At 39.0% G+C, this 52325-nt stretch carries 48 protein-coding genes, 1 pseudogene and 1 CRISPR repeat array; of the genes and pseudogenes, 27 read left to right on the forward strand and 22 right to left on the reverse strand.

Features of this window, described 5'->3' with window-relative positions; translation table 11 throughout:
* Both AC2JBO_RS10375 and AC2JBO_RS10380 read right to left on the reverse strand, forming a co-directional pair.
* On the reverse strand, positions 1 to 284 hold a 284-nt coding region (locus AC2JBO_RS10375; protein WP_496953569.1), incomplete at its 3' end, for a TSUP family transporter.
* Positions 285 to 815: 531 nt separating this feature from the next.
* Complete coding sequence (locus tag AC2JBO_RS10380; RefSeq protein ID WP_496953570.1) at positions 816 to 1514, reverse strand: cadmium resistance transporter; 699 nt, start codon at positions 1512 to 1514, stop codon at positions 816 to 818.
* A 219-nt stretch (positions 1515 to 1733) separates the two neighbouring features.
* Between AC2JBO_RS10380 and AC2JBO_RS10385 the strand changes: the two genes are divergently transcribed.
* The 3 genes from AC2JBO_RS10385 (at position 1734) to AC2JBO_RS10395 (ending at position 4213) form a co-directional block, all read left to right on the forward strand.
* On the forward strand, positions 1734 to 2657 hold the full coding sequence (locus AC2JBO_RS10385) for a LysR family transcriptional regulator (protein ID WP_496953571.1): 924 nt from the start codon (positions 1734 to 1736) through the stop codon (positions 2655 to 2657).
* 290 nt (positions 2658 to 2947) lie between these two features.
* Complete coding sequence (locus tag AC2JBO_RS10390) at positions 2948 to 3385, forward strand: DUF7980 family protein (RefSeq protein WP_496953572.1); 438 nt, start codon at positions 2948 to 2950, stop codon at positions 3383 to 3385.
* 39 nt (positions 3386 to 3424) lie between these two features.
* Positions 3425 to 4213, forward strand: a complete 789-nt coding sequence (locus AC2JBO_RS10395) for a sulfite exporter TauE/SafE family protein (protein WP_496953573.1) — start codon at positions 3425 to 3427, stop codon at positions 4211 to 4213.
* A 356-nt stretch (positions 4214 to 4569) separates the two neighbouring features.
* On the opposite strand, the gene AC2JBO_RS10400 is transcribed toward AC2JBO_RS10395, so the two are convergent.
* Entirely contained in the window at positions 4570 to 4935 is a 366-nt protein-coding gene (locus AC2JBO_RS10400) for a four-helix bundle copper-binding protein (protein WP_496953574.1), read from the reverse strand.
* A gap of 556 nt (positions 4936 to 5491) precedes the next feature.
* Positions 5492 to 5932, reverse strand: a complete 441-nt coding sequence (locus tag AC2JBO_RS10405; RefSeq protein WP_496953575.1) for a YidH family protein — start codon at positions 5930 to 5932, stop codon at positions 5492 to 5494.
* A 407-nt stretch (positions 5933 to 6339) separates the two neighbouring features.
* Between AC2JBO_RS10405 and AC2JBO_RS10410 the strand changes: the two genes are divergently transcribed.
* From AC2JBO_RS10410 to AC2JBO_RS10430, 5 genes are all read left to right on the forward strand, one after another.
* Complete coding sequence (locus tag AC2JBO_RS10410) at positions 6340 to 7482, forward strand: sulfate ABC transporter substrate-binding protein (RefSeq protein WP_496953576.1); 1143 nt, start codon at positions 6340 to 6342, stop codon at positions 7480 to 7482.
* 132 nt (positions 7483 to 7614) lie between these two features.
* Positions 7615 to 8493: a sulfate ABC transporter permease subunit CysT gene (gene cysT / locus AC2JBO_RS10415; protein WP_496953577.1), complete on the forward strand. Its 879-nt coding sequence runs from the start codon at positions 7615 to 7617 to the stop codon at positions 8491 to 8493.
* On the forward strand, positions 8480 to 9319 hold the full coding sequence (gene cysW, locus AC2JBO_RS10420) for a sulfate ABC transporter permease subunit CysW (RefSeq protein ID WP_496953578.1): 840 nt from the start codon (positions 8480 to 8482) through the stop codon (positions 9317 to 9319). Before cysT ends, cysW begins: the two co-directional genes overlap by 14 nt.
* Positions 9320 to 9330: 11 nt before the next feature.
* Complete coding sequence (locus AC2JBO_RS10425) at positions 9331 to 9612, forward strand: NIL domain-containing protein (RefSeq protein ID WP_496953579.1); 282 nt, start codon at positions 9331 to 9333, stop codon at positions 9610 to 9612.
* A 78-nt stretch (positions 9613 to 9690) separates the two neighbouring features.
* Positions 9691 to 10362: an NIL domain-containing protein gene (locus AC2JBO_RS10430; RefSeq protein ID WP_496953580.1), complete on the forward strand. Its 672-nt coding sequence runs from the start codon at positions 9691 to 9693 to the stop codon at positions 10360 to 10362.
* Between the two features lies 1 nt (position 10363).
* Here AC2JBO_RS10430 and AC2JBO_RS10435 read toward each other — a convergent pair whose 3' ends face one another.
* Positions 10364 to 10945, reverse strand: coding sequence for a Crp/Fnr family transcriptional regulator (locus AC2JBO_RS10435; protein ID WP_496953581.1), 582 nt, complete (start codon positions 10943 to 10945; stop codon positions 10364 to 10366).
* A gap of 183 nt (positions 10946 to 11128) precedes the next feature.
* Between AC2JBO_RS10435 and AC2JBO_RS10440 the strand changes: the two genes are divergently transcribed.
* Entirely contained in the window at positions 11129 to 11563 is a 435-nt protein-coding gene (locus AC2JBO_RS10440; protein ID WP_496953582.1) for an RrF2 family transcriptional regulator, read from the forward strand.
* Positions 11564 to 11633: 70 nt separating this feature from the next.
* Here the strand turns inward: AC2JBO_RS10440 and AC2JBO_RS10445 are convergent, their stop codons facing one another.
* The gene (locus AC2JBO_RS10445; protein ID WP_496953583.1) at positions 11634 to 13613 is read right to left on the reverse strand and encodes an amylo-alpha-1,6-glucosidase; all 1980 of its coding nucleotides are present in this window, start codon (positions 13611 to 13613) and stop codon (positions 11634 to 11636) included.
* A gap of 634 nt (positions 13614 to 14247) precedes the next feature.
* Complete coding sequence (gene msrB / locus AC2JBO_RS10450) at positions 14248 to 14664, reverse strand: peptide-methionine (R)-S-oxide reductase MsrB (RefSeq protein WP_496953584.1); 417 nt, start codon at positions 14662 to 14664, stop codon at positions 14248 to 14250.
* Between the two features lie 203 nt (positions 14665 to 14867).
* Here msrB and AC2JBO_RS10455 point away from each other — a divergent pair, with 203 nt between their 5' ends.
* Positions 14868 to 15110: a hypothetical protein gene (locus tag AC2JBO_RS10455; protein ID WP_496953585.1), complete on the forward strand. Its 243-nt coding sequence runs from the start codon at positions 14868 to 14870 to the stop codon at positions 15108 to 15110.
* Positions 15100 to 15510 (forward strand): putative toxin-antitoxin system toxin component, PIN family, encoded by a 411-nt coding sequence (locus tag AC2JBO_RS10460; RefSeq protein WP_496953586.1) that lies wholly within the window; start codon positions 15100 to 15102, stop codon positions 15508 to 15510. The genes AC2JBO_RS10455 and AC2JBO_RS10460 overlap by 11 nt, the downstream gene beginning before the upstream one ends.
* Positions 15511 to 16296: 786 nt before the next feature.
* Here the strand turns inward: AC2JBO_RS10460 and AC2JBO_RS10465 are convergent.
* The 5 genes from AC2JBO_RS10465 to AC2JBO_RS10485 form a co-directional block, all read right to left on the reverse strand.
* Positions 16297 to 18465 (reverse strand): PAS domain S-box protein, encoded by a 2169-nt coding sequence (locus AC2JBO_RS10465; protein ID WP_496953587.1) that lies wholly within the window; start codon positions 18463 to 18465, stop codon positions 16297 to 16299.
* Positions 18466 to 18487: 22 nt separating this feature from the next.
* A complete protein-coding gene (locus tag AC2JBO_RS10470) occupies positions 18488 to 20635 on the reverse strand; it encodes a sensor histidine kinase (protein ID WP_496953588.1) in 2148 nt (715 codons plus the stop codon).
* A 368-nt stretch (positions 20636 to 21003) separates the two neighbouring features.
* Positions 21004 to 22935, reverse strand: a complete 1932-nt coding sequence (locus tag AC2JBO_RS10475) for an ABC-F family ATP-binding cassette domain-containing protein (RefSeq protein WP_496953589.1) — start codon at positions 22933 to 22935, stop codon at positions 21004 to 21006.
* A gap of 77 nt (positions 22936 to 23012) precedes the next feature.
* Complete coding sequence (locus AC2JBO_RS10480; protein ID WP_496953590.1) at positions 23013 to 23429, reverse strand: DUF1824 family protein; 417 nt, start codon at positions 23427 to 23429, stop codon at positions 23013 to 23015.
* A 76-nt stretch (positions 23430 to 23505) separates the two neighbouring features.
* Positions 23506 to 24351, reverse strand: coding sequence for a prohibitin family protein (locus AC2JBO_RS10485; protein ID WP_496953591.1), 846 nt, complete (start codon positions 24349 to 24351; stop codon positions 23506 to 23508).
* A gap of 116 nt (positions 24352 to 24467) precedes the next feature.
* On the opposite strand from AC2JBO_RS10485, the pseudogene AC2JBO_RS10490 reads away from it, so the two are divergent.
* Together AC2JBO_RS10490 and ccmS are read left to right on the forward strand one after the other, a co-directional pair.
* Positions 24468 to 24929 (forward strand): annotated as a pseudogene (locus AC2JBO_RS10490) (ABC transporter transmembrane domain-containing protein); the annotation flags it as partial.
* 62 nt (positions 24930 to 24991) lie between these two features.
* The gene (gene ccmS / locus AC2JBO_RS10495; RefSeq protein ID WP_496953592.1) at positions 24992 to 25417 is read left to right on the forward strand and encodes a beta-carboxysome assembly chaperone CcmS; all 426 of its coding nucleotides are present in this window, start codon (positions 24992 to 24994) and stop codon (positions 25415 to 25417) included.
* 63 nt (positions 25418 to 25480) lie between these two features.
* On the opposite strand, the gene AC2JBO_RS10500 is transcribed toward ccmS, so the two are convergent.
* Both AC2JBO_RS10500 and AC2JBO_RS10505 read right to left on the reverse strand, forming a co-directional pair.
* Positions 25481 to 25711, reverse strand: coding sequence for an addiction module protein (locus tag AC2JBO_RS10500; protein WP_496953593.1), 231 nt, complete (start codon positions 25709 to 25711; stop codon positions 25481 to 25483).
* A 96-nt stretch (positions 25712 to 25807) separates the two neighbouring features.
* A complete protein-coding gene (locus AC2JBO_RS10505) occupies positions 25808 to 27193 on the reverse strand; it encodes a cytochrome P450 (protein ID WP_496953594.1) in 1386 nt (461 codons plus the stop codon).
* Between the two features lie 128 nt (positions 27194 to 27321).
* Here AC2JBO_RS10505 and AC2JBO_RS10510 point away from each other — a divergent pair, with 128 nt between their 5' ends.
* The 3 genes from AC2JBO_RS10510 to AC2JBO_RS10520 all read left to right on the forward strand — a co-directional run bounded on the left by AC2JBO_RS10510 (position 27322) and on the right by AC2JBO_RS10520 (position 29786).
* A complete protein-coding gene (locus AC2JBO_RS10510; RefSeq protein WP_496953616.1) occupies positions 27322 to 27954 on the forward strand; it encodes a ParA family protein in 633 nt (210 codons plus the stop codon).
* On the forward strand, positions 27954 to 28685 hold the full coding sequence (locus tag AC2JBO_RS10515) for a hypothetical protein (protein WP_496953595.1): 732 nt from the start codon (positions 27954 to 27956) through the stop codon (positions 28683 to 28685). The genes AC2JBO_RS10510 and AC2JBO_RS10515 overlap by 1 nt, the downstream gene beginning before the upstream one ends.
* 189 nt (positions 28686 to 28874) lie before the next feature.
* On the forward strand, positions 28875 to 29786 hold the full coding sequence (locus tag AC2JBO_RS10520; RefSeq protein WP_496953596.1) for a branched-chain amino acid transaminase: 912 nt from the start codon (positions 28875 to 28877) through the stop codon (positions 29784 to 29786).
* A gap of 78 nt (positions 29787 to 29864) precedes the next feature.
* On the opposite strand, the gene AC2JBO_RS10525 is transcribed toward AC2JBO_RS10520, so the two are convergent.
* Positions 29865 to 30782: an alpha/beta fold hydrolase gene (locus AC2JBO_RS10525; RefSeq protein WP_496953597.1), complete on the reverse strand. Its 918-nt coding sequence runs from the start codon at positions 30780 to 30782 to the stop codon at positions 29865 to 29867.
* 130 nt (positions 30783 to 30912) lie between these two features.
* Between AC2JBO_RS10525 and AC2JBO_RS10530 the strand changes: the two genes are divergently transcribed.
* The 6 genes from AC2JBO_RS10530 (at position 30913) to AC2JBO_RS10555 (ending at position 37751) form a co-directional block, all read left to right on the forward strand.
* Positions 30913 to 31224, forward strand: a complete 312-nt coding sequence (locus AC2JBO_RS10530) for a carbon dioxide-concentrating mechanism protein CcmK (protein ID WP_496953598.1) — start codon at positions 30913 to 30915, stop codon at positions 31222 to 31224.
* A 129-nt stretch (positions 31225 to 31353) separates the two neighbouring features.
* Positions 31354 to 31695 carry a carbon dioxide-concentrating mechanism protein CcmK gene (locus AC2JBO_RS10535; protein ID WP_496953599.1) on the forward strand — a complete coding sequence of 114 codons (342 nt, stop codon included), beginning with the start codon at positions 31354 to 31356 and terminating at the stop codon, positions 31693 to 31695.
* A 620-nt stretch (positions 31696 to 32315) separates the two neighbouring features.
* The gene (locus AC2JBO_RS10540) at positions 32316 to 33491 is read left to right on the forward strand and encodes a HetZ-related protein 2 (RefSeq protein ID WP_496953600.1); all 1176 of its coding nucleotides are present in this window, start codon (positions 32316 to 32318) and stop codon (positions 33489 to 33491) included.
* Positions 33492 to 33730: 239 nt separating this feature from the next.
* Positions 33731 to 34948, forward strand: coding sequence for a pilus assembly protein PilB (locus AC2JBO_RS10545; RefSeq protein ID WP_496953601.1), 1218 nt, complete (start codon positions 33731 to 33733; stop codon positions 34946 to 34948).
* A 169-nt stretch (positions 34949 to 35117) separates the two neighbouring features.
* A complete protein-coding gene (locus AC2JBO_RS10550) occupies positions 35118 to 35801 on the forward strand; it encodes a Crp/Fnr family transcriptional regulator (protein WP_496953602.1) in 684 nt (227 codons plus the stop codon).
* A 153-nt stretch (positions 35802 to 35954) separates the two neighbouring features.
* Positions 35955 to 37751 carry a M61 family metallopeptidase gene (locus tag AC2JBO_RS10555; RefSeq protein WP_496953603.1) on the forward strand — a complete coding sequence of 599 codons (1797 nt, stop codon included), beginning with the start codon at positions 35955 to 35957 and terminating at the stop codon, positions 37749 to 37751.
* Between the two features lie 75 nt (positions 37752 to 37826).
* Here AC2JBO_RS10555 and AC2JBO_RS10560 read toward each other — a convergent pair whose 3' ends face one another.
* Positions 37827 to 38576 carry a Uma2 family endonuclease gene (locus AC2JBO_RS10560; protein ID WP_496953604.1) on the reverse strand — a complete coding sequence of 250 codons (750 nt, stop codon included), beginning with the start codon at positions 38574 to 38576 and terminating at the stop codon, positions 37827 to 37829.
* A 254-nt stretch (positions 38577 to 38830) separates the two neighbouring features.
* Between AC2JBO_RS10560 and AC2JBO_RS10565 the strand changes: the two genes are divergently transcribed.
* On the forward strand, positions 38831 to 40057 hold the full coding sequence (locus AC2JBO_RS10565; protein WP_496953605.1) for a BaiN/RdsA family NAD(P)/FAD-dependent oxidoreductase: 1227 nt from the start codon (positions 38831 to 38833) through the stop codon (positions 40055 to 40057).
* An 11-nt stretch (positions 40058 to 40068) separates the two neighbouring features.
* Here the strand turns inward: AC2JBO_RS10565 and AC2JBO_RS10570 are convergent, their stop codons facing one another.
* Positions 40069 to 40401 (reverse strand): hypothetical protein, encoded by a 333-nt coding sequence (locus AC2JBO_RS10570; protein ID WP_496953606.1) that lies wholly within the window; start codon positions 40399 to 40401, stop codon positions 40069 to 40071.
* A gap of 123 nt (positions 40402 to 40524) precedes the next feature.
* The gene (locus AC2JBO_RS10575; protein ID WP_496953607.1) at positions 40525 to 40737 is read right to left on the reverse strand and encodes a glycosyltransferase; all 213 of its coding nucleotides are present in this window, start codon (positions 40735 to 40737) and stop codon (positions 40525 to 40527) included.
* Positions 40738 to 41537: 800 nt separating this feature from the next.
* Between AC2JBO_RS10575 and AC2JBO_RS10580 the strand changes: the two genes are divergently transcribed.
* From AC2JBO_RS10580 to AC2JBO_RS10590, 3 genes are all read left to right on the forward strand, one after another.
* Complete coding sequence (locus AC2JBO_RS10580) at positions 41538 to 43802, forward strand: GumC family protein (RefSeq protein ID WP_496953608.1); 2265 nt, start codon at positions 41538 to 41540, stop codon at positions 43800 to 43802.
* A gap of 373 nt (positions 43803 to 44175) precedes the next feature.
* Positions 44176 to 44936: a CRISPR direct-repeat array (repeat unit 37 nt; unit sequence GTTTAAACTTCTATTAATCCCTATCAGGGATTGAAAC).
* Between the two features lie 332 nt (positions 44937 to 45268).
* The gene (locus AC2JBO_RS10585; protein WP_496953609.1) at positions 45269 to 45595 is read left to right on the forward strand and encodes a hypothetical protein; all 327 of its coding nucleotides are present in this window, start codon (positions 45269 to 45271) and stop codon (positions 45593 to 45595) included.
* A gap of 74 nt (positions 45596 to 45669) precedes the next feature.
* Positions 45670 to 46950, forward strand: a complete 1281-nt coding sequence (locus AC2JBO_RS10590) for a hypothetical protein (protein WP_496953610.1) — start codon at positions 45670 to 45672, stop codon at positions 46948 to 46950.
* 422 nt (positions 46951 to 47372) lie between these two features.
* Here the strand turns inward: AC2JBO_RS10590 and AC2JBO_RS10595 are convergent, their stop codons facing one another.
* From AC2JBO_RS10595 to AC2JBO_RS10610, 4 genes are all read right to left on the reverse strand, one after another.
* The gene (locus tag AC2JBO_RS10595; RefSeq protein WP_496953611.1) at positions 47373 to 47678 is read right to left on the reverse strand and encodes a hypothetical protein; all 306 of its coding nucleotides are present in this window, start codon (positions 47676 to 47678) and stop codon (positions 47373 to 47375) included.
* Positions 47679 to 47835: 157 nt separating this feature from the next.
* Positions 47836 to 48984 carry a SpoIID/LytB domain-containing protein gene (locus tag AC2JBO_RS10600; RefSeq protein ID WP_496953612.1) on the reverse strand — a complete coding sequence of 383 codons (1149 nt, stop codon included), beginning with the start codon at positions 48982 to 48984 and terminating at the stop codon, positions 47836 to 47838.
* Positions 48985 to 49132: 148 nt separating this feature from the next.
* A complete protein-coding gene (locus AC2JBO_RS10605) occupies positions 49133 to 50404 on the reverse strand; it encodes a DHH family phosphoesterase (protein ID WP_496953613.1) in 1272 nt (423 codons plus the stop codon).
* 452 nt (positions 50405 to 50856) lie between these two features.
* On the reverse strand, positions 50857 to 51354 hold the full coding sequence (locus AC2JBO_RS10610) for an HNH endonuclease (RefSeq protein ID WP_496953614.1): 498 nt from the start codon (positions 51352 to 51354) through the stop codon (positions 50857 to 50859).
* Between the two features lie 465 nt (positions 51355 to 51819).
* Between AC2JBO_RS10610 and AC2JBO_RS10615 the strand changes: the two genes are divergently transcribed.
* On the forward strand, positions 51820 to 52325 hold a 506-nt coding region (locus AC2JBO_RS10615), incomplete at its 3' end, for an alanine racemase (protein WP_496953615.1).

The raw sequence follows: 52325 nt of genomic DNA on the forward strand, positions 1-52325 counted from the left end.
GCTATTAAGGCTCCTAATATAGCTCCGAATGTTGTTGCTACTTCTAGAAACATCCCTAATCTTAGATTAGTGTACCCTTTTTTGATGTATGTGGATGCGGCGCCTAATGAGGTTGCGATGACTGATACTAGTGAGGCGCCTACTGCGTAGCGTATATCAACACCGAATACTGATGTTAACAGTGGAACTATTACTACTCCTCCACCTAACCCTGTTAAGGCGCCTATCAAACCAGCACTAAATGAACCAACCCAAACCAGTAAAGAAAATTCCAGAATATTCAATCTGCCCCCCTATCCCGCTAAAATTATATATTTTATTCCTTGTTAGTACTTTTTTTAAAGTGAAGTATTATCTTAAAGATTACTGATCAATTTTCATTGCTCAATTTTACTGTCTGTTAATTTAACACATTAATTCGATGTTGAATGTTCAATCTAAACTATTTTACCTCATCTACTGAGAAAATAAATGTAATTGTGCAGTTGTTTTATAAAAAATTTATAAAAAAATGACAGAAACCAAATTAACAGGTTAATCGAGCTTCTGCCACTACCATGATGACAATCCTTCGTAAAGAATCAAAAATATGTTTTTTCAACTCTTACGAAAGATAGTTGTAAAACAGGTGTTAATTATCAATTGGTACATTTTTAACTTTTGTGCTAACATCTGAAAGGGATAAATTATGAATTTACCAATTACTCTGATGCATCACCTGTTTTAAATGTTTTCACTTCTGCTCACATTTAATCAGATTTAACTCTAATAGCCGTGTGATTTCTGCGTCAATGCATATTATATAAATATTGCTGTTAGCTTTCCTCTATCTCTGGCACCGTAGTGGGTTTTCTGACTATACCCATTAAGCAAAGACTGCTTGCCAGTAGAGCTAACGGTGATAGAGCATTACTTTCTAAGATAATGAATATACCAAGTCCGACCAAGACAAATGGAACGAGGTGATTACCGTAGGTCGTTAAAATATTAGCAATGAATGCTTGTTTGCTCATTATAAAACTTCCATAGCACCAAACAGCTACTAGTGAAAAGAAGGCAATCAAAATTATAATTAGTTGAGTTAATTCGCTGTTGGCAAATATCGGAACGTAAATGCTAACGTTATCACTCCCGTTTGCGACAGTAATCGCTGCAACACTATAAGCTTGTGGAGAAAGAAAACTACTTAAAAAAGATGGTTGTGATTCTTCTGACTCATTCTTTTCTTCAGAAGAATCATCTTGTGGATTTAACCATTGATTTAAGCCAATGGCAATAGGCGCCAGTCCTAATAGTCCAATCCAACGGTCAGGTAAAATTAATCCACCAAAAAACCCAGGAAGACTGACGAGAACTAAAAGGGCAAACCCAAGATACTGACCGATAACTATATGTCGGTTACGAAACGTTGAGTTGACTTGCGAAAAAAACAGCGTCAGAATTACTAAATCATCGAGATTCGTTGCAGTAAATGCTGTTATTCCTGTGAGAGATGATGTGATTAATTCTTCCATGTTGATTCATGCTCACTAGCAAACACGCTAGGTAAAAATGGTAACAGCCCCAGTTTGAGTGGAGAAATGCAACTCAACCAACAAAGGAACTAGGGTACAATCTCCTTTGAAGCATTGAGTGTAGCTATGGCTTAAATTTATCCTTCTAAAGTTTTTAGAGCAAATATTCTTTTTTTTTAAATCAATAAGCAAAAGTTATTAAATACAGGGAATGCGTAAATGGCAGGAATGACACTCGACCAGCTACGAATCTTCTTAGCGGTAGCTGAACATTTGCATTTTACTCGTGCAGCAGAAGCTCTTTATGTCACACAACCTGCTGTGAGTGCTGCTATTCAAAGTTTGGAAGAGGGGTATGCAGTCAAACTCTTCCATCGAATTGGGCGCCATATTGAGATTACCGAAGCAGGGATACTATTACAGGAGGAAGCACGCAAAATTTTAGACCAGGTAAATTTGACTGAGCGCGGTTTACGCGAATTAAATGGGTTACAACGAGGAGAACTTAAGTTAGGAGCAAGTCTGACGATAGGTAATTACTGGTTGCCTGAAAAAATTAGTTTGTTTCAAAGTATATATCCCGGAATTTCAATTCGATGCATCCTGAATAATGCAGACACAATCATTACTGGGACTGCTGGAGGGGAGTTTGACTTAGGTTTAGTCGAAGGAGAAGTACAACCACAATATCAAAATGCTTTAGAACAAGAAACCATTGGAACAGATAAGCTACTTATTGTTGTTGGCAGACTACACCCCTGGTTTGAACATCCAGAAGTCAGTCTGACAGAAATAACTCATACTGGTTGGATAATGCGCGAACCTGGTTCGGGAACCCAGCAATGGTTTGAATACTCACTCTTGAACTGGGGTATAGACTTCTCACAGCTAAATATAATATCTGTTCTTAACAGTGGGGAAATGGTCAAAGCTGTTGTTGAAAGCGGTGTTGGTGCCGGAGCTATTTCTGAATTGATGGTGAAAAAAGAACTCAAGTTAGATACACTCCGCGCTGTCACCGTTATTGACAACCGTAATGGACACCCAACTGGCGCCGAAATTGTTCGACCCTTCTTAATGCTCAAGCACCGTCAGCGCTTTCAAAGCAAAATTTCCAAAGCTTTTGAAAAAATACTCGTTTGACAACACCTGCTATTTACATACTACTGGCACACTAAATTTTCATATTTCCCTTTATTAAAAAAAATAAAGGTATCAAATATAACATTGACTTTGTGACTTGGTTGACTGTAATTGTATTCTATGATGCTTGCCGTGTCTACTATCTGCTCATAAAATGTGTTCAAATACACTTGCAAATTACTAGGTTGTAACTAATACAACATTTTGCATATCGGATTTGTGTATTTACGAATAGATTTTTATGCTAAATTGTATTAAACTACGGTAAACCAATCGGAAATACGTATCACATGAACAACACTCAAGGCGCCGACGACATTGCACAAACATCAGTACTAGAGGTTGCAAATAACAGTGCTAGTATCACCGCCGTTTTAAAAAAGATTAGAGGCGGTTTTTTTCTGGTTATAGGGTACTTGCTTTCGCCGTTGTCTTGGTGGAATGACTTATTTTTCAATATGCCGGTTGCTTACGCTTTTGGATACCTGTGTAGTTTGTTCAATGCTTCTTTACTAGTACCATGTTCGATAGTCGGGTACTGGATATCGAATATTTTAGGGATTGTCCTGATGCAAGCAGGGGTTATTGACGTATTTCAGAACCAACCTACAACACGTAATTTGAAAAAAGAGTTACTGACGGGTTTAGCTTCATCAACCGTCTACACCTTGATAATTTGTGCGCTATTCTATTTCAACATTCTTGAAGTACCGAATTTATTTCCATAACCCCAACAACCTCCCCTTTTCCCCTTCTCCTTTAAACTCATGGATTTAGTACTATTACCTTTTCTTAGCTTTATCATCGGCATTACTGTAGGACTAACGGGAATTGGTGGAGCTTCACTTATCACCCCGATGTTGATTTTCGTTTTTCAAGTTCCACCTGCTGTTGCCGTCAGTTCTGATGTTGTTGCTGCGACTTTGATGAAAGTTGTTGGAGGTTTCAAGCATTGGCAGCAACAAACTCTTGATTGCAATATTGTCAAGTGGTTAGCATTAGGAAGCGTTCCCGGTTCACTTTTTGGAATAAGTATTCTATATTATCTGGAACAAACTGGATTGAATCTGGACTCAATACTGCTGCGATTGATTGGGTTCATGATTCTGGTTGTGACGGTATTAGGATTTGGGCAGTTGTTACTGAAACTGTTTATACCTGACTGGCAGGTGCCTGAGTTGCCGTATTTTGACTTGAATACCTTTGTTGGAAAAATCCAGGCTTTAGCCTTGGGAGCAGTCTTAGGGTGTATGGTGGGAATGACCAGCGTGTCATCTGGTTCACTATTTGTTATGGCACTAATTGGCTTTTTCCGTCTTAACACTCAAAAGTTAGTCGGTACTGACTTAGCACAGGCAGCAATTTTACTATCATTTACTTCTTTTGGACATATTCTTTTAGGAACAGTCGATTGGAACATTGTTTTACCAATTTGGTTAGGTACTGTTCCCGGAGTTATTATAGGTGCCCAACTTTGTCAGGTCATACCTCAAAAAGTTCTAAAATCTGTAATTTATGTCATCTTAGGCATGGTAAGTTGGAAACTAGTTTATTAAAACTACTTTCTGTCATGCCGACTCTTGTCATGCACAAGGTAGAAGCATCTTAATAAATTTTGATATACACATAGAGTGCATTTACCTTCCCTGAAAGAGGGCTTAGACTTAAATTTTGCGCGCGTTGATAATTCACTCATAGCCACTAACACACAGCTCATCTCTTTGCTGTAAACAAAAAGATGCTAAAAACCGAATGGCTTTAATTTAGCTGCTTTGATTGATGAAATCAAATACTTTTGATGATTATGCTTATAAGTTTTGCTGATTGATTTTTGGATGATATGGTTGGATAATGCAATAGAAGACGTGATATCGAGACGTGATATATCACGTCTCTACATTGTGGAGAAGGTTTAGTTTGTTGATATTGATGCGATTACTTTACAGTACTGGGCACATTTACGGCACGCGACAATACATTCCATTATCTTTTTGTCGTCACTCCAGTTTTCACACGCTGCTGCACACTTTTCACATATTTGGTAGCAGAGCATACAAGTGCGTCCAACGAATTCTGAACTACCGCGCATCATGTTCGCGCACATCATGCACATCTCAGCGCAATCACGCATTATGCTCATCACGCTCACATCTATATATTTACCACCTTGTAACATGCAATAAGCCATGCTTTCCATGCAAGCTTTTTGACACTCTGTAATGGCGCCTAGACAAGTTTGGATTTCGGTGGTCATTGATTCGGTTTTTAGCATCATCATGGTAAATGCTTCCTGTATTAAAGAGTTTACGAGGAAGTAACTATTCTCTTTTTATGATTTATTCGTCGTCAAGGTCAATGGGTTACTTTTTGCCTTTACATAAACCCCACTTGATTCATGCGGCGACTGGAGATTCTATTTTTACATCATAATTGTGAAGGCTTTTACATTCATAATGCAGATGTTGCTAGGAACTGGACTTGTAGCGGTTAAACCAATTTTTTGGCTTGAGTAACAAAAATATCATCTGACTCAATTGATGTTCAGTGACTCATCAACATGATAACTTTTCTTTATGTCTTGAAATCTTGACTTTTTCACCTAAACTTAAAATAAAAATTTACACCGAGATTCACGTATAATATTTTATTACTCTTATTATCAATGATTCTAATGCGGCGCCTATTTTAAGTGTTTATGACCATCTTGGGCGTGCGTACTCTGTATTAAAGTGGTAATCGTTTTTACTATTGTTGACACAAAGTCGGTAGAGACGCGAGGAACATCGCGTCTGTACACAAAGAGAATATTAAGAGAGATTAAGTAAGAATGTTTCCTATTCGGCAATGACACTATTCATGAATTCTAGAGGAACTGTAAAGAAGTAGTAAATAACTCCTATACCTAAGATTAAGATTGTCATGCTGGAAAGAATCACCCATCTGTCACCAGGCTCATAAGTTTCTGCGTCTATGTCTTTACGAACAGCTAGATAATGTTGAGTGGATAGCAACACTGTTAGCAAACCGACTATTGAGAATGCTAAACCCAATTTCCAACCGTTACCCGGAAGTTGTGGTGACATTGGAGGACGTAAGGCGCGCAAACGTACTATTACTACACCAAAGCCAATAAGTGATATGGCACTTCGCATCCATGCTAAGTATGTACGTTCGTTTGCTAAATGTTCACGCACCTTGTCGGAACTAGGTGTTTTCTGTTTGTCTGGATTTTTTTGATCTGGACTAGTTTGATCTGTAACAGTATCGAGCTTCATATCTTTGAATCGCAAGCACCTTGCTTTGAAGTCTTATAAATATTCTCTCAGGCATTGATATTAAAAGTTGACTAACTTTTGAGAGATAACGGTGTTTATTTAAGCTATTTCTAGTTCCGGCGCCTCCAAAACCCTTGCTCTCGTTAATTTTGTCATCAAATCAACATGTAATTGATACAGAATATGTAGATTCCCTATTGCATTTTTCTGCTCTTATGTGTAATCTATAACAATCAAAATAAGTTAAAACCCTTATAAAATCGGCTTTGTTAAAAAATCAACATGTAATTGATACAGAATATGTAGATTCCCTATTGCCTTTTTTTGCTATTATGTGTAATCTATGACCATCAACGGATATTACAAATACCCTATCAGAAAACAGTAGATTCAGAGGAGTAAATTGAATGAATTCATGGCACCGCTTTTCTAAACAATGGCAAAACGTATTAAGGCAGGGAGTTTCGGGGTTTAGATACAGTGGATTGAAAGGATTTTTATCTTTATTCTTGGTAGGAGCATTTCTAAGCTTGGCTGTTGCCGCTTGTTCTGGTGGTGGTGGCAATGATGCGTCGGCGCCTACTGGTGGCGCAAGTCCGGTTTCTGCTAACAACAAAGATGTGGAGTTAACTTTGGTTTCCTTTGCTGTGACTAAAGCTGCTCACGAAGCGATTATTCCTAAGTTTATTGAGAAGTGGAAGCAGGAAAAGAATCAGAACATCACTTTTAAAACAAGTTACGGTGGTTCCGGCTCACAAACGCGCGCCGTCATTGATGGACTAGAAGCTGATATAGTTCATTTAGCATTAGCAGGTGATACACAAAAAATCGAAAAAGCTGGGTTGATACAACCGGGATGGGAGAAAGAAGTTCCTAATAATGGTATTGTCTCTAAATCTGTAGGAGCAATTGCAACCCGTGCTGGTAATCCAAAGGGAATCAAAACATGGGCTGATTTGGGTAAAGATGGAGTCAAGGTAATTACAGCAGACCCCAAAACATCAGGAGTCGCGCGTTGGAATTTCCTCGCATTGTGGAATTCGGTACTTAAAGCAGGTGGAGACGAGCAAAAAGCCACTGACTTTGTTACAGGAGTTTACACGAAAAATGTACAGTTATTAGCTAAAGATGCTCGTGAAGCGACCGATGCGTTCTTCAAACAAGGGCAAGGAGATGCTTTAATTAACTATGAAAACGAATTGATTCTCGCCAAGCAAAAAGGGGAAAAAGTAGAAGCAATCATTCCTGATGTCAACATCTCTATCGACAACCCTATTGCAATAGTAGATAAAAACGTCGATAAACATGGTACTCGTGAAGTCGCAGAAGCATTCACCAAATATTTGTTTACACCAGAAGCGCAGCAAGAATTTGCCAAAATTGGTTTCCGTCCAACCGATGAAACAGTAGCACAAACCAAAGAAGTCAAAGACAAATATCCAACCGTCAAAACCTTGGGTACAGTTCAAGACTTTGGTGGATGGAGTGAAGTTCAGAAGAAATTCTTTGAAGACGGCGCCATTTTCGATAAAATCCAAAGCAAAAAATAAGTAGGGTGCGTGACGCCACCAACAATTTTGAAACGGAGCGTAAAGCCAGTAGCGTCATGCACCTAAATATACCCCAGCACGTTGGGTTCCGCAAAGCCTCCACCCAACCTACAACTTATAACTCAAAATTCTATGGCTGTATCCTCCCCTCCTTCATATCAGAGATTAAATCCGAAAAAAACACCTAAAAAAGGGTTCTTATCGCAGTTACCAAAAATACATATAACGTGGATAATTACAGCAGTATACTTAACGGTGATGCTGTTAATTCCAATAGTTGCCATGTTTCTCAAGGCAATAACAGTACCTCCTGACCAGTTTTGGAAAATCGCCACAAGTCCAATTGCACTGTCAGCATACGATGTAACCTTTACAACATCTGTGATTACTGCATTATTCAATGGAGTATTTGGTACTTTAATTGCCTGGGTTTTAGTTCGCTATGACTTCCCATTCAAAAGAATTGTGGATGCTTCAGTAGATATACCGTTTGCTTTACCAACTGCTGTAGCAGGTTTAACGTTAGCGACAGTATATAGCGAAAATGGTTGGATTGGTTCGTTATTTGCACCATTAGGAATAAAAATATCTTTTACTCGTTTGGGTGTAGGGATAGCGATGACGTTAATATCCTTACCGTTTGTCGTCCGAACAGTACAACCTGTGCTGCAAGAAATGGAAACCGATGTTGAACAAGCAGCTTGGTCATTAGGCGCCAGTGAGTTTGAGACTTTTTGGCGAGTTATTTTACCACCTTTGTTTCCAGCAATATTAACTGGAGTTGCTTTAGGTTTCGCGCGTGCGGTGGGTGAGTTCGGTTCAACCGTAATTATCGCTTCTAACACACCTTTTAAAGATTTGATTGCACCAGTACTGATTTTCCAACGACTGGAACAGTATGACTACGCGGGTGCAACGGTTATTGGTATAGTGCTGCTAGTTATTTCATTAGTGTTACTTGTAGGAATTAATCTTTTACAAGCTTGGGGAAGACGTTATGACAGGAAGTAATTTGCCTCAAAAGAAAAGTGGGTTGGCGCCTAAAATTTTAATTGGGATAGCTATACTATATTTATCATTAGTTCTATACATTCCAGCGGCTAACGTTTTTGTCCATGCTTTTAATAAAGGTTTTGGACCTTTTCTGTCTAATCTTACAAAACCAGACTTTCTTCATGCTGCTTGGTTAACTTTATTATTAGCACTAGTTTGTGTACCAGTAAATACTGTATTTGGACTATGTGCAGCTTGGGCACTAACTCGTAATAATAACTTTCCCGGACGTGCTTTTATTCTGAGTATTATTGACTTACCATTTTCCATATCGCCAGTTGTTGCAGGATTAATGATTGTACTGCTTTATGGACGTAATGGGTGGCTTGGTGGATGGTTGAACGAGCATGATATCAAAATCGTCTTTGCTTTTCCAGCAATGGTGTTAGCTAGTGCATTTGTAAGTATGCCATTTGTCGCGCGGGAAGTCATACCAGTATTGGAAGAATTAGGACATGATCAAGAAGAAGCTGCTCGAACATTAGGCGCCAAAGATTGGCAAATATTTTGGCGTGTAACATTACCAAATGTACGCTGGGGTTTGTTATATGGGTTAATATTAACAAATGCAAGGGCAATGGGAGAATTTGGTGCTGTCTCGGTGGTGTCAGGAAACATCGCAGGTAAAACGCAAAGTTTACCGTTATTTGTTGAAGACGCTTACAAACAGTATCAAACAGAAGCAGCTTATTCAGCAGCGGTAATTTTAGGGCTATTAGCGTTAGTGACTTTAGTGTTGAAAGATATCCTCGAAAAGAAAACGAGCATTAAAGAATTTGAGTAGGAGTAATCAAAATGGCAGTTGATTCTAACAATACTCTAAATGTACAGGCACCGAAACGGATTCGCATTAGAATACCCAAAGACTATCATCAAGAACCCGTAATTTCTAAATTAGTTTCCGACAACGGTTTAGTTGTGAATATTCGAGCTGCTATTCTGGGAGGGAACGCAGTTGGTGATGGTTGGTTCGACTTAGAATTACAAGGAACCAACACACAAATACAGAATGGACTTTCCTACCTTCGCAGCTTAGAATTAGAAATTTGGGATGAAAATCAATTAGGTAATTGGTAAAATATTGTAGGGACGCAATTAATTGCATCTCTACATTTCTTTCTTTCTTTGCATACTTTGCGTACTTTGCGGTTCGTTATGGTAACACCAATTCAAACCCAAATTAAATTACCAGGTAGATATCAAAAACAACCTGTAATATCTAGACTTACATCTCGCTATGGTCTTACAGTCAACATTATAGCTGCATCATTACCATCAGGCGCCAGTAATGAAGGTTGGTTTAATATTGAACTATCTGGAAATCCTGAAAAATTAACTAGCAGTCTTTCTTACTTAAAAATCTTAGGAGTAGATATACTGCAATTAGAAATAGCAAATCAGTTAAAACTGAGTCAAGCATCAAAAACTATTTCATCACACAACATCATCACTAATGATGTTGTAATTAATAATCAAAGCCAGTACCAAAAGTTACATGAATACTTATCTGATAACGAACTAACTAAATTACCAACAAAAGTAGATAGTATAAAAAATAATAACACAGCAAGACTAAAATTACAATTAGGAATATTAAAAAGATATCAACGCAAGCCAATTATATCAGAGTTGGTATCTAACTTTGGTTTAACCGTAAACATTACAGGCGCCTTGCTTGATGATACATATCATGATGGTTTATTTGAGTTAGAAATATGGGGTCAATTACAGCAAATTCATTCGAGTTTAATGTACTTAGAGAAACTGGGGTTATCTGTATTAATTAATGCTAGTCCAGTATCTGATACAGAAAGTTTAATTTATTGACTTAAATTTCATAGTGCCACATATCCTGTACTTGCACTACTGTCAACTGTAAAGGTAAACGCTGAATTAAACCTTGTTCTTCTAACTGCGTCAGAACGCGCGTGACTGTAACACGAGTTGTTCCTAAAATTTCTGCAATATCTTGATGGGTCAGACGTAAATCAATTAATCTACCTGTCTCAACATCACGACCAAATTTTTGGGATAGCCATATAAGCAACTTCATGACCATCATCTCTACTGTCTTGTAGCTGCGAATGACCATTAACTCTTTAGCTTGTTGAACATGTTCTAACAGTATATCTGAAAGTGACTGCCATGTTTCAAGAGGAAAGGATACTGCTTCCACTTTCGTTAAACATTCAATTTCATATGGCTCACTTTTAGAAAATGCGTGACCGACTGTATCACCTTTGCCCCAAACTCCAATAGTCACGATTGTACCATCTTCTAACCATGTCACTGTTCGCACAACGCCACTTTCCACTTTCCACAAAAAATCTACGTGTTGCGGTAAGAAAGTTCGTTTCTCAAACTGTCGCGCGCGCAGTTTAGCTGGCTTTTGCTTTGTCAAAGATTTCATGAACAACTCATATTTAAACGATATGAAGTTAATTTTACCTTAAAATACTGCAACTCGCTCAACATACCGTTGATTAATTTTGACAATATAATGTGGTATTTTTGGCAACGAGAGGATAAGACACTTAATCTTTATCGGATAACCGTATTATATTAATATATAAAATATAGCATGTGAGTTTTTGTGGAATTATCTTCTAGAGTTGAATACGCACTACTGGCATTAATAGAGCTAGCAGACTGCTACAGTCTTGAAAAATCGCTTAAAATTGGTGAGATTGCAGCTCGTCACTCTTTACCAGAGCGATATTTGGAGCAAATTCTTTCAACTTTGCGTCGTGAAGGAATTGTCAAAAGTGTGCGTGGGGCAAAGGGAGGTTATATATTAGTCCGTGAACCTAGACAGATTTCTCTACAAGAAGTTATTGCTGTTATTGAAGGTGAGAGAAAACCCACCAAGGGAGAATCTGAAGGTGTAACCCCTGAAAAAATGGTTATTAATGAAGTTTGGGAGCAAGGAAACGAAAATATCAAAACTTTTTTTCAAGGACGCACAATTCAGGATTTGTGTCAACAGCGTGATACTCTTAGGCAGGAAAATACTATGTATTATATTTAGGTAGGGTGCGTAACGCCATAACAATCGTAAAATAAAACCAATGAACTAGTAGCGTAACGCACCTTACGAGTTAGGAGGTGGTTGACCATAGTCGCAAGATTTCTGCTACTGTCCAAGCTTGGGTAATGCATCCGCGCGGTGTAAAAGGCGCCTCACCGTCAAAGATTTCGCTTAAAGTTCCAATTCCATGATTATATAGATGATTTGCAATTGGTTCTAAAAATTCACGAGCAGTGCCACGGTTTCCATACGCGCGCAAGTGGGCAGAAATAAATGCACCTAGTAACCATCCCCAAACTGTTCCTTGATGATATGCACCATCTCTTTGATACTGATTTCCTCCGTAATTACCTTGATAATGAGTATCATTGGGAGTTAAAGAACGTAAACCGTAGGAAGTTAATAATTGGCGCCCGCAAATGTCTACAATAGAGCGTTGCTGTGGTTGTGAAAGTAAAGGTTCAGATAAAGAAACGGCGAAAAGTTGGTTTGGACGTAATGTTGCGTCATCACCATTGGGTGTGTCCAAAACATCATAGCAATAATTTTTTTCCGAATTCCAAAAGCGTGCAAATCGTAATTGAGTACGGTCTGCCATTGCTGTATATTCTTGGTGTGGTTTACTAATGCGACGCGCGAAGATAGCCATTGTTCTTAAAGCATTGTACCAAAGGGCATTAATCTCAACTGGTTTCCCGATACGCGGTGTTACAACCCAGTTATCAACTTTTGCATCCATCCAAGTTAACTGTGTTCCTTCCTCGCCAGCATATAATAATCCATCAGCGGCATCAAGATGAATATTGTATCGAGTTCCACGACTATGCCAGTCGATAATATCTGCAAGGGCAGGAAATAGTTCTTCGATTAAATCATCGTCTTCGGTATCATTATAATAAGCGCGCAGTGCCTCAAAATACCACAGCGTTGCATCAACGGTATTATATTCAGGAACTTCACCCGCATCTGGAAAGCGGTTTGGCAACATTCCTTTATCTATATATTTAGCGAAAGTCCGCAAAATTAAGCGCGCGATTTCTGGTCTTCCGGTTGCGAGTGTCAATCCTGGTAGACTAATCATTGTATCGCGTCCCCAATCTCCAAACCAATGATAGCCAGCGATTATAGTTTTACCATAAGGTTCGTCAGGCGCCGGACGTTCAACAATAAATTGGTCTGCTGCAAGCACTAACTGTTTTATCCAAGCTGGGGAGTCTTTAAACTTTGAGGAGTTATGGCTTTTCCAAAGTCCGAGTAACTTACTTTCACTTTGGCGCCGTGTTTTAAGAGCAGTTTCTCCATCAAATTGCTGTAAATCTTCGGTACTAGCAACGATGGTTAGCGATTCTCCTTTTTCTAGGGTAACTTGAAACGTGCCGACATGAAGATGGTCTTCGCTATCATTCAACCCTCGATAACGTTCAACCGCCAAGTCAAAACCATAATACCAGTTGTGAGATTGCGATACTTCTCCACGGTCTGTTAACAAATAAAGCGGCGCCGCACCAGGATATGCTATAACTTTAATGCCTTGTCCAACAGACTCGATATTCATATGCCAACTGTTACCGTGCGTACTACTATGATAATCACGGTAGTTAACCATTGCTTTGAGCGTTAACTTCAACGGTTGAGTCGCGCGGTGTAAATGATATTGAATATATGTAGTGTTTTCTCCCTGCTGCATCCAAACACGCTTTTCTAGTAATGCATCAGCACAAGCAAACCGCCATGTTGGAATGCTACCTTCAATAGTAAAGCGTTCAATAAGTTGAAAACCCTGTGGACTTACAATATTATCAGCCCAACGGTTAGCGTGCAATGGATAAGTATGATTGTCATATAAAGCAGTTTCATCAAGCTTTGTAAGTAATAAAGTTCGACCGAGTGGAGGTTTGAGCGCTGCAACTAATAACCCGTGGTAACGACGAGTTAGTATACCTGCTACCGTTCCCGACGCATAACCACCGATACCATTTGTTACAAGCCATTCCCTTGTTTCTGCGGTTTCTAGATGACCACAAATTTCTCGTCCGAAATCAATACACATGTTTAGTTGGAGCTTATGGAACGCCATATATAATTATGGCTGCTATGAATAAAATTACGTGTAACTTCTAATTTTGATTTGATTGGATCAAAATTATTTACATTCCACCTACACCCACACCCTAGAAGGATACTGCTGGTCATTCAGGGGTATCGCCCCTCACATTCACGATTTTGCGTTGTTTCCGGAAATGTAGAGACGCGAAATTTACCTGCGGTACACTCCGTGAACGCGTCTCTACACGACTGTTTTCACGAAATAATGGGTGTTACCCCCTATTCGCCAGCAGTATCCTAGAAGGGTGAGGCTACACGAGCAAAGCCGACTAAAAGTACACGTTGTTTTTAACACCCAATTTCTTCTGTGAACCGTGGTTCACATTGCAGAATTTTTCCTTTGATGTGGTTAAGGTGTACTCATAAATTCTTTAATATTGCTTTGCCCTTGACTTAATCTTCTTTCTTTGTGAACTTTGTGCCTTTGTGGTTTATTAAACAACTTATGAACACAATAATTGGTTCACATCACTACACCCAAGTTCTTCTGTGAACCACGGTTCACATTTTGAGAAAGGCGCCCATAAATAACCAAAAACCCGACTTTTCCAAAAAGTCGGGTTATCGAGGATAGTTAATTATTGTGTGATTGGTTCAAACTTTAATGAGACACCATTCATGCAATAGCGTTGACCAGTGGGTTTTGGACCATCGTTGAATACGTGTCCAAGGTGTCCACCACAACGACTGCAATGCACTTCGACGCGCGTCATAAATAACGACTTATCGGTAGTCGTTGCAATGGCACCTTCAATAGGATTAAAGAAACTAGGCCATCCAGTACCGCTGTTAAACTTTGTATCAGACGTAAACAAAGCTTGTCCACATCCGGCACAATAGTAAGTACCTTCCCCGTACTCTTTGTCAAGTAGACTAGTTCCAGCCCTTTCAGTACCGTGTTTTCTCAACACGCGGTACTGTTCAGGTGTCAAGATACTTTGCCATTCCCGATCTGTCTTAACAATTTCGTATTGTTGATCTTTAGAAGCTGTCATCTGGTTTCCTCTCCAATGCTACCTGTACAATATCCAAGCGGCGCCTCAGTTTCGCAACCTAGAGTATGTTCCATTTCTTTATATATCTTAACAATACTCATAGAACAGGTTATGAAGATAGCCGTTATTAATATATACAGATAACCGATAGCTATATTAAACAGAGCTATGATAGTTAAGTAGAAGTTTGAGGAAGTACCGCTATGCTTAATAAGCAAGAGATTACCGTTCAAGTTCCATCTGATGCAGCCGAAGTGTATCTTAATGCAACCCCAGAAGAGCGTCAGCAAATTGACACTAAGATTGCGATTATACTCAAATCTTCAACTAGAACAAGACAGGAAGCTGTTGTAAAAATCCAACAAACTATGGATGAAATTAGCGCTGAGGCTGAACGACGAGGTTTAACACCAGAAATTTTAGAGTCTCTATTAAATGATGAGTAGTAATCGTAGATTTGTACTAAACACGAATGTTTTGGTTAGTGCTGTGCTGTCTACCAAGAGCAAACCTCATCAAGTATTTGACAAAGTGCAAAAAATTGGCGTTATTTTAATGTCTAATGATACTTTTACAGAGGTAGAGGAGGTTTTACTCCGACCGAAATTTGATAAGTATGTTACACTACCCAAGCGCCAAACGTTTATAGAGGAATTGATACAAATTGCAGAATTTATTGAAGTGAATGAACAAGTTAATGAATGTCGAGACCCAAAAGACAATAAATATTTGGAATTGGCTATAGCTGGTGAAGTAGAGTGTATTATTACTGGTGATGAAGATTTATTAGTATTAAACCCATTCCGAGGAATTAAAATTTTAACCGTTCGAGAGTTTTTAGAGTAAATAATGGCAGGTAGCGAAATTAGAAACGTTTTGATACAGTTAAATTACCATACTTATCAATTAAATGAATTAATTCCGCACGTCGTATCTTTTAAAATTTAAATAAATAATTCCGCAGATACGTGAAAAAATTCTCCTAATGCTTTTGCTTGCTCTTTGGTAATTGCTTGTTTACCATTAATGAATTCTGATACATCATCTAATGAACCCATAATTTCTACTAAATCTGCTTCTTCAAGTTCGCATCATTACGTAAATAACGAATGCTGATTAGATGCATATAACCCACATTCCGCACTTCAATTTGAAGTACAAAAGATTACAAGCAAGGAAAAAGCAAAAAATCAGGACGATGAAGAAATAGAGTGTTGAAAGAATATACTTTTAAAAATAAATAAAAAATGGTTCTATCGTACATAGCGTGCTAAATTTTAATTAAAATCTATAAATATGCTTGATTTACAAGGCTTACAGACGCTTTTAGTTTTAATTTTGGACAAGAATACCGTTCTGAAGGTAATAATAGCTGTAAGATAAGCCCAGCAAGAGTTTTAAGCTTATTTTTCCCTAAATTAGCACGCTAAGTACGCAAGAGCCGTATTTTGCGCTTCGTTTCGCTATCACCGATGGAAAGTACGGATACTCCGACAGCGTTACGAAAAATAGTACTACAAAAAATATATTTACTACTTTATTGCTTGTGACACTTATTATACTGACACGTAATATATACTTTAAAATGCTGATTAATGCTTGTATACAAAGCGCACATCTGGGACAGATATGCTACGAATTTTCTGAATATATTGGTAATGTACACCAAAAGGTGGCGCCAGCATTTGGTGTACTTTTAACACCTATTTGACCACCGTGTGCTTTGATAATTTGTTGACACAGATATAACCCTAGTCCTAGGGAAAGTGAACTACGCGCGTTTGTTCCACGGAAGTATAGGTCAAATAAGTGTTCACTTTGTTGCTGTGTTAACCCAACTCCATTGTCGGTAACTGTACAATAAATATAATTACTGGCGCCTTCAATTTTGGCGTTGACTCTAATATTTAAGCCTGGAGGGTTGTGTTTGACAGCGTTGGCGATAATATTGGAAAAGACCCTCCAAAGTTGAGTTGCGTCACCGTTTACTTGTGGTAAGTTAGACTCAACTAAGTTGATCAGAGTTGCTTCGTTTTCTGTAAGCATTGGTTGTAGGTCAGCAACTGCGTCTTCTACGACTTCATGTAAATGTAGCGGTTGTAATTGTAATGCTATTCCTTGAACCTCACTGACATGTGCTTCCATTAGCGAGTTGATTAAATTCAACTGACGTTCACTACTTTGTTGCATCCTTTCAAGAATTGTACGAGACACAGTTACCCCCGATGATTGCTTATCCCCTAGTAAATTTTTTAGTACCATCAAAGTCCCTAAAACTGGGTTGCGTAAGTCATGGGAAATAGCGTGGATAAATACTCTTAACGCTTCTTCGGTACGTTTTCTGTCGCTTATATCTAAAATTACCCCTACTATACCACCCAAGGCGCCGTCTACTTTTGTAAAAGTTGCTTTGTAAAATATTACGTCGTGCTTTTTATTATCAGCATAAACTACCGAACTTTCATAAGTTTGAACTTCATGTTTTTCTAATAGCTGTGTATCTGCTTGATAATACTTATCAGCGAGTTCTTTTGGTGCAACTTCATACACCGTTTTGCCGATAATATCTGCTCGACTTAATCCAATTGACGCTTCAAAAGATTTGTTGCATCCTACATATAATCCTTGGGCATTTTGATAATATACAGGCGCCGGGATTGTGTCGATGAGAACTTGTAAGAAATCGAATTGTTCTTGAAGTGCTTCTTCCGCGCGCTTACGTTTAGTAATATCCTCAATAATGCCTTCGTAATATAATATATCTCCTCGGTCATCGCGCACAGCATATGCTTTTTCAGAAATCCAAACAATGCTATGATATATAGAATCATTACGACGATAGATTTGCGATTCAAATTCAGAAACGCTACCATACTTCTCGATTAAACTAATAAACTCGGCACGTCGATTTGGGATAATATAAAGTTGCTTACTAATATCACTGTAATAATCTATTACTTGTTCAGGTGTTGAAAAGCCTAAAATTTGTGCGAGTGCAGGATTTACTGTAATATAACGTCCGTTGGGTGTGCTTTGAAAAATTCCTTCGACCGCATTCTCGAAGATACTACGATATTTTGCTTCGGCTAATTTTAGTTTTGTATTCGCTTTCTCAAGCTGTTTACGCGCGTTAAATTCGCGTGATTGTAATCGGTCATATAAATACACGCTAAAGTCACATATAATACAAAACCAAAATATATATAAAACTAATGTTACATTATATATTGGTTCTTGGTCTGATATTGGTGTCAACACTTTAAAACCAAGGGCAAAATTTACACCAAAGTAATAAATTAGCACTACAATTTGGGAAATAAGATGCAGTCTCCAGCGTACTGGCATAAAAGCAGCTTGACCCAAAAAGAGTAATGACCAAGTAAAAACACCTGGAAGCGCAAATCCTTTTAATGTACTAAATATTTGCTGTCCAAGACTTATCGACCAAGATGAAGCTAAAAATAATGCTCCGGGATGACGGCGCCCATATCGACTCCGATGTACTATTAATGACATAGTAATACTTAATAACATGGCGCAATTCAAAAGCAATGTTTGACGCATCAGGTGCTTGGGAAGGTCAGCAAGTTCTCTCAATGGAGAGAATATATTGTAGATATCGCGAATAACGAAACTTAGAATGCAAAATAGTGCTAGCCACAACCATAATTGTAAACGCTGCCACAAAAAGTGACGGCGCCATGTTTCATATTTAACAGTTAAAATATTGGTTTTGGGTAGAATATAAGTAGAAACGGCTTGTCTCCATCTCCGTTGTATGGTTCCAAGTAAGTCAGCCATTAGTGTAATCCAAAATCTAAAATCAATTAAGAGGTAATGTGAACCAATAAGTTACTCCTTGCTTACGATTAGAAGTCACACCAATTTCACCACCGTGTGCTTTGATAATTTGCCGACACATGTATAATTTTAAACTGGTGGCAGTTGATAAACGGTCTTGCGGGTCGCGTACATTTAAATCAAAGAAACTATCGCACTCCGATTTACTCATACATATACCGTCATCTTGAATCATGCATCGGATTTTATCTCCATCCATCTTAGCTTTTATAACAAAAGTTAGTCCGGGTGGATTATTTTGACAGCTATTGGTTAACAAAGATACAAATACTTTACGTAATAACTCTTGGTCGGCTTGAACGATAGGCTTATTTTTACGAGCAAAAGAATTTAACTGTGTATTCAATTGTGCTTGATAACGAGTCAGTAGCGATGTTAAATCTTGAACTATTGCCTCAATTAATGTGTCAAACTGAACAAGTTCTTGATGCATTATCATATCTTTAGCATCACCAGAATTAATTTCCAACAAAGAATTAATCATTCCCATCTGCCGCTCGTTACCCTGAATCATTCGCTCTAAAATGCTTTGAGGAATAGAAATAAAGGAGTTAGTAGAGACGTGATTAATCACGTCTCTACTAAGTGAGGAGTTAGGAGTTGAAGTTAACTGCTGTTGGGTTCCTCCTTTCAACAAGTTATTAAGTACCATTAAGTTGCCCATTACTGAAGTACGTAAGTCGTGGGAGACTGTATGCAGTACAACATCTTTGATACAATTTAGCTCTTGGATTTCTTGCACTTTCTGTTGTAATTGGACAGTTCTTTCTGCGACTAGCTCTTCAAGATTCTCCTGACGCTGTGCTAGTTTTTTATATAATTGGGCTTGTTGGATGGCAATTGCTAACTGTTCTGATATTTGTTGGAGCAAATCAATTTCTGCTGGTTGCCAACAACGCGGACTTGAGCATTGATTTGCAATGAGGGCGCCGAATAATTCATCATCTAGTATAATTGGTACGGCTAAAGTTGCTTGAGTCTGAAACGTTTGATATAGTGCCAAAAGGTTAGGAGAAGCTGGTGAAAGTGTAATATCTTCAATTACCCGAACGTGATTTATAAGCAATGAAGTTTTTAACTCATTAAACAAACACTCATCAGGATGGTCGTCTTCTCTCCAATCAAGTACTGATGGATAGCGCGCGTTTACTGATTCGGCTAGGATTTTAGACTGGGTACTATCATTCAAGGTAATAAAAACCCGGTCAGCTTGTAAAAAATTTCTGACTTCGGTGACAGTAGTTTGTAAAATTTCTTCGAGATTAAGTGACCTGCGAATTCTAGCTAAACTTTCTGTAAGTAAGCGATTACGGGATAAAGTCATATGTAATCGTGCTTCCGCTTGCTTTCGCTCAGTTATATCCCTGACAATTGCTAAAATTTCTTCATGACCACTAACTATTAAGCGTGCTTCATAATCACGTATACCAATTGGTGTAGGCAGTTGATACTCACAGGTTTGTACACTTCGTGACGTGATAGCTCTACGAATTGCAGCATGACTATCGTTTGCAACTTCAGAAGGTAGTAAGTCCCATAGATTTTTACCAACGATTTGCTCGCGCGCGATAGTAACGTTTGCTCCTTCCCCTTTAAAATCTATATACTCACCATTACCGCTGATTCTAAATATTAAATCAGGAATCGCATTTAATATAGCTTTGTATCGTCCCTCTGAAGCGCGTAAATTTTCCTCTGCTAACTTGCGGACTGTTATATCCATGACTAAACCTTCCCAAAGAGTATCCCCCGAAGCTTGTTTATCTGGATGTGAAGTGACTTGTATCCACTTAAGTTTGTTGCTTGGTGTAACAATTCTACCTTCCCAACACCAAGGAGACAAAGTATTCTTAGATACTAGAAACGATTGTGTAAAAGACTCAATATCCTGCGGGTGGATGAGATTACGCAATACTAAGAAATCACTTTCTACTGCTTCTGGTTCTAATTCGCACAAATCTTTACAACTGTCGCTCGTATATAAAACAACATACGAGTTGTCATGACGTTGAACAACTTGGAAAATTACCCCAGGTAAACTGGCAGCAACTTTTTCTAGCAGCGACACACCAACATGAGAATGGAATTGTGCTTTTACAGCTTCACTCACAACGAATAGCAAACCTTATCTGTATAGTTCTGTATAGAGAGGATAGGGAATTAGGAGTCGGGCGCCGAGAAATATGATGAAATTATTGAAATTATTATAGTAGTGGCACCCTTGAAATCAAACCACTTGCGAGCAGGTTCATTAATATCTTACATTTATTTGCCATACTACAAATTATTCATCTGTATGTTACATTCAAGTGGCTCCTTACTCCTCACCCCTGACCCCTAATTTTTAGATTAAATCCTAATGGGGACAAATGTATTCACCCTGTTGGATGAACCATTTGTAGGAATTTCTTGATGCTTTCACTGGCAGATATTCAAAATTCTGACTTACTTTACACGAGCAAGAAAAATCAAAAAAACTTACGATTCTATTTCAGCTAATTCCATCCAGCGTTCTGTGGCTTTATCTATCGCGCGTTTAAGTTCCTCAACAGTGTCATATAGCTTTTGTACCTGAGTGTAATTACCAGGTGAAACATTAGCCATTCCTTTTTCAGCTTCTGCTTTGTCTTTTTCTAGTTGAGCAATTTTGCTTTCGAGTTGCTCAAATTCACGTTTTTCCCAACTTGATAATCTGCGCTTTTTCGATGTTTCTTTGTTGGGTTGATTTTGTTTTACTTCTTTAACTTCTACTTGACTATTCTTTGGCTTTTCCTTGACATCTAATACTTGTTGTGCCTCTTCTGCCTTCTTATAGTCGAGATATACAGAATAATTACCAGGGTACTGACGGATATTTCCACCTTCTTCTAAAGCAAAAATTGTATCAACTGTACGGTCAAGAAAATATCGGTCGTGAGAAACTACAATTACAGAACCTGTAAAATCTTCTAAATACTCTTCCAATATTGCCAGTGTTTGTACATCTAAATCGTTTGTAGGTTCGTCTAATATCAGTACATTTGGTGCGCTAATTAATATACGTAATAAAAACAGGCGCCGTTTTTCTCCACCTGATAATTTACTTATTGGTGCATATTGTTGATTACCTGGGAATAAGAATCGTTCCAACATTTGAGATGCACTAATTTGAGTCCCATCGGATATTTTGATGAACTCTCCTTCTTCTTTGATATAATCGATAACGCGCTGCGAATCGTTTAAGGCAGCAAGTAAATCATCCGAATGCTGGTCAAAATATCCTATATGAATTGTGGCGCCAATATCTACAGTTCCCCCATCAGGCTGTACCTTTCCTGTAATAATATTCATTAAGGTGGATTTTCCGGCGCCGTTACCACCAATTATGCCAATACGGTCTTCAGGACTAAATTCATAAGTAAAATCGTTAATTAATGTTCGCTCGTTATAAGCTTTAGAAACATGCTCTAACTCAATAACTTTTTTACCAATACGTCTACTAACAGTAGAAATATCGACTTTGCCTTGTCCTTGTTTAAACTCTGTTTCCCGCATTGCTTCAATGCGTTGAATGCGCGCTTTTTGCTTAGTACTACGTGCTTTGGGACCGCGCTTCAACCATTCTAACTCACGTCGTAACACACCTTGGAATTTACGCTGAGTACTAGCTGCGGAATCTTCAGCCAAAGCTTTCTTTTCTAGATAATATGAATAATTACCAGAATAGGTATAAATATCACCTCGGTCTATTTCGATGATGCGATTGGTGACTTTATCGAGGAAATATCTATCGTGTGTAATTAATAATAAGGCACCGCGATATTTATTTAAATAACTTTGTAACCACTCTACCGAAAGCGCATCTAAGTGGTTAGTTGGCTCATCCATTAATAACAAATCTGGTTCAGCGAGTAAAGCTGTTGCCAAAGCAATTCTTTTACGATAACCTCCAGATAGTGTACCAACCTTGACATTAAAGTCATTAATCCCTAACTTAGTGAGAATAATTTTAGCGTTTGTTTCCAATTCCCAGGCGCCAGTTGTATCCATTCGCTGCATTACACTAGACAAACGTGACATTAACTGGCTATCTTCGGGATAATGTGCTAATTTTTCAGAAATTTCCTCATATTCACGTACCAGCGTCATTTGCTCACCGCTATCTGCAAAAACCTGCTCTATAACAGTACGACTTTCATCAACGTCGGGTTGCTGCGGTAAATATATAACTTTGGCGCCGGAGTTAGTTATTATTTGTCCACCGTCTACTGGCTCAATACCAGCTATCATTTTTAGTAAAGTTGATTTTCCAGAACCATTAGTCCCAATTAAACCAACTTTATCGTTAGCATCTAAGCTAAAACTAGCTTCTCTCAAGATTTCTTTGATGCCGAAATCTTTTTTGACTGATTGTAAAGTTACAAGACTCATAACTGATAAATATTGGACATTGGAAAACTATGGGCAGGCAGGGATACTGGGCAGGCAGGGATGCCTACCCTACAAGATTAATCAAATAAATCTAAGGGTAAATGGCCGTACATCTCATTAATTCCACTTTGGGTGTATGACTGACATGATACCAAAACGCCACGATGATGCCCTGAATATGAATCAAGGTAGCATAAACCATTCTTACCGTTTAACTTGATATAAACAGGTCCTTCAATAACAGGCAAATTACTTGGTGGTTCATAACCAAACGCTAATGAGTAACTTCTCATCGCAGATAAACCTTCTTCGGCTGTATCAGCGCAAATACCCAAGATTTGGTAATCTGAAAGCCTTGTAAAAGCAAGCAATGCCCTGCGAATTAAGGGTTTTTCCGAACTCTTAACTATTGGAGCAACGTCAACGCAGTTAAATTTGTTGAGAATTTTCTTTGCGTCTTGAAGTGTGATATTGCTTTGATGTTGGCTTGTCATATCCCTCTAATTAGTGACTAGTTGTGTGCTGTATTATTGTGAAATTTGCCGCTTATGACCAATCAATTTGATCACATTAGGGAGATGATTGAATATTGCCGAGGTTAAATAGAAATGGCACACCGCTAGTTTTATCTCCCATCACAAGAACTTTTGGCATTTGGGCGCCGCCAGTTTTCCATGCTTCAATAGCCTCCTTTTGTAAAACTAACTGTCCTCCTTGAGCTTTCAATGTTTCAGCTAAAAGTCTTTGAGCCTCTGCTTTACCTTTGGCACGATTAATTTCTGCTTGAGCTTCCTGTTCAGCTTCTTTCGCGATATAAACCGCTCGTTGTGCCCGCTGTTCGGCAATTTGCTTCTCCTCCACGGCTTTTGCAAATTCTGGAGAAAAAGTTAGGTCTACCACACTCGTATCTAAGACAATTATTCCATATTTACTCAGTCGCTGGCTTAAAGCTAAATCAAAGTCGTCTTTGAGTTCACTACGTCGAGTTATTGCCTCCTCGACTGTCCGCCGTGCAGCTGCTATTTTAAACGATTCCTGAGTTTGTGGAGCAATAATCTTAGCTACAATGTTTTCCAATGTACCCTGCTTTCTACGTATTTCTACTATCTGTAAAGGATCGATTTGAAAGTTAATCGCAAACCTAGCAGAAAGCGTTTGCAAATCCTTTGTGGAACTCTCACCTGGTACTTCAAACTTCTGCACCGTCAAATCATATACATCAATCACTGAAATAAATGGCAGCTTGAGGTGAATACCCTCTAACAATGCTCCGTCTCTAGCCTTTCCTAATATACTAATAACCCCAGCTTGTCCCGGATTAATTATGATAAAGGAATTCAGACTTAATAGTACTATAATACTAAATAAAACTCCGAGTACAGCGCTTGGCCAACCGCTAAATTGCAGATTTTTCAATTCCCCTCCTGATAGATTATCCTGCCACTCTATATCTATACTTACATGCCATGAAAGAAGTTGTACTTTGATAGAGCAAACGTAGTAAAATATAATCCACACTTCTGTGAATAGCTGTGGTTACGCTATCTAAACATTTTAGGGCATCTCACAATCGTACTGGCGACTTACATCCACTCCAACGCCTGTCAAATTATGGTGTTGTTTACCGTAAACAAATCTGGCTAGCAGCTATTTGTTCGGTTCTAAACAAAATCTTTGACTTGGCGCCGCCTGTTTTAATTGGCACTGCTGTTGACGTAGTGGTTAAAAAACAGGATTCTGTAATAGCAAGTTTAGGAATTAGAGATTCAATATTCGGTCAGTCTCCCATTCTAGCGTTTTTTACAGTAATAGTCTGGGTCTTGGAATCAGTTTTCGAGTACCTATACAAAAGACTTTGGCGAAACTTATCGCAGCAGATTCAACACAATCTACGCCTCGACGCTTACAATCATCTACAAGAATTGGAATTAGCTTACTTTGAAGAACGCAGTACAGGTGGATTAATGTCGATTTTAAGTGACGACATTAACCGTTAGCTTACCCGAAGGGGTTAAAATAATATACTGGCTATATCCTTAAAACTACTAAAATATTTATGTTTACAACTTCATCTCAACCAGAAACCCCCGAAAACAAATGGCGGCATCAGCTAGACAACTTTGTCAAAGAGCAAAAATTAGAACTAGCAGCTTTATCATGGGGATTATGGTTAGAAAATGGTAGTAGTCAAGGAACTATAGGCATAGATTTACATCCCACACCACACTTCGTATATTGTCCATCGACAGCAGTTGAAAATTTAAACGATAAAGTAGAAAACCGTCTTCAGGAACTTTTAGGACTTATCAAACATTATAAGCCTGAAGTCGAAGTTTTAATGATAGGTATAGGCAAAGACCAAGTTAAACTTATTTACTTTGAGCCAGAAACGGCGCCTCCCCTTTGTTTTGAGCAGCTTGGTAAAGACGTTAATACCTTGTTAGATGAATTAGAAACACAACTTGGCGCCAGTTTGGTTTAAATAAACGTGTAAAAAACTATTCTTCAAGCTCAATTCTTGCTTCAGTATGAATGACGATAAATTTCACGAATACTTCTCTCGCAATTCAGAAATTACTTTGTAAAATGGTTCATAAACTGCTTTTCCAGTCTGAATATCTTCTAACCTTTTTGTTAATTCTACATCCCATGCTGCTTCTACATCCTCATCTACCTCTTCATCTAAAGAATTAATTAAAAAATGGGCAATATCAGCACGCTCTTGTATGGAAAGTCGAGAAGCTTCAAGCTTAAGTTTTTCTGCTATTTCACTCATTAACTATTGTCCTCTGTCCTCAAAAGTAAATAATGCTTGGAGACTTTATATTTTGCACTGTCAATAAGTAAGTGAGGCATAGCCCCACCTACAATTTTATACATATAAAGTAGTTTTTGCCGTTTTTAGAATCGGCACCGCTACCATTTTCATCCCTGCGGGGGTTGCCACAGTTAAACCGCGACGTGCTGGTTTTACGGGACGCTTATTTAACAGTGAAAGCTGATACTTAGATAAAACTGTTGCGAGAACTATTTTCATTTCGTGCATCGCAAACGCTGAACCAATACAGCGACGACTGCCACCACCAAAAGGCATATATTCATAGGCAGAATATTGTCTTTCTAAAAATCTTTCGGGTTTAAATTTATTCGGTTCTGGATAAGTTTCTTCACGGTGGTGAGCCATATATATCCCAGGAACAATCAAAGTTCCTTCGGGCAAGTTATAACCCATAATTTGAATTGGAGTTTTAAGTTTCCGAAAAACACCCGATAATACAAGTGGGTAAATTCTCAAGGTTTCTTGACATACTGCTGTTAAATAAGGCAGTTTACTGACTGCTGTTGTGTCTATATTATCATTTGTACTATCAAGTGTATTTAATTCGTTTAATAATTTATCGCGCGTTTCTGGTTGCATATCTAGCCAATAAAAAGCCCACGTTAACGCTGATGCCGTTGTTTCATGTCCAGCGAGTAGTAAAGTTACAAGTTGGTCGCGTAACTCGATATCAGACATTGGTTGACCGTCTTCGTATCGCGCGGACATCATTAAGCTTAAAACGTCTTGGCGATGTTCATGCATAGTAGCTTTGCGCTCTTGTATTAAAGCATAAATTAGCTCGTCAATTTTGTTAATTTCGCGTTTCATCCAACCCCACGGACTCAAGGTGCCAAAATCTGTTTGTAGAAAGGTAAAGAACAATGAACTAGATATTAGTGGGGAACCCATAAAATCTAGAAGCGAACTTAGTTTTCGTCGCAGTTCTTCTAATACGACTCCTTCATCTAAACCAAATACAACTCTTAATATTACTCGTAGGGATATTTCTTGCATTGACGAACGAATATCAAAAGGTTTATTATCCCAAGAATCTATAACAGAAAGCGTAATTTGATGAATTGCCGAACCATACGCACGCATTCTATCACCATGAAATGGGGGTGTTAGGAGTTGCCGACCTCTGGAGTGACGCTCACCATCCAGAAGTAGTAGTGAGTTGGTGCCAACTAAAAACTTCAAAAATCGATTGCCTCTACCTGCTTCAAAATAACTAGCTTCGGCGGTATAAATTTGTTGTAGTGCTTGGGGATGACTGAAGTAAACTATATGATTACCGCTTTTATTACGTAAAGTTAAAGTACCACCATATGTTTTGGCGTAGTCTTCCATGTACTTGATAGGCTGGAAAACTAACTTCATTACACGTAGCATCGGTGGTGTGTTTGGACCATCCGGTAAGTTGTAGGTAAGTACCATAGTAAAAACTCAAGTGTACGCGCTTATTAACTCTATTGTGGCGCCCCCAACCCAATCAAAAATCAAAAATCAAAAATTCCCCTAACACGGTATATTTATTATTAGTCAGCACCGAAGTGAGTATGAGCGTGCCGAAAATTATCGCGGTCGTAAATGGGAAAGGCGGAGTTGGTAAAACTACTACCGCAATTAATCTGGCGGCAACTTTGTCTCGTAACCACACAGTGCTTCTTGTGGATGCTGATATTCAGGGTTCGGCAAGTTGGTGGTTTGGACGTAGTCAGAATGGAATGGGGTTTGACCTATCCCAAGATACAGATTCAAAACTTTTAGGTCATTTGCGCTCAATAAAAGGTTACGATTTAATAATAGTAGATACGCCTCCAGCGCTACAGTCCTCTTCTTTAGCAGCAGTTGTGGACGTTGCAGATTATCTTGTTTTGCCCACACCTCCAGCACCACTGGATTTAGCTGTGCTTGTTGATACAGTAAAAACAGCAGTAACTCCCGCGCGAAAGCCCTATCGAGTTCTGTTGACAAAAGTAGATACACGAAGTTTAGGAGAAGCTCTGGAAGCTCAAAATACTTTATTACAATTAGGAATTCCTGCTTGTAATGCCTTTGTTCGTATTTACAAAGCCCACGAACGCGCGGCGCTTGAGGGTGTGGCAATTACACAATGGCGTGGGAAAAATGGGCGCGAGGCAGAATCAGACTACCGTCGCGTCGCCGAAGAAATACAGCGCGACTGGAGAAAATAATGGCTAAAAGAAGACTTGCTGACTTAGTACAAGAAGAAGCAAACAAAAATACTGTATCAGCCCAAGATACTAAAGAAGTTTCTGTAATAGATGTTACTGCGACACCTGTAGAAGCTTCAGATGAAGTTTCTCCCACCAAGGTAATTAATCAGGAAACTAATACGGAAGAATCAAATAAAACTAAAGCAAAAGGTAAAACTCAAGAAAGTAGTACGCAAAATAGTATATGGGATAGTAAAGAGGAAAGTAAAGACGAAACAACAGAAGGTTCTCATCTAAGCAAAGCTGATTTAGAAGTAACGATTCAAGAGCTGAATGAACAAATAGCACAAGTTCGTCACTCAGAAGCGAGTCTACAAAAAAAGGTAGAAAAGTTACAATCAGCCTTATCCGAGCAGAAAGCTGCGTATGAGGTTTCAGAAAAAGCTTTATCGGAGCAAAAAGCTGCGTCTGAGCGTTCGAGCAAAGAACTTAAAGAAGCAAAGAAAACCGCTTTACAGTTAGCAGAAGCAAATTCAGAACTCACAGCAGAAATTGAAGAGTTAAAGCAAACCATAGCTTCATTTGAAAAGCAAAAGCAACCTCAACAGCAAAAACCAGCAGCTTTAACAAAGGCGCCAGTACAGTACAGAAAATCATACGGTACATTGGATAGGTTACAAGTTCAACCCTCAGTAGAACAAACACATTCTTCTAACGACTCTTCTTCTCCCATGTGGTTACTCGACTAAGAAGAGTGCTGAGTGCTGAGTGCTGAGTACTGAGTTATGAGTTATGAGTGAGTTATACTATTCTTGATTTATCATTAACGCTGTATTTTAGATTGTATGAGCACGAGGGTTTTTAACAAAAAGTAAAATCAATTACTCAGCACTAAACACTCAGCACTCAGCACTTTACACTAAATAGCTATAGCTGTCATGTACAATTTTTTACCAATTGCTTACTTTGAAGATCAATTTATACCTTTTTCGGATGCAAAAATTTCTATAGCTACTCATGCTTTACATTACGGAACAGGCGCCTTGGGGGGGTTACGTGGTATACCTGACCCACAGGATTCTACACGAATATTATTATTTAGGCTCGACCGTCACTGTCAAAGATTAAGTACGAGTGCAAAATTTCTCCATTATGATATATCCGCCGATAAAATCCAAGAAACGATTATTGAATTAATTAAGAAAAATCAACCTTCAACATCATTTTATCTTCGTCCTTTCGTTTATACTGCTGATTTGGGAATAGCTCCACGACTGCATAACATCAAGAAAGACTTTTTTGTTTATGGTTTAGAACTGGGTGAATATTCATCTCCTGCGGGAGTTACCTGTCGAATTAGTTCTTGGTATCGTCAAACTGATGTAAGTTTTCCATTGCGTGGTAAAATCAGCGCTGCTTATATTACTTCATCGTTAGCAAAGACTGAAGCTGTAGAGTCTGGTTTTGATGAGGCAATTTTGATGAACTCCCAAGGTAAGGTTAGTGAAGCTTCGGGAATGAATATTTTTATTGTTCGGAATGGACAAATATTTACTCCTGGCTTTGAGCAAGATATTTTAGAAGGTATTACGCGCGATAGTGTAATGCGGTTAGCTGGAGATTTAGGATTTAAGGTTATAGAAAGACCGATTGATAAATCTGAATTATTTATTGCTGATGAAGTTTTTTTGTGTGGTACAGCTGCTAAGGTTTTGCCTGTTATTCAGATAGAGAATTTTAAGTTGCCTGAGAGTAAACCGATAACTGAAAAGTTGCGAGAAAAGTTTACAGCAATAACCGAAAATCGTGACCCTAATTATCAAGAGTGGGTATATCCCATTTCCCTTTAAATTATGTATGTAGGGTGCGTAACGCTATAACAATATTTCAGCGAAGCAAATAATCTTGTAGCGTTACGCACCGAATTGTTAAATCATCTCTTTTACAAAGTCTAAAAGGTGTTGCGCCGTTTCTTCTGGCTGTTCAAGGTGGGGAACATGTCCAGAATCTTGAATCCAAATTAATTTACTGTTAGGAATCGCGCGTTTAAATCGAGGTGCGTCTTTAGTCCCCAATATTTTATCCGAATCTCCCCATAATATTAAAGTTGGCTGCCGTATCTCTGATAGTTTCTTGAATCTAAATGCATTGTATCCACCGCTTTTTGTAAATGCAATCAAAGCTGTGTTCCAATTGGGCATTTCCAAGTGTAATGTTGCACAAAGTTGAGCGTCTATTGTTGCTAATTCTTTATTCTTATACGCCGCACGCGATATACTCTGACGAACTTTTGGACTGCGTAGAAAATTCGCTGCCAGGGTATCCAAGGGTGGGAACATGAATTTCACCAGTGGCGAACTACTTACTAAACCTGCACTGTCTATTAGTACTAATTTTTCTACTGCTTCTGGATAAGTTAAAGTAAAATCGATTGCTGCGGCGCCACCCATTGAGGCACCAACTAAAATTACTGGTTTGTTAATTAAAGTTTTCCAAAAGTGATATAAATGTGTTTTAATCGCTGTTGGGCTAAATTTTACACCCAAAAGCCTATCAGTAAATCCAAATCCTAATAAATCAACTACCCAAGTTTCATTATTTGCACTCAAAAGTGGTAAAAGGCGCCGAAACTCTAAGGCTGAACTATCAAATCCATGAATTAATAATAAGGGAGTACCACCATTACCTTGATGTACATACGCAGTGGTAATTGGTTGATTACTAAGTGGAGTGGGAATTTCTGCTTGCTCGATTTTTTGCGCTATGGCTATTGACGCTGCCTCGGCTAATTGCTCAACTGTAGCAGGTAAGAATTTAGGAAATTGCTCTACACCAAAAGAAGACATTTACGGTAAAAGCACACAAATATTAACTAACTATCAAATTATATCTGATTTTAAGATTATTTACTTGAGGAAGTTGCTTTTCAAAGTAGTATAATTATTTCACTTTCTTAAATGTGTAGTGGAGCAGGAGATGCCACAAGCGGTTGGAGCAATTGAAACACTGGGTTTTCCCGCTGTGCTAGCAGCAGCAGACGCGATGGTGAAATCTGCTGAAGTTGCAATAGTTTATTATGGTATCGCAGAAAGTGGGCGCATGATAGTTGTAGTGCGTGGACAAGTTGCAGAAGTTGAGCGTGCAGTTGGATCTGGCATCGAAGCAGGTAATGAAGCCTTTGGAGGTCAAGTTATTACTTACTACATAATTCCAAACCCCCCAGAAAACGTAGAAACCATTCTGCCTATTCATTTCACGAGTAAGTCGGAACCTTTCCGCATCTTTTAAGTTATGAGTGCGCTCAGCACTCAGCACTCAGCACTCAGCACTTAACACTTTCTACTCAGCACTCAGCACTCAACGCTGTACAATTAATTTCTAACGTTTGATACGTTTATTGATATAGGAGATTTTTCAATGCCATTACAGGCAGTTGGCTCATTAGAAACCAAGGGGTTTCCTGCTGTACTTGCCGCAGCAGATGCTATGGTTAAAGCTGGACGAGTCACCCTCGTTGGTTATATACGAGTCGGTAGCGCGCGCTTTACAGTAAATATTCGCGGTGATGTTTCGGAAGTCAAAGCCGCAATGTCTGCTGGGATCGAAGCCGCAGAAAGCTGTCATGGTGGTACTCTTGAGTCGTGGGTTATCATTCCACGTCCTCACGAAAATGTCGAAGCTGTTTTACCTATTGCCTACAACGACCAAGTTGAACAGTATCGAATGTCTGTAGAGAATCCAATAGTACGTAGAAGTTAGTACAAGTTAGTACAAGTTAGTAAAAATTATTCACTTGTCAGATTCCCGATAACTCAAGACCAAAAGTCGGGAATCTTCGATATCACCCTTATGGGTACTTTTAAGCTATCTGCGTTTGAAAGAGAATTACTTATAAAGTTATTAAAGATTGCCTAAATTATGAACTTGCTCTGCTTTTACTAAATCTTTGTTAATTAAACAACTATTTGGTAAGAATCGAAGTATATAGTATAAAAGACAGCTTTAATTTTAGTTTATACGGAGACAAAAGTAGCGTGAAACTTAAAGCGCCAAAGCTTCGTCACGATTGCAGGCGGTTCTCTTACCTTACAGAATTATCCTGAGTTCGAGCTGAAACTAGTTCAAGTAACATATTAACAAAACTATGTCCACAAAACTTCATACTATGGTACATATGAGAAATTGCCTAGATATCACGAAAACACGTGGGTCTACACTCCTAAAATGAGAATAAAAAATAAAAATCTGAGAAAAACTGCATAAGATACACAAGTTGACACGTAATAAGAGTGTAGTGGCAAATCAGAAGCACAAATATTATCGCTGGTTGGGTGCAACTGCCAGTTAAAAAACTTTAAGTGGGATAACAGGGGGTTGTAATGCAAACTTTAAGACAGGGTTTTGAGGAGCGCCAGAACGCAATGGAAACTGTTGCGGACAAATTAGCTTTATATTGGCGCCAGCGCTTAGACGCTGAGTGCCCCGAACAAAGTGTAACAAATCGAGAAAGTATTATTAATTGGTTACTTGGAGCCGACAGAAGCCGCTACAACGAACTAAGTCCAAAAGATTTAGATATCGCCAAGCAGGCAATGGAGTACCGTTGGCGAATTTTAAACCAGCGATATTTGGGTAAAGGTAGAGACATTGCTTATCGTAACCTGATTACTCGTTTAGGTGGGTTAGCAACACTGCGTAACAAAATTCAAACTTGGGTTTCCTTAAGTCGCGACCGTCAGCGTTCCGTCGTCGATGTTTTACAGGAAGTCATCCAAGAGTTGCTGCAAAGCGACAATTATATGCTTTCTCAAATGGCTGCTATCGCTAAGTTTACTTCGGAGCCAAGGCTGAAAAATGCGCTGTTGTTCGCCAGCATTGAAGAATATTGCTTGCGTCCAATACGTAACCAGCCCTTACTAGTATACAGATTTGTAAATTATTTACGGCGCACTTCGCGCGGTGGGTTGACGCAGGTTCCCACCAGCGATTTAGTAAAATTAGTATCAGAAGAAGTTTTAAGCGACGATAATGATAATCGGCTCAACTTGGCAGATAATCAAGCAATTGCTGAATATCAAGAAGCTCAAGATTTGGAAGAGCAGCAAACCCTGCGGAATGACGTTAAACAGGAATTTGAAAACTACTTAAAGGAAAATCTTGGCGAAGAAGCTGTACAGTGGTTGCGGATGTACTTACAAGGTAAGTCACAAGATGCCATTGCTAAAAAGTTAAGCAAACCCATTAAAGAAATATACCGACTGCGAGAAAAAATCAGCTATCACGCTGTGCGTGTTTTTGCGCTCAAAAACAAGCCTGAACTCGTTGATGTTTGGCTAGGAACTTCCCTAATGGAGCATAACTTTGGATTGGCTACCGCACAATGGCAGCAATTGTTAGAAAAATTAACCCCCACTCAGAAACGAATCCTTGAGTTACGCAAAGCTGGGGAATCTATTGAAGCTATTGCTCCGACCTTGAAACTCAAAGCTCACCAAGCTATGGGTGAATGGACGAAAGTTTACCTTGCAGCACAAGCTCTACGAACAGAAGAATAATCTGGTTCTCGGTTTTTTTGTCCGTGCTATGGTCTTTTTTTACCACAGAGACACGTAGAGACGCGATTAATCGCGTCTCTACACAGAGAAATTTAAGAGAGGCGCCTAAAGTTAAGGGTGCCTCTTTTAATAAGATAGTTGTAGTTTTTTAAATTTATACAGAAATTATAGTGGTGATTGTTAACTAGACTATAAGTTCTGGGAAGAATAGGATGGTAGGATACACAGGCAATCGGACTATGCTGTCTTCAGAGGGTAAACCAACTGATACCGAGACAATGAACCAGCAAGTGTTACCCGGCACTACAATGCTCGAGTGGAACACTGAATCAGTAAAATCAGAAATATTTCAACTCATCGAGAGCTTTCTGTCGTTTGAAGCTTGCCTTTACCATCAAATGTTGCCCTTGCGATTTGAAGACAAGAATTTAATTTTGGGTATGGTAAACTCAAACGACGATGTAGCCCTTGAATACGTTAACCGTATTTTAATGTATGTGAACTGTACATTGACGATTCAGCTTATGGATGCTGAGGTTCATCGCTCCATACTTTCGGCATACTTAAATTACAAAAATACATCTCATTCGACTAATAAGAAAATCCCCCTACCCAGTCAATATTCACAAGCTCATGCTCAACAATTAGAGAAACCACACCAGGAATTAACGCACGTAGATGTAGATTCAGATATAAATAAGGATATTAGTACAACTATTGATACATTTGTTAACTCAAACGCATCAAATGTACTTGATAGCAATATTATTTATAGAGAAATCAAAACTACTACACACAAACAAACTCCAGAAGCAAACGCGGAATCTGTTTCAGCCACAAAAATACCCATTCTGTCAGTTCCTGCACCCGATGAATTTACTCCTGTAGAATTACTCGCAGCATTACCACCCAAGAAATTTTTAGAAGAATTACTTGGTAGAGTAATTGTCGGAGGTATTGGCAGACTTTATTTTGAACGACTTCCTTACGAAGGTAAAGTTCTTTGGAGTGAAAACGGTGTATTGCAGTCTGTCTTGGAAAAATTACCTCTCTCCGTATTTCAAGGCGCCTTAAACGAACTGAAGCGATTCGCGAATTTACGTATAACCACGTTATCAGAGCCGAAGCAAGTTGAAAAAGAATACATGTATCAAAATCAACGTTTACTGTTGCGTTTGCGAGTAATGCCTGGAATGTACGGTGAAGAAGCAACGCTACAAGTTCTGAAAGGAGCAGCGTTAAAATTTTATCAACAGCAACAGCTATCTCGTCTTAGTCGTGATGCCTTGGGTATTTCTCAGCAGCTGAGTTTCAAATTACACGAGTTACAGGAAAGACTGTTACAAAGCCGTAACACGAGTAGTGAGCAGTTTGAGGCTTTAAAAACATTAAATCGCCTATTAGATAACCTGGATAATCAAATCAAAAATTTAACTTCCTCTGAGAATGACCGCTAAAAACTTCCGTAAAACCTCCGATATCAATAGTTAATAACTTGTGTTCTAATCAAAATAGGACTAATGTCATATTAGTTGTTAAGTATATACAAGTCGATATAAATATTAAAAAAATCGTTAAAAATTTAGCGATTTATTTCAACCTATTTATTAATGTCTACCCACTTTCATGCTGACGACTATTTTTAGTGAAACTTTTCCCTTATTAAGTACAGCTAGTCCGCAAACAATAGAGTGGATGTTAAATGTTGCGACCGAACATGAATATCCAACAGGACGCGCGGTGTTAATGGAAGATTCCTGGGGAAATGCTGTATATTTCGTTGTTTCCGGTTGGGTGAAAGTCCGACGTATGAGTAGTGAAGACTACCGCGCGCTCGCAATTTTAGGCAAAGGTGACTTTTTTGGAGAAATGGCAATTCTAGATGAATCTCCTCGGTCTACAGATGTTATCGCGCTTTCTCCTGTAAAATTACTAAGTATCTCTCGAAACTGCTTTATTCAAATTTTATTTAAAGACTCTCAATTACATCATCGCATGTTACAAATGATGGTGCGACGATTACGACACGTAAACATGCGCTTACAAATGCGCTCTTCACCACCTGCTGTTAAACTTGCTTATACCTTAATCACTCTCGGTGATAACTATGGAAAAGATTCAGAACTTGGAAAAGAAATTTTTAATGTTTCTTTTCAAGACTTAGCTGATGTCACCGAAATAGGTGTTGATGAAACTGAAAAAATTATGGAGAAACTCCATGAGAAAGGATGGATAAAAATTGACCCTCATAAACAAGTCATTCACTTGGTTAATCTTAAACAATTAATGAATCTAGCTCGAAAATTGTAGAAACGCGCTCCAAAACTCCAAAGAGAGCTTATTTAGGTAATCAGCGCACTGACTGTACTTCAACGCTACACTAAAAGTATATCTATATATATTCTACCAATAAGCCTTGATTGTATAATCTTAGGCTACTGTACTCACCACTCCTAAACGGAAATGACGGAACTTATCGCAACTGACGCTGGCACCACCCTGAACGATTATACTACAGATTTCTCAACAAGCAGCATTCATTATCAAGTGGCAATGCCGCAACCACAAACCCATTTATATGAAGTTACTTTGCGGGTTGCTAACTGTCCCTCACCTGTTCTCGATTTAAAATTCCCCGTTTGGACTCCTGGCTCTTATTTAGTACGTGAGTACTCAAAAAATTTACAGGATTTGACAGCGTTTGCTGAGGATAAACCTTTGTCAGCGCGCAAAATTAGTAAGAACCATTGGCAAGTAGATACTAAAGGTGTTTCTGTAGCTACTATTAGTTATAAAGTATTCGCTTCAGAATTATCGGTGCGAACTAATCATTTAGACGCTACACACGCTTACTTCAACGGCGCCGCATTATTTTTTAGAATACCAGATTATGATAAACAGCCAATAGATATCACTATTGTGGCACCTCCTGAATGGCACGTGACAACTGCTTTGCCACCTGTATCAGGACGTAGCAATACTTGGAGAGCGGCTGATTTTGATACGTTAGTTGATAGTCCGTTTGAAATTGGTGTACATCAAGTATATAACTTTGAGGTATTGGGAAAACCTCATGAACTAGCTATTTGGGGTCAGGGTAATTATCAAGTTGAACAGATGATTACCGATATCAAGCGTATTATCAAAGTTGAAGCTGAGATGTTTGGTGGTTTACCTTACTCTCGATACGTTTTTATACTACATTTATTATCCCAAGCTTACGGCGGTTTAGAGCATAAAGACTCATGCTCATTAATTTATCAAAGATTTGGTTTTCGAGACAAAGATAAATACGAACGATTTTTACAGCTTGTTGCTCACGAATTCTTTCATCTATGGAACGTTAAGCGAATTCGTCCAAAAGCTCTAGAAGTTTTTGACTACGATGCAGAAAACTATACACCATCACTTTGGTTTTGTGAAGGCACTACAAGCTATTACGACCTGTTAATTCCTTTACGAGCAGGAATTTACGATGCTAAATCATATTTATCGCATCTAAGTAAAGAAATTAGTAGGTATCTAAATACTCCGGGGCGTAAAGTTCAACTTTTATCTGAATCGAGTTTTGATGCATGGATCAAATTATATCGTCCGGATGCCAACAGTGGTAATTCCCAAATTTCCTACTACTTGAAAGGGGAAATGGTATCGCTACTACTTGACTTAATGATTCGCGCGCGCTATAAGAATCAACGTTCCTTCGATAACGTTCTCGTTAAAATGTGGGAGCAATTTGGTAAAGACGAAATTGGCTTTACTCCGCAACAGCTACAATTTGTGATCGAGTCAGTAGCTGGTAATGATTTAACAGATTTCTTCAAACGTTATATTGATGGTTTGGAGGATTTGCCGTTTAATAGCTACCTTGAACCATTTGGTTTGTATTTAGCAGGTGACTGTGATGATGAACCTTATTTGGGTATAAGAGTTTGCACCGAAAACGGTAGAGAGGTTATTAAATTTGTTGAATCTGGTTCTCCTGCACAAATTTCTGGTATTGATCCAGGTGATGAACTATTAGCTATTGATGGTATTAAAGTTGGCGCCAGTGGGTTAAGTGAACGTCTCAAAGATTACCAACCAAACCATACTGTACAAGTAACTGTTTTCCACCAAGACCAGCTTTGTAACTACAACGTCACTCTAACTTCTCCAATTTCAACTAAGTATCAATTAAAACTTGTAGATAAATTGAACTCAAGTCAAAAAGATAATTTGATTGGTTGGTTAGGTGCCGAGTGTAAGAATATGTGGTAATTACTGGCAACGGATATAACGGATGTAACGGATAGTTTGTTTGTTACATCCGACCAAATATTTTTTGGGGCGCCTTTAATTTTCGCGTTCTTGTAATCTTGCCAACAATTCTTGATAACGCTGACGTTCTTGTTCTAATTCCTGCTGTAATTGTTCGGCGCGTTGCTCTGCTTGTTGGCGTTGCTGTTCAGCTTGTTGACGTTGCTGTTCAGCTTGTTGACGTTGCTGTTCTTTAAACTGAATTTGCTCCTCAAGTTCTACGGGAGAAGCAAAAAGTCGGTTGTCTGGGCGATATATTTCTAGCGTTATGGGTGTTAGTATGAACTTGATTCCCAAACGCGGACTAGTCCAACCGTTCATATTTTTGATTGATTTGAGTTTTTCACCTGAACGTTGCCAACCTTCTAGTATGTTTTTGTCTGGGTCGTATACATAATATTCCTCAACGCCATATTTGTCGTAAAAATCTAGCTTTAGCCGCATTTCCTCCCGCGTGTTGCCCGGTGATAATATTTCAAACACAACTTGTGGTGCAATATTACCTTCAAACCACTGTAAGTACGAACCTCTATAACCTTTTGGTCTACCAAACACCACCATTGCATCTGGTGCGTACTTTATTTTATTGTTGCCTTTGACCGGATACCAAAATAAGTCTCCTGCAACAAATACATCCGCTATTGAAGCAAATAATATTTCTAAACCTTCTTTAATCTTGACAATCCAATTGAACTGTAGTGTATTCTGAGCCATCGATTCACCGTCGCTGTCTGGATAAATTACCAAATCATCGGCGGTATCTTCTTGTGTAACTTGTCGTACCATATTCTTGCACCTCCTGTAATATTGAGGTTGTTACCTCATTGTAAATGCTCGAAGAGTAGATTCCCGCTTATATTTAGTAACAAAATATTCCCAAGTAAATATTTACTGGTGACTACTTAGGACAGATGTTAAACTGGCGCCCTCATCTTTGACGTTGTTGATGATTGGATGGTAAGATTCCCTCTGACAGAGCAAAATGCGACAAAACGAGCTAGCCTAATATTGGAATGTTGTAATTGTATAGGGATTTTTAGTTGCGACCTTTAAGAATTGTTGTAATTGGAGGTGGCGCCGCTGGTTTTTTTGGCGCCATAGCTGCTGCTAGAACAAATTCTCTAGCATCCATTATTTTACTTGAAGCTGGTGGACAGCTATTGTCGAAGGTGCGTGTTTCTGGGGGTGGAAGATGTAATGTCACTCACGCTTGCTTTGACTCAAAAGTGTTGACCCAAAACTATCCTAGAGGAAGTAAAGCTTTAATTGGCGCCTTTGCCCGCTTTCAAGCCCAAGATACTGTAACTTGGTTTAATAAGCATGGTGTTGAACTAAAAACTGAAGCTGATGGCAGAATGTTTCCAACTACCGATAATTCGGAGACTATTGTTGATTGTTTAATACAAACCGCCAAACATGTTGGTGTTAAGATTTGCGTTGGCGCCGCTGTAACGTCAGTAAAATTTGATAGATGCTTTGAAGTTACGCTCAAATCGGGTGATACATTAGAAGCTGACCGTTTACTCCTCGCGACAGGCAGTAACCCAGTTGGATATAGAATAGCTCAATCTCTGGGACACAGTATTGAATCTCCTGTTCCCTCACTATTCACCTTTAATGTTCGTGACGAAAGTTTGCGACAATTGGCTGGTGTAAGCGTTAACCCTGTTAAACTACGCTTGACTATTCCTGATAAAGGTCAACTCGAACAAGTCGGTCCATTATTGATTACACATTGGGGAGTTAGTGGCCCTGCTGTACTAAAACTTTCCGCATGGGGCGCCCGTTTACTGCATTCTAGTAAATACCAGGCAAACTTATCTATAAATTGGTTGCCAAATTTAAATCAAGATGAGTTACGACAAAAACTACTCGCTGTTAAAGAAGAAGTACCGAGACGCGCAATTTTTTTACATCGTGGTGTAGATATTCCTCATCGTCTCTGGCAGTATATGGTAACACGCGCGGGTGTTGAAGCTGAAACCCGTTGGGCAGAACTTTCAAAAAAACAGCTAAATTTACTCGTTCAGGAACTAACCGTTGGACAATTTCCTGTAAACGGTAAAGGTGTATTCAAAGATGAGTTTGTTACCTGTGGTGGTGTCCAACTCAAGGAAGTTGATTTCAAAACGATGGAAAGCAAACTTGTAAATGGACTACACTTTGCTGGGGAGGTGTTAGATATAGATGGTATTACTGGTGGTTTTAATTTCCAAAGCGCTTGGACAACTGGCTATTTAGCAGGTTGTGCAATGGCTCTTTCCTAAATAAGCATAAATTAAACTTTACTTTGTGGCATAACCATTTTTTCTAAAATCATTCCAATTTTTTCTATTGCTTTGTCGGTGTTCAATTGAAATTTGTGGAGTTGGGCAATATCCATTTTTTGCTGCTTCAACTCCTCGGCAATTAATCCAAAATTCTTTTGCTGCGTCAGCGCGATAGACATTAAAGCTTCGACTTTAAATCTTAAGTCCGCAACAGTCGCTTGTAAAGATTCATTTTTATTTTGGAGTATTTCAACTGATGTCCGTAAATCAGCGTTGACATCAACTTGTCTATCGAGTGTAGCTTCAGTCCAGTCCAAACGGTCGTCAGGTGTATATGTCATGTCTATTTAAAACAGCCGTATCAAAAACTAATCATTCATTTATGCTACTACATGCTGGAAAATTCTAGAATGAATTTAATCCATTCCTCAAAATTATCACTTACCCATAACTTTCTACTAGGCTCAACACCTGGGAGTGCCTATACTAGTACTAAGCACAGGTATACCAGCTTTCAACATTTCCAGAGTCTTTAATTTGACTCCAGCACCTCGAAGTAGTGGCACAATTCGACTTGTAGCTCGTTCAAAATAATCAGTCTGGTCTTCGATAAACCCTGTAATGATAATATTTTTACCCTTTAGTCTCTGTATTTTCGGACGAAGGACTGGCGCCAACTATATATAGTTTATATTCCGAGTCTTTTTGTAATAAATATTTATAAAATTATTTATAACACCGCTCCACAAATATAATAACTGCTTCCTCATTTTCTGGACGACTTATCGCTGCCCAAAATAATAAGCTCTTGCTCTCGATACTTTCTTGCCGACGCTCAACTTCATAAACAAAATTACTTAACTTTGGGTGCTTGACAAATATTTACTTTTTAGGTAATCAAAACAGCGAAGTTAAAATATCTTTATCTTGATGCGAAAGCACCCATCGTTGATTTGCTTGATTCGTAGATATTATTTTTAAAGTTAAACAACCACGCTCTTGATGCTTAAGACCAATTTAATATGAAGCTGCAACTGGTCAAATTCCCGACTTCTTTAAAAAGTCGGAAATCTTAATTAATGGCACCATAAAAAGCGAGAATATATCGCTTCTACGGTTTATTAGATGAACGATTTTTTCTTGATTTTGAGAATGTAAGTTTTATATTTGATGCAACAACTAGCAAATGGTTTACTTAAGTTAATGATTTTTTTTACCACAGAGACACGTACAGACGCGATTAATCGCGTCTGTACACAGAGTTAATAGGTTGACAAAGAAAGCAAAGGAAGAGAGTAAGAGTATGATTATAGGTATAATTAGTATTATGCCTATCTACGGATGACATCTTAACAGTTGATAATATAATTAGATGACTTCTTGAGAAACCGAGTTTCTTTATCAAGATATTACAATCAAATAAAAACTTGGTATGAAAACCCGGTTTCTTAGTTTAACTTAAAAAAGGGGTTTGAATGTGGCTAATAACGGTGTTAAACAGGAAGAAATAGTAACAATATCTTCACCGAGTGCAGTTGATTTCAGACAGTTATTGAAAATTTTAATTCGGCGCCGCTTTTTCATATTAGGTGTAGCTGGTATAGTTATGAGTGCAGCGTCTGTTGCGGCAATTCTGGCAAAACCAAATTACCAGAGCTATATGCAACTACTTGTTGATCCTGATTTATATACAAATATAAAGTCGGGCAACAACCAAGCTGATGGAAATAGCGATTCTTCTACTGACTCGAATGTAGATGTAGTTGACTATACTGCTCAGTTAAAATTGATGCTAAGTAATCAGTTAATACAAAAAGCTGTAGTGTTACTGCGTGAAGATTATCCAAATATTACAGTTGAAGATATAAAAGGTAAAAAATATCAAAAGTCTCCTCTTTTGTTAACGCGCGTTGAAGCAAGTAACGGGGTAAATCGTATACCTAGCCAAGTATTTGATATCAGATATAAAGACCACGACGCTATTAAAACAAAGCGAGTACTGCAAACGCTATTTAAAGTATACCGAGATTATAACATTGAGCAGCAAAAGCAGCGGTTAACAAAGGGAATGGCATTTTTAGACGAACGTTTACCCAGAGTTAAGAATAATGTTGTAATTGCTGAACGTAATTTAGAAGCGTTTCGCAAGAAAAATAATATACTTGACCCAGAAGCACAGGCAAAAATCATTTTAGATAATCTAGCTGAAACTCAAAAGCAGTTACAAACAACCCGCGCGCAATTACAGGATGTGCAAGCTAGATACATAGCAATACAGCAAAAACTTGCAGATTCACCAAGTAGTGCAACAATTTCATCACGGTTGAGTCAATCTACAAGGTATCAAACTTTACTAAACGAAATTCAAAAAACCGAGTTAGCTTTAGCGCAGGAGCAAATCCGCTATACTAATGACTCTCCAGTAGTACAGAAACTAGTCCAAAAGCGAGAAAATCAGTTAGCTTTATTACGACAAGAGGTAACGCGCGCGAATTCAGATAAAACAGGAAAGAAAACTTCACAGCTAGAAAATTCAGAAATTGACGCAGCGATAAATCAAGCATTAAATCAATCTAATCAAAATGAGTCATTGCTTGGTGAAGGGCAAATGACAGCAGTTGATGTTGGACTTGCTGAAGAATTGGTACAAGTGCAGACAACAGCGCTTGGTTTAGAAGCGAGTGAAAAAAGTTTAGCAAATTCTGCGAAACGTTTACAGTCTGAACTGGAAAAATATCCAGCTTTGATAGCACAATACAACCGTTTGCTAAGAGAAGTTCAAACCAACCGTAAAACTCTCGAACAATTAATGCAAGCACAGCAGTCACTTTCTTTGAAAATTGCTCAAGGTAGTTTTGACTGGAAAATGTTGGAGGCGCCAGAGCGTGGAGTGTATACTGGTAGCGGTCGCTTGTTTATATTAGGTGGTGGTTTGATTGCGGCGCCAATAATTGGTATTATTGCAGCTCTGAGTTTAGAATTGCTCAACGATTCGATATACACCACACACGAATTGCAACGTATCACCAAGCTACGTTTGTTGGGAATAGTGCCCAAATTAAGACATTCCAAAAATAAACGAATATCATTATCATCATTACGCAATACAAAAGCCTTAGTCGCTGACTCGTTTCGAGAAATAGCTCCACTACCATCGCACGAAACATTAGACATAGCATATCAAAACATTCAAATTCTCAACCCACCTCTACCTTATAAATCATTAATGGTGACATCTGCCTCGTTAGGTGAAGGAAAATCAACGGTAGCATTAGGACTTGCCGTCAGTTCCGCGCGGACACACCACAGAGTACTAATAATAGACGCAAACTTACGTCAACCCAGTTTACATAAATGTCTCGACCTTCCAAACGAGTGGGGACTATCACTATTGCTCGTCGATGACATTAATTCACCATTCAAAGATTACATCCAGCCAATACATCCTTCAATAGATGTTTTAACAGCAGGACCCTTGCTTGAAGATACAGTCAAATTACTAAGTTCGCGACGAATGAAACAACTGCTAACAGAATTTGAGCAAAGCTACGACTTAATTTTAGTCGATGCTCCTCCAATTCTCGGCACCGTTGACGCGCAAATCTTAGCAACATTATGTAATGCAATAGTCCTAGTCGCGCGTCTCGGTCAAATAACCCGTGCGGAGATTGCCCAAACTACAGAAATATTAGAGAATTTGAATTTAATAGGCATCATCGCAAATCAAGTTCAAAGTTATTAATAGTTTACCTAACCACAATGCACCACCCACCATATGTCCCTATGGTAAAATTATCACCACAGAGGCACAGAGTTAACAGAGGGAAGACTATTATCCTTTTTTCAAACATCCTCTGATCTACGATTCATCAACATCAACTTGGTATCATGCGCGGAGGGGTAGGTGTGGAAAAAGAGGATTGAAGGAAAATGGCTCAATCCAAGTCCCCATAAGGATTTGAAGCTAAAAAAATCAAAAAACACCCGCGCACCTTGCCCAGACTGGCTTTCAGCCATTTTGACCTAACACAACCAATATTTTCCATGCTAAGATTATCCCATCCGCGCAATCGAACCTTGAGAACTATATATAAAGCCATTTCTGGGTGCCCGCTGTTTAAACTTCTATTAATCCCTATCAGGGATTGAAACTACCACCTCGACCAAACCGCGCGCGAAACTATAACGTTTAAACTTCTATTAATCCCTATCAGGGATTGAAACGACCGAACCAACGACCGTAAGGGTGTATGGGTTGAAGTTTAAACTTCTATTAATCCCTATCAGGGATTGAAACGTCAAAGCAAAATCAATCAATAAAGAATATGCTATAGCGTTTAAACTTCTATTAATCCCTATCAGGGATTGAAACGTGTGCTACCATAGTCTTGAGAATATTTAATAAAGTTTAAACTTCTATTAATCCCTATCAGGGATTGAAACCTATTGCAGAAATCACGCAACTAATCAATGAGAAAGTTTAAACTTCTATTAATCCCTATCAGGGATTGAAACGCCAAATGAAGACAGCGGGTGTAGAAATTCAAGTTTAAACTTCTATTAATCCCTATCAGGGATTGAAACGTATCCGAAAGTGACGGAGACAACGCACTTGAGTTTAAACTTCTATTAATCCCTATCAGGGATTGAAACGTTTCCATCGTTCCCTGTTAGCTGGGTCTTGGGGCTGTCGTTTAAACTTCTATTAATCCCTATCAGGGATTGAAACAGCCAATAATTGGTGCCGTCAAAATAAAGAAGTATTGGTTTAAACTTCTATTAATCCCTATCAGGGATTGAAACAGCACCGTACTTCTCTGGCTTAAAAGTATGCCACCCGTTTAAACTTCTATTAATCCCTACTAGGGATTGAAACTATCATTTGTAAATACTACATTACTTTCTTTCCAGTAGAATATTTACTCTCAATCTTATCTTTTTCTTTGTGCCCTTTGCGGTTAATTTTAAATCGGTGTTATTAGAGTGGATATGGATTAATCATTATTAGGAGTTGAAACCTATCCCAAGATACATATATACTTTTGAAAATTTTTATATGATGTAATTTAAATCCTTAGTACTGTCACAACTATGAGTCGGTGCGTGACGCTACAAGTCTTATAACTACGTTGAAATTCCTTATGGCGTCACGCACCCTACTTTCGCGACTCATAACGAAAGTTTAGATATTATTTAAATTTGAGTGATATGTTATCTCGATTGTTAATGGTGTTATTTTTAGCCATCGTCCTTTGGAGTGGTTTATTTGCAAGAACTGCTTCTTCTCAGTTGATTGAGTCTCGCTTGTATAATTTGGAAACTGATTTTAATCGCCTGGAGTCTCGTTTGGCTAACATAGAGGCGAGATTTAGCGCTTCGCCTTCACAACAAGGCGCCCCTACAACATCACGGACGACCCCACGTCGCACTACACAGCGTGACCAAATGTTTGATAGGCTAGCAACTCTCGTAGTGGAACTCAAACAGCAAGTTAATACTTTAGAGGGACGTGTGAAAAAACTAGAAGCACGCTAATTCTTTGAGTATCCCACACTGAAAAAATCAAACTTTATACTTGAAGTAGAGTTATTTTTTACAGGAGACCAAGAATGGCTCCCAATCCTTCGATAATGCGGGCTGTTGAACAATTGGGATACCGTGTCACCGTTGGTGATGTCGCTACCCAAGTTGGTTTAAACGTCGCACAAGCCAATCAAGGTTTGTTAGCTTTAGCCTCTGATGCTGGAGGTCATTTACAAGTTGCTGATACTGGCGACATTGTATACTTATTTCCTAAAAACTTCCGTGATGTCTTGCGCGATAAGTACTTCAAGCTTAAGTTGCAAGAATGGTGGAATAAAATTTGGGGTATTTTATTTTACATAATTAGAATTTCTTTTGGTATTTTTCTTGTTGCTTCGATTGCTTTAATCAGCATTGCAATAATTCTTATAATTTCTGCGATGTCCGACCGTGACAACGGTGGTGGTGGTCGTAGTTGGGGTTCTAGCTCTGGTGGTGGTTTCTTTTACTTCCCTGATTTTTGGTGGTTCTTAACTCCCAATTATGATAGGCATTATCGAGAACGGCGCCGTGAAAAGCGTGAACTAAATTTCTTTGAGGCTGTTTTCTCGTTCTTATTCGGTGATGGCAACCCAAATGCTAACTTAGAAGAACGTCGATGGCAAGAAATTGCTACTGTTATCAGTGATAATCGTGGCGCCGTTGTTGCTGAACAAATATCGCCATACTTAGATAACATCGGCGAAAAATACCAGCAAGAATACGAAGATTACATGCTTCCGACGTTGACGCGGTTTAACGGTCAACCACAAGTGAGTCCAGAAGGAGAAATTGTTTACTACTTCCCCGAATTACAGGTCAGTGCAGTTAAACGACGGTGCCATGCCATAGCATCTTATCTAGAAGAGTTTAAATGGAAGTTCAGTGCAGCTGACTCTGGACAAATTATGCTTAGTGCTGGTTTAGGTATTGCTAACTTCGTTGGCGCCTTAGTTCTTGGTAGTTTACTGCGTGGTGGTGTTGTCGCTGCCAAATTAGGTGGACTTGTAGGGTTTGTCCAAGGTATTTACTGGTTACTATTAGCTTACGGTACAGGATTTCTAGTTATACCATTAATTAGATACTTCTGGATTCAATGGCGCAATACCAAAATTACCGAAAGGAACTCCGAACGAATATCTCGTGCCAAACTACTATCTAATATCAGCCAAGAATTACAAAACAAAATCGAGTTTGCGAAGCAATTCGCTGCCCAAAAAATCATTGGCAACGAAAATCTAGCTTACTCTACAGAAACCGATTTACTCGACCAAGAAATTAAACGTTTAGAACAAGATAATCAAGATTATTTAGAAGAAGGTAATTAAGATTAAATCAACAATCTTGTGGGGTGGGCAACAGGCGCCCGCCCTTTTATATAAGACTTTACTAAACTTAGGATATAACAGGACATGATATTACTCTGGTGGATGTAAATTTGCACTCCTCAACAAACGACGTAGATTAACAACACCAAAGCGATTTAAATGCAATGCATCAACTGTTGCTCTGCCACAAGGTGTTTTGCCAATTACCTGTGTAAAATCATCATTCCATTCAAAATGATCACTCCAAACTTGCTGCCGAGGATTATACAGCGCAATTTTTTCTCTAGTTTCTAGATCAAGTCCCTTAATTTTAGAATGTTTGTGACTATTACACCCATAACAGCTTCAGGCAAAAATTCGTCAATCAATATTTTTACATCACATGAGCGAAGTTGGGCGAGTTGAATCAAGGCTCCCACACGTTAAGCATCTTGTTGTTCTACGCGATCAACATATGTAAGGAGTTCTTGATGCTCTGCGTCTGTAATTTCTTCATCTTCGTTGCGCTGACGTAAGTAAGCTAGTCTGTTTTGTTGTTCGGGTGGCAAACGTTTTTGAATTACTTGAAGTAAAGCTGCTTCATCTACTTTAGACTTTGGCGCTTCTGATACCTGTAAAGCTTCATGAGAAAGGGCTTCTAAAAATTCAACTGCCCTTTCTAAAGATTCTCCTGGTAATTTTTCAAGCAACGCTATTGCTCGTTCACGAATTTCTGTAGGTGCAGTCATAGTAAATCTAAACTAACCTTATTTGCGCCTATTTTAACGCTTTTTTATAAGAAAGAGCCTTGTAAGGTGCGTGACGCTACTCGTTCATTAGTTTGATTTTACGATTGTTATAGCGTCACGCACCCTACTTCCATTCCTCAGGACTCAGAGTTCAGCACTATTTAGCTTTAATTGGTGATAATGCTACACCTCGGAAGTAATAAGCTAGTATTTGCAAATGATTCGCGCGTTGTAATGCTAAATTATAGGCGCCCCATTGACTCATGCCAACACCGTGACCATAACCTCTTCCTTGAAGTAAAAAATTACCACCGGGAACGTTAGTAACGGCAAAACGGGTACTTCTTAACTTCAATGCTGTACGTACATCTTCACCACGCAGTACCTTAGTACCTTTATCGCCAACAATACGCAATGACCGAACGCTTCCAAATTGCGATACTGCATCTACCACCATTTGTTTGGCTGTTCCAATTTCAGGAAAGCGCTGACTAATTTCTGCTGCTGAAAAAGTTCTTTGCCAACTACATTCAGGAATGTTTTGGTCAAAGTCTGGAACCGCGCGTAGGTAAGGTTCTTTACTTCCCCAAACGTCTTCCACATTCTCTGTATGTCCACCCGAACAAGCATGGAATACTGAAAGAATTATTCGATTGTTATAAGTTAATACTTGCCCTGCTGTTTTATCAACCGCATCTAACGTACTGGGAGATTCACTTATCACTCCTTTATATATTTGCCACTTGTCTGGACTGTCTCCTAAATCAAACACTGGGTCGTTGCGACGTTTCTCACGCTCAAAAATCGCAAAGGTACGCGCGGCAATAGCTTGTGCTTTCAACGCTTCAGAAGGCCAACGCGAGTCCATCTCACCACCAATAACGCTGTAAAGATACTCTTCTAAATCTACCCAATTGACCGCAGTTAAACCTTGACCTGTTGGAACTACTAAAGTTCTACCTCGATACCACTTATCACCAATATATACAAATCCCTTTCCTGTCGGTTCAATCCAAAATAAACCGGAACGCCATTTATCGAGCGCAACTCCACCCCCAGGTACTGGTTGAGCAAAATATGCACTCATCGCAGGTAACTGTCCCAAAGTCCGACCGCTACCATCTTTTAAAACCGCAGTCGTTGAACTACCGACTCTTACCTGTTTAACGTTCTGTTCAATTGCAATACGCAAAATTACCGCTGCTTGAGCAGGAGCAACCATCGCTATCGACAACAAAATCCCAAACCACCAGTGATGCAGTTTAAATTGGGAGAATAACGAAGCGAAGTTAAGTTGGATTTTCATGCCAAGTAAAAATTTGTTTCCTATTCCTCTATATGTGTCTAACGTTCACCACAAAATGTAGAGACGTGCAGAGCGGAGTGTACCGCAGGTAAATTGCCCTTCGGGGAAACCTCCGGTTTTCAAGTCTCTACTTAGGTTGATTAAAATTTTATTCAGACTGAATAGGGTTGTCTTTAGGATTAACAAGCCTCAACAACTTCTGCTTAATTTGCGAGTCGTAGACTTCCCATTTCATTCTGGCATAACTAGAGTTTTCGTTTCCTCCTGACAAAAAGCCCATCGGAATTTCAAAACCACCTGCGCTAGTACGTCCACCACCAAAAAACCTTCCACTACTGTCTTGCCCAAAAGCTTCTTTTATAAACTCATCAGGGTCTAGCGTTAACTTACTCGTTCGCAACGAACCAATCACGACTTCGAGTTCTTCGTCTTCGTCGTGAACAATGCCATATACTACAGCTGTATGAACGTTCTCTTCTGTCACAAGAAAATCTGCCGCTTGGGGGATAGCATCACGGTCGTCATAGCGTAGATACCCAACTCCAGCAATGGAAAAGTTGTTCTGAACGATACGATTTTTCAACGACCGCTCTATAACATCCATCACTCGCTTCGAGCGGTTCGCTAGTAATACAGTATTTAACAGTTGAGCATCATAAAACCGACTCAAATACGCTGCTGCCATAAAATCCTCTTCCTGTGCTTGCATTAACCGATTTGTATCGGAACGCAAACCATGCATCAAGGAAGTAGCACATTTAACATGTTGACTGATGCTGCTGTCAAGCGTCAATAAACCCGTTTGCAGGTACTGGGTAAAAATTGTTGCGGTTGCCCGTACCGAAGGACGAATATCCGTAAATTCAGCTTTGAGTTCTCCTTGTATACTATGATGGTCGATAACGGCAATCAGCGGCAGTCTCGCTTGCAGAACTGCTGATAATAGCTGCGAAGTCGTTCCTTGGTTATCGATTAAGACAAAACCTTGATAAGAAGATAAATCTTTTGTTTTTAAAGTTGGTGGAGTCCATCGCTGCGCTGGTAAACCTGTTAGCTTTACTAACGCAATATTCTCCTGGTGACTTAATGTCCCGCCGTAAATAATTTCACATTTTATATCATATTGCTGTGCTATTAACTGATAAGTCCATGCCGAAGATAGTGCATCTGGGTCTGGAAAATCTTGCAACACTATTAAATGACGCTCGTGTCGGCGCCCAGCTAGTGTATGCTGTAGTTCTTCGGATTTTTGATATGCTAAACAGCCATTACGCTGCCCCAATCCATTTTCACCCGTTGTTCCATTCACAACGGGTTGCCTGACTAGGGGAACATCAAGGTCTATATCTGTTTCTTCAGAATGTGAATCGTTTGTCAAAGTAAGACTCTCAAGCTGAGAAAGGGAGGAATTTAGTTGCATAAAGAATTTGTTTTTGATTGGGGTGAGGCTCCTTAACTTGTTGGACAATCCAGACGATAACCAGCAACCCATACTTCAATGGGCTAGCCACACACTTATAATTTTCGCAAAAATATCTAAGCTTGGCATCTTAATATTATGCCAGTCTTCTACATCACCGCTACCAATAAATATACATTGTTCTTAGCACCAATATACCAGGAACACCCAAACCCAGACGCTATAAAACTTCCACGCAAATAGAGCGCGTTTTGGACAGCCACCACACATCGGCGCCCAATGTCCAACCCTTAACCCACACGTACACAAGCAAAAAATATTTCAAGGCAATAGTTGCCTACCACGATATTCTCTGCTAAACTCTAAAAGTTCGTCGCAAAACAGCGCATCGCAGTGCGAGCGTTATCGATTGGATTTCACTTCTTTACATTTCTTAATATAAAGTAGTAAATCTATAAACCGATGACGTATTTTTGCCATTCCTTATGCGTCCCAGTTTTGAGGTGCTTACTTACCTCGAAATAGAGACTACTATAAGGACGACGAGGCGTATGGCGTAGTGGCATGTTCGCTTCTTGCGGCGTTCGACTGCCTTTTTTAACATTGCAGCGAACACACGCCGTTACAATGTTTTCCCAGCTGTCTCCACCTCCGCGCGAGCGTGGAATCACATGGTCAAGTGTCAATTCATCTCCGGTGTACCCGCAGTATTGACAGGAATGCCCGTCGCGGTGCAATATATTTCGACGGGTTAATGGAATTTCTTTGTAAGGGACGCGGACATAGTGCCTTAACCGGATGACGGTCGGCAGTGGAAAGTCAGCGTAAAGAAATTTGCCGTTATGTTCAACCTGTTCTGCTTTGCCCTTAATCAGCAAGATAGCAGCACGGCGCCAACTTGTGATGTTAAGCGGTTCGTAAGAGGCGTTTAATACTAAAACCTTCCCCATTGATTAAAAAACGCTCAAGGTATTAGTTTTACATATATTAACACGAATTCGATCAGGATTGCGATACTAACACAATTTATACATATATCAAGCCGCGTAAAAAGCTTGGGATAACCAGAAATTTTGGATATATTAAGATATTTTATACACACTGTTGGTACACCGACTTTGGTTAAGTATTGCTTGTTTTCTTTTACTAATGCTGCTTTTTCTTCAATTTTATTACCTGTGTACAAAGTAACATATGCTACATTCCTTCTTTCAGAAAGATTTTTGAGCAGGTTAACAATTGGTTACAGATTGTTACATTGATATATCGACTTGCTCTTGTGTGAATCTAGTTTTGGGCGTTAAACTTCGTGATTATTCGGAGTTGCGGCTGGAGAATTGAATATATATAGTATTCGGTTTCACAACCAGATTTAAAACCCGAAATTATTGTGTGGTGTAGGGAGTTGTATAGATATGTTAAGCCATGAGCAGTTCTTGGACATTGCTCCAAAGGAAAGAAATACCTATTCTTGGATGCAGCAGCGTGCGTGGGTTGAAATTGATTTAGGCGCCGTAGAGCATAATGTTAAGCAGTTGCGTTCTTTACTAGGTAAGCAAACGCAGTTAATGGCGGTCGTGAAAGCTGATGGTTACGGTCATGGAGCAGTTATAATTGCTTCTTCTGCACTCGAAGCTGGAGCAAGTTGGTTAGGAGTTGCAACAGTTCCAGAAGGTATCCAACTGCGCGAAGCTGGTATTACTGCACCAATTCTATTACTAGGCGCCGCACAAACCACCGAACAAATTCATGCGATAGCGAGTTGGCAACTTCAACCAACGTTATGCAGTCCAAAACAAGCTTTAGTTTTTTCCGACGTTTTGGAAGCCATTGATAATCAACATTGTTTACCTGTACATATTAAGCTCGATACAGGAATGTCGCGTTTAGGAACCAACTGGCAGCAAGCAGGAGAGTTTGT

It is taken from the genome of Calothrix sp. CBUCES-K 9914 (genome assembly GCF_059640475.1).

What these genes read in the sequence shown, in the direction of transcription:
- AC2JBO_RS10380 (WP_496953570.1), bottom strand. Translation starts at nt 1,514, where the DNA reads ATGGAAGAATTAATCACATCATCTCTCACAGGAATAACAGCATTTACT.
- AC2JBO_RS10385 (WP_496953571.1), top strand. Translation starts at nt 1,734, where the DNA reads ATGGCAGGAATGACACTCGACCAGCTACGAATCTTCTTAGCGGTAGCT.
- AC2JBO_RS10390 (WP_496953572.1), top strand. Translation starts at nt 2,948, where the DNA reads ATGAACAACACTCAAGGCGCCGACGACATTGCACAAACATCAGTACTA.
- AC2JBO_RS10395 (WP_496953573.1), top strand. Translation starts at nt 3,425, where the DNA reads ATGGATTTAGTACTATTACCTTTTCTTAGCTTTATCATCGGCATTACT.
- AC2JBO_RS10400 (WP_496953574.1), bottom strand. Translation starts at nt 4,935, where the DNA reads ATGATGATGCTAAAAACCGAATCAATGACCACCGAAATCCAAACTTGT.
- AC2JBO_RS10405 (WP_496953575.1), bottom strand. Translation starts at nt 5,932, where the DNA reads ATGAAGCTCGATACTGTTACAGATCAAACTAGTCCAGATCAAAAAAAT.
- AC2JBO_RS10410 (WP_496953576.1), top strand. Translation starts at nt 6,340, where the DNA reads ATGAATTCATGGCACCGCTTTTCTAAACAATGGCAAAACGTATTAAGG.
- cysT (WP_496953577.1), top strand. Translation starts at nt 7,615, where the DNA reads ATGGCTGTATCCTCCCCTCCTTCATATCAGAGATTAAATCCGAAAAAA.
- cysW (WP_496953578.1), top strand. Translation starts at nt 8,480, where the DNA reads ATGACAGGAAGTAATTTGCCTCAAAAGAAAAGTGGGTTGGCGCCTAAA.
- AC2JBO_RS10425 (WP_496953579.1), top strand. Translation starts at nt 9,331, where the DNA reads ATGGCAGTTGATTCTAACAATACTCTAAATGTACAGGCACCGAAACGG.
- AC2JBO_RS10430 (WP_496953580.1), top strand. Translation starts at nt 9,691, where the DNA reads ATGGTAACACCAATTCAAACCCAAATTAAATTACCAGGTAGATATCAA.
- AC2JBO_RS10435 (WP_496953581.1), bottom strand. Translation starts at nt 10,945, where the DNA reads ATGAAATCTTTGACAAAGCAAAAGCCAGCTAAACTGCGCGCGCGACAG.
- AC2JBO_RS10445 (WP_496953583.1), bottom strand. Translation starts at nt 13,613, where the DNA reads ATGTGTATTGATTTCGGACGAGAAATTTGTGGTCATCTAGAAACCGCA.
- msrB (WP_496953584.1), bottom strand. Translation starts at nt 14,664, where the DNA reads ATGACAGCTTCTAAAGATCAACAATACGAAATTGTTAAGACAGATCGG.
- AC2JBO_RS10455 (WP_496953585.1), top strand. Translation starts at nt 14,868, where the DNA reads ATGCTTAATAAGCAAGAGATTACCGTTCAAGTTCCATCTGATGCAGCC.
- AC2JBO_RS10460 (WP_496953586.1), top strand. Translation starts at nt 15,100, where the DNA reads ATGATGAGTAGTAATCGTAGATTTGTACTAAACACGAATGTTTTGGTT.
- AC2JBO_RS10465 (WP_496953587.1), bottom strand. Translation starts at nt 18,465, where the DNA reads ATGGCTGACTTACTTGGAACCATACAACGGAGATGGAGACAAGCCGTT.
- AC2JBO_RS10475 (WP_496953589.1), bottom strand. Translation starts at nt 22,935, where the DNA reads ATGAGTCTTGTAACTTTACAATCAGTCAAAAAAGATTTCGGCATCAAA.
- AC2JBO_RS10480 (WP_496953590.1), bottom strand. Translation starts at nt 23,429, where the DNA reads ATGACAAGCCAACATCAAAGCAATATCACACTTCAAGACGCAAAGAAA.
- ccmS (WP_496953592.1), top strand. Translation starts at nt 24,992, where the DNA reads ATGTTTACAACTTCATCTCAACCAGAAACCCCCGAAAACAAATGGCGG.
- AC2JBO_RS10500 (WP_496953593.1), bottom strand. Translation starts at nt 25,711, where the DNA reads ATGAGTGAAATAGCAGAAAAACTTAAGCTTGAAGCTTCTCGACTTTCC.
- AC2JBO_RS10505 (WP_496953594.1), bottom strand. Translation starts at nt 27,193, where the DNA reads ATGGTACTTACCTACAACTTACCGGATGGTCCAAACACACCACCGATG.
- AC2JBO_RS10515 (WP_496953595.1), top strand. Translation starts at nt 27,954, where the DNA reads ATGGCTAAAAGAAGACTTGCTGACTTAGTACAAGAAGAAGCAAACAAA.
- AC2JBO_RS10520 (WP_496953596.1), top strand. Translation starts at nt 28,875, where the DNA reads ATGTACAATTTTTTACCAATTGCTTACTTTGAAGATCAATTTATACCT.
- AC2JBO_RS10525 (WP_496953597.1), bottom strand. Translation starts at nt 30,782, where the DNA reads ATGTCTTCTTTTGGTGTAGAGCAATTTCCTAAATTCTTACCTGCTACA.
- AC2JBO_RS10530 (WP_496953598.1), top strand. Translation starts at nt 30,913, where the DNA reads ATGCCACAAGCGGTTGGAGCAATTGAAACACTGGGTTTTCCCGCTGTG.
- AC2JBO_RS10535 (WP_496953599.1), top strand. Translation starts at nt 31,354, where the DNA reads ATGCCATTACAGGCAGTTGGCTCATTAGAAACCAAGGGGTTTCCTGCT.
- AC2JBO_RS10540 (WP_496953600.1), top strand. Translation starts at nt 32,316, where the DNA reads ATGCAAACTTTAAGACAGGGTTTTGAGGAGCGCCAGAACGCAATGGAA.
- AC2JBO_RS10545 (WP_496953601.1), top strand. Translation starts at nt 33,731, where the DNA reads ATGCTGTCTTCAGAGGGTAAACCAACTGATACCGAGACAATGAACCAG.
- AC2JBO_RS10550 (WP_496953602.1), top strand. Translation starts at nt 35,118, where the DNA reads ATGCTGACGACTATTTTTAGTGAAACTTTTCCCTTATTAAGTACAGCT.
- AC2JBO_RS10555 (WP_496953603.1), top strand. Translation starts at nt 35,955, where the DNA reads ATGACGGAACTTATCGCAACTGACGCTGGCACCACCCTGAACGATTAT.
- AC2JBO_RS10560 (WP_496953604.1), bottom strand. Translation starts at nt 38,576, where the DNA reads ATGGTACGACAAGTTACACAAGAAGATACCGCCGATGATTTGGTAATT.
- AC2JBO_RS10570 (WP_496953606.1), bottom strand. Translation starts at nt 40,401, where the DNA reads ATGACATATACACCTGACGACCGTTTGGACTGGACTGAAGCTACACTC.
- AC2JBO_RS10585 (WP_496953609.1), top strand. Translation starts at nt 45,269, where the DNA reads ATGTTATCTCGATTGTTAATGGTGTTATTTTTAGCCATCGTCCTTTGG.
- AC2JBO_RS10590 (WP_496953610.1), top strand. Translation starts at nt 45,670, where the DNA reads ATGGCTCCCAATCCTTCGATAATGCGGGCTGTTGAACAATTGGGATAC.
- AC2JBO_RS10595 (WP_496953611.1), bottom strand. Translation starts at nt 47,678, where the DNA reads ATGACTGCACCTACAGAAATTCGTGAACGAGCAATAGCGTTGCTTGAA.
- AC2JBO_RS10600 (WP_496953612.1), bottom strand. Translation starts at nt 48,984, where the DNA reads ATGAAAATCCAACTTAACTTCGCTTCGTTATTCTCCCAATTTAAACTG.
- AC2JBO_RS10605 (WP_496953613.1), bottom strand. Translation starts at nt 50,404, where the DNA reads ATGCAACTAAATTCCTCCCTTTCTCAGCTTGAGAGTCTTACTTTGACA.
- AC2JBO_RS10610 (WP_496953614.1), bottom strand. Translation starts at nt 51,354, where the DNA reads ATGGGGAAGGTTTTAGTATTAAACGCCTCTTACGAACCGCTTAACATC.